The 54,782-nt window shown below is 70.8% G+C and carries 60 protein-coding genes and 1 pseudogene (2 of these 61 running past the window's edge); 33 read left to right on the top strand and 28 right to left on the bottom strand.

From position 1 onward, the window contains the following. From AB0K28_RS24775 to AB0K28_RS24750, 6 genes and pseudogenes are all read left to right on the top strand, one after another. Window positions 1-2,711 carry the 3' portion of a hypothetical protein gene (locus tag AB0K28_RS24775; protein ID WP_364374151.1) on the top strand. It extends 91 nt beyond the left edge of the window, so only the last 2,711 of its 2,802 coding nucleotides appear in the window; the start codon falls outside the window, past its left edge; the stop codon is at window positions 2,709-2,711. A gap of 2 nt (window positions 2,712-2,713) precedes the next feature. Next, a complete protein-coding gene (locus AB0K28_RS24770) occupies window positions 2,714-3,358 on the top strand; it encodes a hypothetical protein (RefSeq protein WP_364374148.1) in 645 nt (214 codons plus the stop codon). After that, the gene (locus tag AB0K28_RS24765) at window positions 3,355-3,699 is read left to right on the top strand and encodes a hypothetical protein (RefSeq protein ID WP_364374145.1); all 345 of its coding nucleotides are present in this window, start codon (window positions 3,355-3,357) and stop codon (window positions 3,697-3,699) included. The genes AB0K28_RS24770 and AB0K28_RS24765 overlap by 4 nt, the downstream gene beginning before the upstream one ends. Window positions 3,700-3,713: 14 nt before the next feature. Next, window positions 3,714-4,154: pseudogene (locus AB0K28_RS24760) on the top strand (N-acetylmuramoyl-L-alanine amidase); the annotation flags it as partial. Window positions 4,155-4,719: 565 nt separating this feature from the next. Next, entirely contained in the window at window positions 4,720-5,016 is a 297-nt protein-coding gene (locus AB0K28_RS24755) for a hypothetical protein (RefSeq protein ID WP_364374142.1), read from the top strand. Window positions 5,017-5,080: 64 nt separating this feature from the next. Beyond that, on the top strand, window positions 5,081-5,347 hold the full coding sequence (locus AB0K28_RS24750) for a hypothetical protein (protein ID WP_364374139.1): 267 nt from the start codon (window positions 5,081-5,083) through the stop codon (window positions 5,345-5,347). Window positions 5,348-5,463: 116 nt separating this feature from the next. Here AB0K28_RS24750 and AB0K28_RS24745 read toward each other — a convergent pair whose 3' ends face one another. From AB0K28_RS24745 to AB0K28_RS24710, 8 genes are all read right to left on the bottom strand, one after another. Further along, window positions 5,464-6,030 (bottom strand): NUDIX domain-containing protein, encoded by a 567-nt coding sequence (locus AB0K28_RS24745; protein WP_364374136.1) that lies wholly within the window; start codon window positions 6,028-6,030, stop codon window positions 5,464-5,466. Between the two features lie 11 nt (window positions 6,031-6,041). After that, complete coding sequence (locus tag AB0K28_RS24740) at window positions 6,042-6,704, bottom strand: 3'-5' exonuclease (protein WP_364374133.1); 663 nt, start codon at window positions 6,702-6,704, stop codon at window positions 6,042-6,044. Between the two features lie 18 nt (window positions 6,705-6,722). Continuing rightward, a complete protein-coding gene (locus tag AB0K28_RS24735; protein ID WP_364374130.1) occupies window positions 6,723-7,988 on the bottom strand; it encodes a hypothetical protein in 1,266 nt (421 codons plus the stop codon). Continuing rightward, window positions 7,985-8,497, bottom strand: coding sequence for a nucleoside-diphosphate kinase (locus AB0K28_RS24730; protein WP_364374127.1), 513 nt, complete (start codon window positions 8,495-8,497; stop codon window positions 7,985-7,987). The genes AB0K28_RS24735 and AB0K28_RS24730 overlap by 4 nt, the downstream gene beginning before the upstream one ends. Continuing rightward, complete coding sequence (locus AB0K28_RS24725; protein ID WP_364374124.1) at window positions 8,494-9,504, bottom strand: thymidylate synthase; 1,011 nt, start codon at window positions 9,502-9,504, stop codon at window positions 8,494-8,496. Before AB0K28_RS24725 ends, AB0K28_RS24730 begins: the two co-directional genes overlap by 4 nt. A gap of 359 nt (window positions 9,505-9,863) precedes the next feature. Next, entirely contained in the window at window positions 9,864-10,235 is a 372-nt protein-coding gene (locus AB0K28_RS24720) for a hypothetical protein (protein ID WP_364374121.1), read from the bottom strand. 403 nt (window positions 10,236-10,638) lie between these two features. Further along, entirely contained in the window at window positions 10,639-11,868 is a 1,230-nt protein-coding gene (locus AB0K28_RS24715) for a helix-turn-helix domain-containing protein (RefSeq protein WP_364374118.1), read from the bottom strand. Between the two features lie 151 nt (window positions 11,869-12,019). Next, window positions 12,020-12,766 carry a GntR family transcriptional regulator gene (locus tag AB0K28_RS24710; protein ID WP_364374115.1) on the bottom strand — a complete coding sequence of 249 codons (747 nt, stop codon included), beginning with the start codon at window positions 12,764-12,766 and terminating at the stop codon, window positions 12,020-12,022. Between the two features lie 264 nt (window positions 12,767-13,030). Between AB0K28_RS24710 and AB0K28_RS24705 the strand changes: the two genes are divergently transcribed. From AB0K28_RS24705 to AB0K28_RS24660, 10 genes are all read left to right on the top strand, one after another. Further along, window positions 13,031-13,366 (top strand): WhiB family transcriptional regulator, encoded by a 336-nt coding sequence (locus AB0K28_RS24705; RefSeq protein WP_364374112.1) that lies wholly within the window; start codon window positions 13,031-13,033, stop codon window positions 13,364-13,366. After that, window positions 13,363-14,919, top strand: a complete 1,557-nt coding sequence (locus AB0K28_RS24700) for a hypothetical protein (RefSeq protein ID WP_364374110.1) — start codon at window positions 13,363-13,365, stop codon at window positions 14,917-14,919. The genes AB0K28_RS24705 and AB0K28_RS24700 overlap by 4 nt, the downstream gene beginning before the upstream one ends. Next, window positions 14,919-15,356 (top strand): SsgA family sporulation/cell division regulator, encoded by a 438-nt coding sequence (locus AB0K28_RS24695; RefSeq protein ID WP_364374107.1) that lies wholly within the window; start codon window positions 14,919-14,921, stop codon window positions 15,354-15,356. The genes AB0K28_RS24700 and AB0K28_RS24695 overlap by 1 nt, the downstream gene beginning before the upstream one ends. A gap of 161 nt (window positions 15,357-15,517) precedes the next feature. Further along, window positions 15,518-15,742 (top strand): hypothetical protein, encoded by a 225-nt coding sequence (locus tag AB0K28_RS24690; RefSeq protein ID WP_364374104.1) that lies wholly within the window; start codon window positions 15,518-15,520, stop codon window positions 15,740-15,742. 2 nt (window positions 15,743-15,744) lie between these two features. Continuing rightward, a complete protein-coding gene (locus tag AB0K28_RS24685) occupies window positions 15,745-16,194 on the top strand; it encodes a hypothetical protein (RefSeq protein ID WP_364374101.1) in 450 nt (149 codons plus the stop codon). Between the two features lie 14 nt (window positions 16,195-16,208). Next, complete coding sequence (locus AB0K28_RS24680; protein WP_364374098.1) at window positions 16,209-16,622, top strand: hypothetical protein; 414 nt, start codon at window positions 16,209-16,211, stop codon at window positions 16,620-16,622. Next, entirely contained in the window at window positions 16,619-17,470 is an 852-nt protein-coding gene (locus tag AB0K28_RS24675; protein WP_364374096.1) for a hypothetical protein, read from the top strand. The genes AB0K28_RS24680 and AB0K28_RS24675 overlap by 4 nt, the downstream gene beginning before the upstream one ends. 22 nt (window positions 17,471-17,492) lie before the next feature. Continuing rightward, a complete protein-coding gene (locus tag AB0K28_RS24670) occupies window positions 17,493-19,412 on the top strand; it encodes a hypothetical protein (RefSeq protein ID WP_364374093.1) in 1,920 nt (639 codons plus the stop codon). Continuing rightward, window positions 19,412-19,717 carry a hypothetical protein gene (locus AB0K28_RS24665; RefSeq protein WP_364374090.1) on the top strand — a complete coding sequence of 102 codons (306 nt, stop codon included), beginning with the start codon at window positions 19,412-19,414 and terminating at the stop codon, window positions 19,715-19,717. The genes AB0K28_RS24670 and AB0K28_RS24665 overlap by 1 nt, the downstream gene beginning before the upstream one ends. A gap of 88 nt (window positions 19,718-19,805) precedes the next feature. Then, window positions 19,806-19,994 carry a helix-turn-helix domain-containing protein gene (locus tag AB0K28_RS24660; protein WP_364374087.1) on the top strand — a complete coding sequence of 63 codons (189 nt, stop codon included), beginning with the start codon at window positions 19,806-19,808 and terminating at the stop codon, window positions 19,992-19,994. A 194-nt stretch (window positions 19,995-20,188) separates the two neighbouring features. Here the strand turns inward: AB0K28_RS24660 and glnA are convergent, their stop codons facing one another. Further along, window positions 20,189-21,613 (bottom strand): type I glutamate--ammonia ligase, encoded by a 1,425-nt coding sequence (gene glnA / locus AB0K28_RS24655; RefSeq protein ID WP_345400843.1) that lies wholly within the window; start codon window positions 21,611-21,613, stop codon window positions 20,189-20,191. A gap of 126 nt (window positions 21,614-21,739) precedes the next feature. Further along, window positions 21,740-22,774 carry a hypothetical protein gene (locus AB0K28_RS24650; protein WP_345400846.1) on the bottom strand — a complete coding sequence of 345 codons (1,035 nt, stop codon included), beginning with the start codon at window positions 22,772-22,774 and terminating at the stop codon, window positions 21,740-21,742. Window positions 22,775-22,852: 78 nt separating this feature from the next. Here AB0K28_RS24650 and AB0K28_RS24645 point away from each other — a divergent pair, with 78 nt between their 5' ends. The 3 genes from AB0K28_RS24645 to AB0K28_RS24635 all read left to right on the top strand — a co-directional run bounded on the left by AB0K28_RS24645 (window position 22,853) and on the right by AB0K28_RS24635 (window position 24,935). Then, window positions 22,853-23,314, top strand: coding sequence for an RDD family protein (locus AB0K28_RS24645; protein ID WP_364374083.1), 462 nt, complete (start codon window positions 22,853-22,855; stop codon window positions 23,312-23,314). Window positions 23,315-23,379: 65 nt separating this feature from the next. Then, window positions 23,380-24,000, top strand: coding sequence for a helix-turn-helix domain-containing protein (locus tag AB0K28_RS24640; RefSeq protein ID WP_364374080.1), 621 nt, complete (start codon window positions 23,380-23,382; stop codon window positions 23,998-24,000). Beyond that, window positions 23,997-24,935: a hypothetical protein gene (locus tag AB0K28_RS24635; protein WP_364374078.1), complete on the top strand. Its 939-nt coding sequence runs from the start codon at window positions 23,997-23,999 to the stop codon at window positions 24,933-24,935. The genes AB0K28_RS24640 and AB0K28_RS24635 overlap by 4 nt, the downstream gene beginning before the upstream one ends. On the opposite strand, the gene AB0K28_RS24630 is transcribed toward AB0K28_RS24635, so the two are convergent. The 13 genes from AB0K28_RS24630 to AB0K28_RS24570 all read right to left on the bottom strand — a co-directional run bounded on the left by AB0K28_RS24630 (window position 24,916) and on the right by AB0K28_RS24570 (window position 37,939). Continuing rightward, complete coding sequence (locus AB0K28_RS24630; protein ID WP_364374075.1) at window positions 24,916-25,680, bottom strand: class I SAM-dependent methyltransferase; 765 nt, start codon at window positions 25,678-25,680, stop codon at window positions 24,916-24,918. The genes AB0K28_RS24635 and AB0K28_RS24630 overlap by 20 nt on opposite strands. Beyond that, window positions 25,680-26,360 carry a DUF4191 domain-containing protein gene (locus tag AB0K28_RS24625; RefSeq protein ID WP_355427017.1) on the bottom strand — a complete coding sequence of 227 codons (681 nt, stop codon included), beginning with the start codon at window positions 26,358-26,360 and terminating at the stop codon, window positions 25,680-25,682. Before AB0K28_RS24625 ends, AB0K28_RS24630 begins: the two co-directional genes overlap by 1 nt. Before the next feature lie 209 nt (window positions 26,361-26,569). Beyond that, on the bottom strand, window positions 26,570-27,364 hold the full coding sequence (locus AB0K28_RS24620) for an alpha/beta hydrolase (protein ID WP_364374072.1): 795 nt from the start codon (window positions 27,362-27,364) through the stop codon (window positions 26,570-26,572). Window positions 27,365-27,384: 20 nt separating this feature from the next. Continuing rightward, window positions 27,385-27,771 (bottom strand): VOC family protein, encoded by a 387-nt coding sequence (locus tag AB0K28_RS24615; protein WP_364374069.1) that lies wholly within the window; start codon window positions 27,769-27,771, stop codon window positions 27,385-27,387. A gap of 100 nt (window positions 27,772-27,871) precedes the next feature. Then, window positions 27,872-28,828 carry a helix-turn-helix domain-containing protein gene (locus tag AB0K28_RS24610; protein ID WP_364374066.1) on the bottom strand — a complete coding sequence of 319 codons (957 nt, stop codon included), beginning with the start codon at window positions 28,826-28,828 and terminating at the stop codon, window positions 27,872-27,874. A 111-nt stretch (window positions 28,829-28,939) separates the two neighbouring features. Further along, the gene (gene lipA / locus AB0K28_RS24605) at window positions 28,940-29,869 is read right to left on the bottom strand and encodes a lipoyl synthase (RefSeq protein WP_345400871.1); all 930 of its coding nucleotides are present in this window, start codon (window positions 29,867-29,869) and stop codon (window positions 28,940-28,942) included. A 42-nt stretch (window positions 29,870-29,911) separates the two neighbouring features. Next, entirely contained in the window at window positions 29,912-30,892 is a 981-nt protein-coding gene (locus tag AB0K28_RS24600) for a hypothetical protein (protein ID WP_345400874.1), read from the bottom strand. Window positions 30,893-30,950: 58 nt separating this feature from the next. Further along, window positions 30,951-31,643: a lipoyl(octanoyl) transferase LipB gene (gene lipB, locus AB0K28_RS24595; protein ID WP_345400877.1), complete on the bottom strand. Its 693-nt coding sequence runs from the start codon at window positions 31,641-31,643 to the stop codon at window positions 30,951-30,953. Window positions 31,644-31,680: 37 nt separating this feature from the next. Further along, window positions 31,681-32,418, bottom strand: a complete 738-nt coding sequence (locus AB0K28_RS24590; protein ID WP_345400880.1) for a peptidase E — start codon at window positions 32,416-32,418, stop codon at window positions 31,681-31,683. Window positions 32,419-32,457: 39 nt separating this feature from the next. After that, on the bottom strand, window positions 32,458-33,351 hold the full coding sequence (locus AB0K28_RS24585; RefSeq protein WP_364374061.1) for a TIGR01777 family oxidoreductase: 894 nt from the start codon (window positions 33,349-33,351) through the stop codon (window positions 32,458-32,460). A gap of 206 nt (window positions 33,352-33,557) precedes the next feature. Continuing rightward, window positions 33,558-35,015 carry a 2-oxoglutarate dehydrogenase, E2 component, dihydrolipoamide succinyltransferase gene (gene sucB, locus AB0K28_RS24580; protein WP_364374058.1) on the bottom strand — a complete coding sequence of 486 codons (1,458 nt, stop codon included), beginning with the start codon at window positions 35,013-35,015 and terminating at the stop codon, window positions 33,558-33,560. A 38-nt stretch (window positions 35,016-35,053) separates the two neighbouring features. Next, on the bottom strand, window positions 35,054-36,418 hold the full coding sequence (lpdA, locus tag AB0K28_RS24575) for a dihydrolipoyl dehydrogenase (protein WP_364374055.1): 1,365 nt from the start codon (window positions 36,416-36,418) through the stop codon (window positions 35,054-35,056). A gap of 51 nt (window positions 36,419-36,469) precedes the next feature. Beyond that, window positions 36,470-37,939 carry a leucyl aminopeptidase gene (locus AB0K28_RS24570; RefSeq protein WP_364374052.1) on the bottom strand — a complete coding sequence of 490 codons (1,470 nt, stop codon included), beginning with the start codon at window positions 37,937-37,939 and terminating at the stop codon, window positions 36,470-36,472. 105 nt (window positions 37,940-38,044) lie between these two features. On the opposite strand from AB0K28_RS24570, the gene AB0K28_RS24565 reads away from it, so the two are divergent. The 3 genes from AB0K28_RS24565 to AB0K28_RS24555 are packed head-to-tail and all read left to right on the top strand — an operon-like array spanning window position 38,045 to window position 40,313. Continuing rightward, window positions 38,045-38,392 (top strand): GntR family transcriptional regulator, encoded by a 348-nt coding sequence (locus tag AB0K28_RS24565; RefSeq protein ID WP_345400901.1) that lies wholly within the window; start codon window positions 38,045-38,047, stop codon window positions 38,390-38,392. Further along, entirely contained in the window at window positions 38,389-39,348 is a 960-nt protein-coding gene (locus AB0K28_RS24560; protein WP_364374049.1) for a hypothetical protein, read from the top strand. The genes AB0K28_RS24565 and AB0K28_RS24560 overlap by 4 nt, the downstream gene beginning before the upstream one ends. Continuing rightward, window positions 39,345-40,313 (top strand): CPBP family intramembrane glutamic endopeptidase, encoded by a 969-nt coding sequence (locus AB0K28_RS24555; RefSeq protein ID WP_364374046.1) that lies wholly within the window; start codon window positions 39,345-39,347, stop codon window positions 40,311-40,313. The genes AB0K28_RS24560 and AB0K28_RS24555 overlap by 4 nt, the downstream gene beginning before the upstream one ends. 24 nt (window positions 40,314-40,337) lie before the next feature. Here AB0K28_RS24555 and AB0K28_RS24550 read toward each other — a convergent pair whose 3' ends face one another. Next, window positions 40,338-41,315, bottom strand: a complete 978-nt coding sequence (locus AB0K28_RS24550) for an adenosylcobinamide-GDP ribazoletransferase (protein ID WP_364374043.1) — start codon at window positions 41,313-41,315, stop codon at window positions 40,338-40,340. A gap of 34 nt (window positions 41,316-41,349) precedes the next feature. On the opposite strand from AB0K28_RS24550, the gene AB0K28_RS24545 reads away from it, so the two are divergent. Beyond that, window positions 41,350-42,150 (top strand): ATP-binding cassette domain-containing protein, encoded by an 801-nt coding sequence (locus tag AB0K28_RS24545; protein WP_345400907.1) that lies wholly within the window; start codon window positions 41,350-41,352, stop codon window positions 42,148-42,150. Window positions 42,151-42,165: 15 nt separating this feature from the next. On the opposite strand, the gene AB0K28_RS24540 is transcribed toward AB0K28_RS24545, so the two are convergent. Further along, on the bottom strand, window positions 42,166-43,161 hold the full coding sequence (locus AB0K28_RS24540) for a bifunctional adenosylcobinamide kinase/adenosylcobinamide-phosphate guanylyltransferase (protein WP_364374039.1): 996 nt from the start codon (window positions 43,159-43,161) through the stop codon (window positions 42,166-42,168). A 197-nt stretch (window positions 43,162-43,358) separates the two neighbouring features. On the opposite strand from AB0K28_RS24540, the gene AB0K28_RS24535 reads away from it, so the two are divergent. Then, complete coding sequence (locus AB0K28_RS24535; RefSeq protein ID WP_364374036.1) at window positions 43,359-43,571, top strand: hypothetical protein; 213 nt, start codon at window positions 43,359-43,361, stop codon at window positions 43,569-43,571. 69 nt (window positions 43,572-43,640) lie between these two features. Here the strand turns inward: AB0K28_RS24535 and AB0K28_RS24530 are convergent, their stop codons facing one another. Further along, window positions 43,641-44,639 (bottom strand): aldo/keto reductase family protein, encoded by a 999-nt coding sequence (locus tag AB0K28_RS24530; RefSeq protein WP_364374033.1) that lies wholly within the window; start codon window positions 44,637-44,639, stop codon window positions 43,641-43,643. A 57-nt stretch (window positions 44,640-44,696) separates the two neighbouring features. On the opposite strand from AB0K28_RS24530, the gene AB0K28_RS24525 reads away from it, so the two are divergent. Further along, a complete protein-coding gene (locus AB0K28_RS24525) occupies window positions 44,697-45,707 on the top strand; it encodes an SMI1/KNR4 family protein (RefSeq protein ID WP_364374030.1) in 1,011 nt (336 codons plus the stop codon). Between the two features lie 31 nt (window positions 45,708-45,738). Here AB0K28_RS24525 and AB0K28_RS24520 read toward each other — a convergent pair whose 3' ends face one another. After that, complete coding sequence (locus AB0K28_RS24520; protein WP_364374027.1) at window positions 45,739-46,323, bottom strand: DUF3043 domain-containing protein; 585 nt, start codon at window positions 46,321-46,323, stop codon at window positions 45,739-45,741. Window positions 46,324-46,476: 153 nt separating this feature from the next. Here AB0K28_RS24520 and AB0K28_RS24515 point away from each other — a divergent pair, with 153 nt between their 5' ends. The 7 genes from AB0K28_RS24515 (at window position 46,477) to AB0K28_RS24485 (ending at window position 53,243) form a co-directional block, all read left to right on the top strand. Next, window positions 46,477-47,304: a PspA/IM30 family protein gene (locus AB0K28_RS24515; protein ID WP_364374024.1), complete on the top strand. Its 828-nt coding sequence runs from the start codon at window positions 46,477-46,479 to the stop codon at window positions 47,302-47,304. After that, on the top strand, window positions 47,301-47,579 hold the full coding sequence (locus AB0K28_RS24510; protein WP_355425016.1) for a hypothetical protein: 279 nt from the start codon (window positions 47,301-47,303) through the stop codon (window positions 47,577-47,579). Before AB0K28_RS24515 ends, AB0K28_RS24510 begins: the two co-directional genes overlap by 4 nt. A gap of 4 nt (window positions 47,580-47,583) precedes the next feature. Continuing rightward, window positions 47,584-48,483, top strand: coding sequence for a zinc metalloprotease HtpX (gene htpX, locus AB0K28_RS24505; RefSeq protein WP_364374019.1), 900 nt, complete (start codon window positions 47,584-47,586; stop codon window positions 48,481-48,483). Between the two features lie 5 nt (window positions 48,484-48,488). Continuing rightward, a complete protein-coding gene (locus tag AB0K28_RS24500) occupies window positions 48,489-49,049 on the top strand; it encodes a hypothetical protein (protein ID WP_364374016.1) in 561 nt (186 codons plus the stop codon). A gap of 70 nt (window positions 49,050-49,119) precedes the next feature. Further along, on the top strand, window positions 49,120-50,607 hold the full coding sequence (locus tag AB0K28_RS24495) for an alpha/beta fold hydrolase (RefSeq protein WP_364374013.1): 1,488 nt from the start codon (window positions 49,120-49,122) through the stop codon (window positions 50,605-50,607). A gap of 60 nt (window positions 50,608-50,667) precedes the next feature. Beyond that, window positions 50,668-52,566 (top strand): serine/threonine-protein kinase, encoded by a 1,899-nt coding sequence (locus tag AB0K28_RS24490; protein ID WP_364374010.1) that lies wholly within the window; start codon window positions 50,668-50,670, stop codon window positions 52,564-52,566. 65 nt (window positions 52,567-52,631) lie between these two features. After that, window positions 52,632-53,243, top strand: a complete 612-nt coding sequence (locus AB0K28_RS24485) for an SIMPL domain-containing protein (RefSeq protein WP_364374007.1) — start codon at window positions 52,632-52,634, stop codon at window positions 53,241-53,243. An 8-nt stretch (window positions 53,244-53,251) separates the two neighbouring features. Here AB0K28_RS24485 and nadA read toward each other — a convergent pair whose 3' ends face one another. Next, complete coding sequence (gene nadA, locus AB0K28_RS24480; protein ID WP_345400946.1) at window positions 53,252-54,403, bottom strand: quinolinate synthase NadA; 1,152 nt, start codon at window positions 54,401-54,403, stop codon at window positions 53,252-53,254. A 164-nt stretch (window positions 54,404-54,567) separates the two neighbouring features. Between nadA and erpA the strand changes: the two genes are divergently transcribed. Beyond that, window positions 54,568-54,782, top strand: partial view of an iron-sulfur cluster insertion protein ErpA gene (gene erpA, locus AB0K28_RS24475; protein ID WP_043638338.1) — the 5' portion only. The gene runs 139 nt beyond the window's last position; 215 of the gene's 354 nt are visible here — the first part of the coding sequence; the start codon lies at window positions 54,568-54,570; the stop codon falls past the right edge of the window.

Below are 54,782 nucleotides of genomic sequence, written 5' to 3'. Positions count from 1 at the left end.
AGCACCTCGGTTTCGAGGTCGGCCTGCCGCTGAACGACGTGCCGGGTCTTTCGGTGACTTATCCGGCGGGCGGGCTGAACGCTGACCTCGTGGCCGGGTATTGCGAGGTCGCCGTGGAGTACGCGGTCGCCGGCGGCGGCTGGGTGGAGCCGGCGAACGGCCGGTTTCTGCGGATCAAGCGGGGCGGGGACAGCACGGACCGGGCCGGGTCCCGGTCGTACGACCTGCCTGGCTGGGCGTGGATGCTGCGGAAGGTCGTGCTGTACCCCAACGACGCGATGGTGGACGGCAAGCGCCAGTTCAGCGCGGTGAGCGCGGGCGCGATCCTCGCGACGTTCATCCAGGAGGGGCAGTCGCGTGGCGCGCTGCCCGGCCTGGGCTTCGACTTCTCGACGAGCCACGACAGCGCGGGCGACCCGTGGTCGAAGACGCTGACGCTGGCGATCGAGCCGGGCAAGGACCTGCTCGCCGTCCTGATCAATTTGGGGGAGCAGGGCGTCATCGACTGGCGCATGTCGGGGCGGACCTTGCAGGTGTTCAACCCGGACACGGTGCTCGGCGCTGACCGGGCCTCCGGTGCGTCGCCGGTGGATCTGCGGCTCGGCCGCGACATCACCGAAGCCCCGGACACGGGCACGCTCGAGGACGCCGTGTCGGCCATCCTGATCGGCGGCGAGGCCGGCCTGTCGGTGGAGGTGACCAACGCCAGCGCGGTCGCGCCGTGGGGGCGGTGGGAGACGTTCCAGTCGCAGAGCGGTGTTACGGACCAGGGCACGGCGACGTTGCTGGGGCAGAACGCGTTGGAGCGGGTCGGCCGGGAGCGGGTGCAGGTGACTCGCGGGCTGATGTTCGATGCGGCGCGGTGGCTGCCGTTGCGGCACTACCAGCCGGGGGACTATCTGCTCGCGCCGGGCGATGGCGGGGCGATGCAGTCGCTTCGGCTGCGGCAGATCACCTTGTCGGTGGGGCAGGACGGACAGGTCGGCGGCAACGTCGTCTTGAACGATCGTTTTCTGGAGAGGGAGATCAGGCTGGCCAGGCAGGCCGCGGGGATTCTCGACGGCGGTGTGTCGTCGGGCGGATCCGGGGGCGAGCCCGCGCCGGAGAGCAACGACCGGGTACCGGCCGCGCCGCTGGGCGTCATCGTCGAGCCGGCGGCGTCCCTGGATGAGCACGGCTACGCGCGCGGGCAGGCCACCGTCACGTGGTCGCCGGTCGCGCAGGATATCAACGGCGTCGCCCTCGACGTGGACGGCTACGAGGTGTACGCCCGCCGCAATGTCGCGGGGGAGCTGTGGCTGCTGGTGGCGCAGACGGCCGGCGGCGATGTCACGGCGACGGTGTCGCCGCTGGTGGTCCGCTGGGAGTACGCGTGGAAGGTTCGCGCCATCTCTGCCGGGGTGAAGGGCGAGTTCTCCGACCAGGTGGTGGAGCTGGTTCCGGATGATGCGACGCCGCCGCCGGTGCCGTCAACGCCTGTGGTGGCTGCTCGGCTGGGCGTGATCCATGTCGAGTGGGATGGGCTGGGCAGCGCTGGCGAGGCGATGCCGATCGATCTGGAGCGGGTGCACGTCTGGATGAAGGACCCGCTCGACGCGGACGACGCCGGCGCCCGCGTCGGTTATCTGGATGCGGCGGGGACGGAGGTGATTCCTGGTCAGCCGTACAACGCTGATCGGGAGATCTGGCTTACCGCTGTGGACCGGTCGGGCAACGAGTCGGCGCAGTCTGGGCATGTCACCGTGGCGGTGACGCCGCTGGTGGACGCAGACCTGATCGGCGAGGTCATCGACGGGGCCGAGCACATCATCGACGGGTCGATCCCGGGCGATGCGAAGATCACCGCTGACTCGATCACGGGCCGCCTGATTCAGGCGCTGGCGATCGAGGCCGACAAGATCGCCGCGAACGCGATCACGGCGGACAAGATCAACGCGGGCGCGATCGAGGCGAGTCACATCAGCTCGAACGCGATCACCGCCGACAAGATCGCCGCCAACGCGATCACGGCCGCGAAGATCGCCGCTGACGCGATCAACGGCAAGACGATCACGGGCAGCCTGATCCGGACTGGCACGTCCGGGCAGCGGATCGTGATCGACCCGACGACGCTGGACATCCGCTTCTACCCGGATGGCAACTCCAACTACAGCCGCCTGTGGACCTCGGACGACGACTTCGCTGGCGAGGCGACGTTCCGGATCACGTCCGGCACGAATCCTGGCCAGACCGCACGGACGTTCTTCACCCTCGCCGCCGGCTGGACCAAGCTGGAAGTGTTGCGTCCGAGCGACGGCAACCCGAACGGCGGGTTCCTGGAGTCGGCCGAGGACTACAGCCGGATCGGCTACGACGACGGTGGCACCGGCGCTCAGTACATGTGGTTCGACGGCACCGGCATGACTACGCATGTCGGCAAGTGGTGGGACAACGTCAACGCGACGAACGTGTGGGGAATCCACTCCGGTTCGCTGGTCTCGCCCGCGAACCAGATCGGGGAGAGGATCTTCTACGGGCCCACGATGCGGGACAACATGGGCCCGGTCTGCACCATCCGAGACGGCGCTGGCCAGGAAAATTTCACCTGGGCCATCACGGCGTCGAACAACACCTATTTCGACGTCGGCTGGAGCCGGTCCGGCGGCGACAGCGGCCCCCTAACCGGCAAGGCAACTTACTGGTGGGCTTTTCGACACAACGGAGCGGCCTGATCATGGAAATTTGGACGGTCTGGGATGCCGAGCTGGGCTACAGCCCGATGCACTTCCGGGAGGGCGACGAGGCCAGGCGTGCAGCGCCGATGGGGGCTGAGCCGTTGTGGGGCCTGAAGATGGTGCGGCCCGACGCTGGGGAGATCTTGGGGGTGATGCCGCACTCGGCGCTGGAGTGGCGGGCCGCTGAGTACTGCATCGACCCGGAGGACGTCGGCACGCTGGTGGACGTGATCCTGCATGAGCCGTGGATCCCGCGCGTGGACGATCCGTTCGCGGCGCAGGACCCGACGCTCGCGGCGGTGATCGACGACATTCGGGACCTGCCGACGTGCTGGACTCGGGGTGTGCCGGACCAGGAGCGGCGGGAGGCGCATCTGACCCGGATCGCTCTGGTTAAGGAGCGCATCGCGCGCGTTGACGCGGCGCCGGTGGAGGATCGGCAGGGGGCGCTGCTGTTCGTGGGATCCAGCCGTATCGCGCCAGCGGATCCGCTTGCGCCTCTGCTGGAGGCGCGGCTTGACCCCATCCGGGTTGAGTCTCGCCGGATGGCGGTGGAGTGGCAGCGCCGCACCTTGACCGCTCCTGACTTCTACAGCAAGCCGGCCGCCACGTTCATCGGGCCGGGGCGGCCGGTGGCCGCATGAGCGAGGAGGAGACGCTACCGAATCTGGCGCTGGCTCTGGCGGAACTGCGCAGCGCAGTCGAGCTTGGGTTTGAGCGGACGAACGGCTCCACCGCGCTGATCCTGCAGCGCCTGGAATGGGTGGACGACCGGCACGCCGAGCTGGTCAAGCGGGTCGAGCAGGACCGCGCCGCGTTCGACGCCCGGTACGCGGCGCTGGAGGGCCGCGTGGACGTGATGGAGCGGGAGGCGGTGACTCGTGGCCAGCTGACGGACCGGACGCGGCAGATCATCGCCGTCGTGACCGTCCTGATCGCTGCGGCGGGCACGGTCATCGCGCTGATCCAACTCACGAGCAGTTGAAGGAAGGAGGCACCATGCCGTGGCTGACGCAGCTCGCCTCGGTCGCCCGCGCGACGGGATTCCCGGTGACGGAGGTCGGCGGGTGGAAGACCAGGGGGCATGGGCCGCAGCAGGCCGTGCAGGGCGTGGTCTGCCACCACACCGCTGGCTGGGCGGACCGGCACATCGTGGTGAACGGCAGGCCGGGGCTGGACGGGCCGCTGTCGCACTTCTGGCTGCAGCACACCGGCCGTATCTGGGTCGTCGCCGCTGGGCGGTGCTGGCACAACGCGCCGAGCACGAGCGCGCACCACATGAACTCCACGTCGATCGGCATCGAGGCCGAGAACGACGGCAAGACGGCGTGGCCGCAGGTGCAGCTCGACGCCTACGAAGCGCTGTGTGCGGAGTTGTGCCGGGAGTTCGGGCTGTCGGCCTCGCGGGTGAAGGCGCACCGGGAGGTCAACACCGGCAAGCCCGACCCGCACTCGATCAACATGAACGCCTTCCGGTCGCGCGTGGCCGCGCTGCTCAAGCACCCCGGAAGCCCGATCAAGCAGGAGGACGACGTGCCCGAGGTGATCTCCCTAGGAGCAGGCAAGGACCAGGACGTCCCGGCCGGCGGCGAGGCAGCGGTGAGCTGGCACACCGAGTACGCCGACGACCCGCCCGGCCACAGCGCGGACGGGGTCGCCATCATGGCGAAGGCGGCGCGCTGGTGCATCGTTGACGGCCTGGTGAAGGTTCGCGGGCTGAAGCCGGGCAGCGAGATCGACGTCGCGTGGTCGCGGTACTCGCGCGACGGCAAGGAACGCGAGGACGACGCGTGGCGGCTCAGCTTCCGCGCGGACGTCAACGGGCGTGTCGAGACGAGCGTGGGTGGCCAGTTCGCGCTCAACACCAAGAACCAGCTCCGGCTCAGGATCATCAACCCGACCGACGCCGCGGCGGTGGTCGAGAAGGTGACTATGGCCAAGATCTCGATGTTCAAGCGCTGATTGCGGTACCGCTTTCAGATCTGACCCTCCAAGGAGGCATCCTGTGTCCACCCCTACCGAGGCCGTGCCGACGATCGGCCGGATCGTTCACTACAAGCTGTCCGGCCATGACGTCTCCATGATCAACCTGGAGTCGATGCAGTCGTTCGGCGGCCAGGGCGTCGTCCGCGCGCCCGTCAAGCTCGGCGACGTCCTCCCGGCGATCATCACGCGCACGTACGAGGGCGGCGGGACCGCCGTCAACCTCCAGGTGTTCCTCGACGGCAACCACTCCTACTGGGCCACGTCCCGCTCGGAGGGCACGGACCACGGTCAGTGGTCGTGGCCGCCCCGCTCCTGACTTTTCCCCCGACCCCTGTTGACCTTTCCCGCCGTGGTGGCGGGCTGTCCCGAAGGAGGGGCATATGAACGCTCACGCTGACCCCCAGCTCACCTACTCCAAGCCGCCGGTCGAGACCAAGGTCAAGGCGATGACCCTGGTGTCCTACCTGGGTGGTGTCGCCGGTATGGCGGTGCTGCAGGCCGTCGCCGACGCCCCGAGCATGATCGCTTTCCTGCCCGATTGGGTGGAGGCGATCACGCTGCCGCTGCTGCCGACCGCGCTGGCGGCGGTGGCCGGCTGGAAGGCGCGGCACACCCCGCGGCCGGACCTGCTGGACGACCAGCGGTAGTTTCTTCCGCAATTGAGAGCGCCCCGCTCCTCCCTTTCTGGGAGGGGCGGGGCGTTTTCGGCGTTGTGGCAGTGGGGCACCGCGACGTAGGCGGAGAGCCTCGCGGGCTGCTGGGGTTAGGAAGGTGTTCGGCTGTTCAAGCTCAGCACGTCTGGTGGCAGGGCGGATCGGTCGATGATGCGGCTCAAGACGTCGCGGGGCAGGTCCACCAGGCCGAGGCGGTGAGCCCAGTACGCCCAGGGCAGCTCAAGACCCGGATCGGCGGCGAACTGCGGCGGGGTCACGTCACCGATGGCGTAGGCCGCGGTCCGCTCGGCCAAGACCTGGAGCTGCCGCCGATGGAAGCGGCGCAGACCGCGCGCCTCCTCCGGTTCAGGGGTCGGCTGGCCCCGCCATTCGGCGATGAACAGGTGCCAATGGTGGCCCAGTTTGCGGGGCTGGTGTCGGCGACGGCACCAGTTCGGCAGCCAATCCTCGAACGCGGGGATGAGGCTGACCACGGTGATGCTCAACTCCTCGAGGGTCTTGGCGCGGGCGGCGGCCTCGGGACCGCCGTGGTCGTCGAGGTGGTCACCGACGCCCGCCCATCCAGGCGGCGGCTTGCCCCGGTCGAGGAGCCAGTACGTGTCCCCGGCATCGGGGATGACCACGCCGACGCACTCGTGGTCGCATGGGGGAACCATCTGGTGTTCTCTCAGGTGTCGGTATGGAGGTCGAGGGTGAGCTGATCGGTCTCGGCCGGCTTCGCCTTGTCGCGGATTTCCAGCCCTGCTACGCGGGTAAGCGTGGCCAGCGTGGTGTCGGCTTTGTCCGGGAGGTGGCCGACCAGCTCGGCGAGAAGCAGCGCGGCGCCGACCGCGTCCCACAGCGCGCGGTGTGGCTGCCCGTCAGGGACGAGCGCCGTCACCTGGTCCCCCAACTCGTAGTGGGTGAGCAGCCCGGTCAGGTTCCACCGCTTGATGTTGGGCCGTAGGTGGCGGATCAGGCGGGCGGTGTCGAGCAGCCTGGCGGGTTCGATGTGGGGCAGGCGGAGGTGGATGAGCCGCCAGTCCACGCCGATGTTGTGGCCGAGGAGGATCTTCCCGTTCAGCTTCTCGGCGATGACGCCGGACACCTCGTCGAGAGCGGGAGCGCCGGCGAGAGCGTTGCCTGTGAGGCCGGGCGAGATCCACGGGCGGGGGCTGATCCACCGGCCGGGGTTGATGGCGGTGACCCACGCTTCGCTCATGTGGGGGCGGCCTTCGGCCAGCGGGACGGCCGCGATCTCCAGGATTGCCTCGTCCTGACGGTCCTGGCTGCCAGTGCCTTCGAGGTCGATGGCGACGACGTCGGCGGCCGTCCACGGCTGGTCGTGCATGTCGTTCTCCAGATGGGGCTAGTCGTCGTCGTGGCGGGCGGCGGATGCGAGCCGTTCACGGGCTCCGTCGAGCTCTGCCTGCTCGGCCTGCGTCAGCTCGTAGCCTTGCAGAGCGCGGCCGTGGGCGGCGGGCACGTGCGGGTGTTCGACCTCCCAGAACTGGAAGCCGAACAGGTGCTGGAGGGCGTAGCGGCGCTGCTCGCCGAGCTTGGCGGTCAGCACGTGTCCGTCTTCGACGAGGAACGGCGTTTCGGGGTCGAACCCGAACGAGTCGAGCGCGATGCGGATCTCCTCGTCGGAGGGCGCGATGAGGGCTGCGGAGCAGCGAGCGACCTGCTCGGGCGGGCAGATGTCGCACAGGTCGGGCACGCCGAGATGCCCGTTGTAGTCGGGGAGTTGCCAGCCGTAGGTGACACCGCACGACGTCTTCCGGAACAGCGGGATACCGATGTTCGAGTCGCGCCAGGCTTGGACGACTCGGGCGTCCAGCTCGGCGGGCAGCACCTTCCGCCTCTGCCAGTCGTCCTCGTACGGGACGGGCACGCCCAGCTCGCGCAGGTAGGAGGCGTTCTCCTCCTTGTGGTAGTAGCCGGTGAACACGAGCGCGTCCACCTTGGCGACGGCGGCCAGGTCGAGCACCTGCGACATGGTGTCTGGGTCGTCGTTCCAGCCCGGCACGATCGGCCGCCAGTACAGGATCACCTTCGTCCGCCGGCCGTAGGCGGCCGCCGTGGTGATGGAGTCGGCGGTCGTGGTGGACTTCCCGATCGGCTCCACCCGGTCGTCCTTGATGCCGGAGTAGGTGAACAGCAGCGTCGGCCGGATGTGCTGCAGCGCCTCCAGCCGTTCCATGTCGGATGCGGTGACGTGGAACCGAGTGATGATCAGGACGAGGTTGGTCAGGCGGCGCCGGTCGAGTTCTTCCAGCACGGCGAAGAGGTGCGGTTTCACGCCGGGCAGGAAGGGGTCGGTGGCCTTGTTGAACATCTGCAGCGGCGTGGTGTGCGGCACGAACTCGGGGTGGCCGACCAGCATTTCGACGGCCTTCTCGGTGGGGACGAGGAGCTGCGGGATCTTCTGCTCGAAGTTGCCCCAGAAGTGGCGGACGCAGTAGCCGCAGTCGAGCGGGCAGCCGATGATGTGGTTGAGCGACAGTCCGCTCTTGCGGTTGGTGATGATCTGCGCCATGTAGGGGTCGAGCTCGGCCTGCTGAGCGGCTGGCATCAGGCGCAGCCGAGTCGGGCTGGCGTGGATGGTGTTGCCGAGGAAGATGGGATTGCTCATCGTGCTCGGACCTCCTGAGTTAGGAATCGCCGGTACGGTTCGCCGAACCAGATCTTGAAATCGGCTTCGGCGTCCCTGGCGTGGTCGCTGGCGTGGACCAGGTTGTAGATGAACCGGCCCTCGGCGGCGGCCTTCTCAGCGCTGTCGATGCCGTAGTGGCCGCGAATGGTGGTGGGCGGGGCGACGGCCGGATCGTAGTGGCCGAGCAGGTCTCGCACCCGCTGGGCGGTGTCGTCGGTGTCGCCGTGCGCGAGCGCCACGGTGACGGTCGCCCCCACGTATTGACGGCGCAGGTCCGCCTCCACGTCGAACGGGAACTTGTGCTGGAGCGCCACCATGTCGGCGTAGTGGGCGAGGATCTGTTGAGCCGAGACGACGACCTCCCGTGTCGCCACGGCCGTCACTGCGCTACCGATCCATTCGAGGATCGGCACGACCAGACGGCGCTCTGTCGCGTCGGGCTTGCACAGAACGACTGTCCAGCGGTCCCAGCCGTCCGGCGGTGTCATGCTGCCTCCTCGGGCATCCGGTCCGGCCAGCGCTGTTGGATGAGCCACCGATAGCCGGGGTGCAGGACGTCCAGCACGTCACCGTTCACCGGCTCGCTGGTGTGCTTGATCTGCCGGTACGCCTCCAGTACGAGGAGGACCTGCTGCCAGTACCAGGCCAGCCCGGTGTGCGCGACGCTCTTGGGCGTGTGCTGGACCTGGTTGAGGCGCAGCGCCTCCTCCTCTTGGATCACGAGCCGGATCGACTCCATGCACCGGTCCGCGGGCATGATGGGGAACCGGTAGTTGGGCGGCTGGTAGTCGATGTCATCGACCTCGGACAGCAGACCGCGCACCTTCTCCTGGTCCCAGGAGTTGACGTGCATGGACCCGACGTGGTGCGTGTAGTGGCCGAGGCGGGCGCCGAGCAGATTCGCTGCAAGCTCCTGCAGCGTGGTGAAGGTGAACACGTCGCTCGGCATCCCGAGGTAGGAGTCATTCGCGCGCATGTAGCACGTCATGTGCAGCGTGCCGTCACGCAGCAGCATGTGAGCACCGAGAGTGCACGACATGTCCGGGTTGTCGTCGATCGCCAGCTCGTCGGCGTCGAAGATGGCCAGGACACCGCGCTTGCTGTCGGGGTCCTTCTCCAGCAGGTCCATCACACGCTGCCACTGGGTGCGGCCGTCGCGGCCGGGGACGAACAGGCGCCGGCCGTAGGCGGTGCCGGTGAGGGTTTTCCCGTCCGGTGTCCATGTCCGCATGACGGGGGCGTAGTAGGCGATCATGTCCACGTCGTCGCGGCCGGACATGTACCACAGCAGCTCGCCCCAGTTGTAGGCGAGATTGATGGGCCGCTTCAGCAGGTAGGGAACGCGCTGGCGGGGGTCGGCGATGCGGTACGACACGTCCAGCACTTCCACCGCGGGATTGTTCCGGGTGGAGATCTCGTGGTCGGGGTTGGTGAGTACGCGGCGGAGCACCGCCGGGTAGGCGTCGTGGAACGTGGGATGAGTGTCAGGCGTCACGGGTCCTCCGATAGGTGGGGGGTGTCGCTGACGGCCCCGAGTGGTGGTCCATCCGGACGTGCTGCGGCTGGGGATGGGGGTACTCGGGGGCGCCGCGCTGTGCCTGGCGGGCCTCCGCGGTCTGCCGTATGGGGTAAGGCGGCGGGCCGGGGTGGGTTGCGGGTGAGGCCCGCCGAAGTTCCAGTTCTGCGTTGTCGATCAAGTTGCGCAGTTCGTTGGCGGTCGGGGCGTGGACGATGCGGCATTTGCGAGGGTCGGCCAGGTGCCATGCGGTGAACTTCCTGGCCCAGAGTCCCCAGATGACGAGCCAGCCGGGGCTTGCGTGCTGAAGCTCGACTGCTTGTGCGACTTCGTCAGGATCAAGGAGTTGACGCACGGCGCACCTCGGTCTCGTTCAGCAGCACCATGCGGCCGTAGCGGAGGAGATCCCCGAGAGGCACGGATCGCAGCTCCCTGTAGTGCGCGGCGAGCCGGTCGGCGGCGACCTCGGTGGTGGTGGCGTACGTCCTGAGAGGCCGCTCGCGGGTGCCGGTGACGTCGGGCACGGTCCACCAGATGACGTCATCGACGTGCGCCAAGAGGCCGGCGTACACGCGCACGACCACGCCGCAGGGCAAGGTCTGCACGTTGGCGGGGATGTTGTGGCGTATGCCGAGCAGATCAACGAGCTGTTCGGCCGCGCTCAGGGCCTGCGTGATTTCGCCTGGTGGGGCTGCGTGGCGTGGTGTCACTTGAGTGGTCCTCCCGTCCGCGATCAGGAGCGGGATCCTCGGCCTTGTGGCGGGTGGCCGGGGCGTCCCTTCGTGCGCTCCTCGCGGCGTCCTTCTCCAGTAGCTTGCGTAGATTGGGGATGTCGGGAGCACTGTGGACGCGGTCACGGTCAGTGGCGTGCTGGGCGACCCAATCGCCGTGGAGGCCGTTGCTGTCGCGTTCACGCCAGAAGTGCCACTCGGGGTGATGCGCTGCGAGGATTTCCGCAGGGCTAGGGAGGTTCCCGAGGTCGTGCAGGGCCTTGTCCGCGTCCATGCTGCACCTCCGACTGACGTGAAGGTACGCCGCGGCTGCGGGCGGTAACAGAAACGCGGCGCAGCCGTTTGGCTGCGCCGCGCCCGTAAGGGATACGTTCCGTATCCCTTAGTCGTCGATGCCGAGGAAATCGGCGAGTTCGCGTTGTTCGTTACTGGGCATGCGGGTCCTGGACTCGATGATCTCTCTGGCCACGTCGCGGCCGGCCTGCTGGTATTGCAGCCACTCGGGGTGCATGCGGCGCAGCCCGGTCATGACTTCGGTCGCCTGGTCGGTGTCGCCGACGCGCACGAGGGCTCGCGCCCGGTCGAGCTTGGCGCGGTTGAGGGTGGAGGCGTTGGTGTGGCCGACGTCGCGCGGCAGGTCGTTCATCGCTTCCAGGGCCTTGTCGGGGCGGCCCTCGATCATCGCGTTCTCGGGTTCCAGCAAGGCGACCGTGAGCGGGCCGAACGCCTTCTGGCCGCCGAGGTCGTGTTCTCGGCCGAGCCTGGCGCCCGCGGTCTTGGCCAGCGCGAGGTATTCGGTTGCCTCCTCGGGCCTGTTGTTGCGGATCGCTCCGGCGCTCGCCCGCATGAGCATCCATCCCCACGCGGCCAGCTCGTCGGGGGTGGCCTGGGACATCTTCGGTTCGATCTGGTCGGCGGCTCGTGCGCAGAGCTGCTCTACCTCGTCGAAGCGGCCTTGCCGGAGCATGGCCCAAGCCTGGGAGGAGATGGCCGAGGCGGCGAGCGCCTGGTCACCTGCTGCGATGGCGTCGCGCGCGGCTTCTTGCAGGGTCATGAGCGCCAGGTCGTGTGCGCGGATCTGGATGAGGTAGCGGCCGGCGAGCCCGAGCACGGCGGAGCGGACCTTGTAGGCGCGGGTGCGTTCGGCGCCGTCGTTGAACCGGGCGACGTGGTAGTGCGCGGACCGGACGAGTGCGGGCAGCAGGTGCGCGAGGTCGTCGTAGCGGTCGGCGTGGTAGGCGCGGTTGACGGCGGCTGCGGCGTCGATGAGGCGGGGGAGTGCGACGTCGTCGTGGTCGGCAGTGCCGATGATGGGGGAGCCGTTGAACCCGATAGGGGGGATGAGCGCGGCACGCATCTCGGTGAGTACGGTGTCGTCGCCGGTGTCCACGCTGGGGCGTGGCGAACCAGCCGAGACGAACCACACGGTCTGGACGCCGAGGACCTTCGCGATGGCGCGGTAGGTCTCCATCCTCGCGCTTCCGCCCTGCTCGATCTTCTTGATGACCGGCAGCGATAGGCCCGCCGCCTCGGCGAGGTCTTCCTGTGTGAGTCCTCGTCTCCTGCGCAGCTCGCGTAGCCGCGCACCGGGCTCCGTGCTAGCGTCGTTCACGGCCCTGCACCTCCTTGAGTCTTCCACGCACGCTCAGGCTAAGTCGCAGGGCCTTACTTATGCGAGAGGTTCGGAGGAAGGGCCTGCTCACTCCTTTCGGGGGTGGGCAGGCCCTTTTCGTGTTCTCCCAGGAAGTCCCAGGGGTGGGAGTTCAGCGCGACGTGAGCGGTAGTCCTCGATCGACGAGGCGGACCCGGAGCGGGTTCACGATACGGCGCAGCATCTCGTAGGTACGGCCGTTCTTGTCGTGGAAGGTGCGGGTGATGTCGAAGATGGGCGTGCCTTCGCTGACCTTCAGCCGGTTGGTCTCTTTGTCCCTGCAGGGCCGGACGGTTGTGGTGATGTCGGCGTAGCTGGTGCTCGGGTCGAACCGGGACCGCGCGATCTGGATGGCTTCGGGGGTGAGGGTGGCGGGTGGTGCGTCGCCGAGGACGGATGCAGGGTGGAAGATGCGGTCGTGGAAGACGGGCACGTCGCCGTGGACCATGGCGGTGCGTTGCCACCCTACGAGGGGGTCGCCTTCGTTGATGCCGAAGAGTTCGGTGAAGGGACGGGTCGCGTCGATGGTGGTGATTCGGCGGCTTGTGTGGATGTTCCCAGTGAGGCCGGCCTGGTGGCAGGCGGCGGCCCAGTCGTCGTGTTCGTACTGGGGCGCGGTGGTGAGCGACAGGCGTACAGGGACGGGCGGCGGCAGCACGATCATGCCTCGGTTGGCGACGCGCCAGAGCAGCCCTTCGTCTTTGAGTTCCTTCGTGGCTCGGGTGATGACGGCGGTGCTGACGCCGTAGGTGTCTTTGAGCCGGTCGGTGCGGGGGAGGGGTTCGCCCGCTGGATAGGTGCCGTCGAGGATCTTCGCCCGCAGGTCGTTCAGGACCGCGGCGAACCTCTCGATGGGCACGGGCGGGTCCTCTCCTAGTGCGTGTTCGGCTGGCGTTGATCGTATTACGTGCGGTCGTTGGGTTCTTCGGGTTGGCGCTTGACACAGATCAAATACCTCTGTTTACTAGTAAACACAGCTTAGCAGAGTGCGAAAAAGGGCGACTCTCCGCTCCACCGGAAAGCCGCCCACCACAAAGCAGCGGGCCCCACCCGGAACTCCACTTCTAGGCAGGGCCCTACGAACACCAGGTCTCTCACCCCTCGCGAAAGGAACCGAGACCCGATGTCCAGCCACATCGTGGCATCCCGCCACACGTATGTCACATCCGACCGCCAGGCCGCCCAGCGGCTGCGCGAGCTCGACGAACTCCTCCTCACCCCCGCGGCGCTGTGCCGCCGGCCGGGCACCGACCCCGACGACTGGTTCCCCATCGCGGAGACCAACGACGCCTACGAGGCCGCCAAGAAGCGGTGCAACGGCTGCCCCTTCACCGGGCTGGGCGGCCCGTGCGTCGAGCGCGCACGGCTCCTGCCGTACGACCCGATCGGCATCGTGGGCGGCACCGACCCCGCGCTGCGCCGCCAGCTCGGCATCGGCACCTACGAGGTGGCCGCGTGAGACTGCTCACCCCCAGCGCCGAGCGCGAGCGCGAACGGCTCGAAGCGGAACGTCTCCGCATCGAGCAGGAGCGCCTTCGCGACGAGGCGCGGCGCCTGCGAGAGATCGAGGAGGCCGAGCACCGCGCCACCCTCTCCGAGCGGGCGGGCGAGCTGGCCGAGCAGGAGCAGACCCGGATCGTCGCCGAGTCCGAAGCCGAGGCCCAGCGCAACCGCGCGAAGCGGCGGAAGCGGCGCGAGGCCTGGGCCCAGCGGACGCGGACCGCCGGGCGTCTGGCTGTGATGAGCACGACGAACCTCGGTGTCAACCTCGTCGCGGTCAGCGGCCAGGCGATGTCGTTCATGGAGCGCGGCCTGCCGACGCTGTGGGCCCTGCTCGCCGCCGGAATCGTTGAGTCCGTCGCGGTGTACGTCTCCTGGCACGCGCACGTCGCGCTGAGGGAAGGCGACGCCGCCTTCATGACGCGGATGTGGTCGTACCTGATCGGTGCGGGCGCCGGGTACCTGTCGTTCACGCACGTGCAGGACTATCCGGAGCTGTTCGCGGCGTGCTCGCTGGCGTCGCCGTGGCTGTGGTCGATGCACTCGCGGCACCTGCACCGCCAGGACCTGCGCGAGGCCGGCCTGATCGACCCGCGGGCGCCCAAGTTCAGCGTGCTGCGCTGGCTGCTGCACACGCGGGAGACGTTCGCCGCGTTCAAGTGGGCGGTGAGCGAGGGTGTGCAGTCGCCGCACATCGCGGTGGACGTGGTGCGGACGCGCCGCGCCTTCGAGATGGCCCGGCGGACGGTGGACGAGGCGCAGGCCTCGGTGGTCGCCGCGCAGCGGACGCAGTTGGAGCTCGCGCTGACTCAGCTCGCTGCACTGTCGGAGGAGCTGTACGGCGTGGACCCGGACGCGCTCGCGGCCAAGCAGTCGATCGCGCGATTCGTGCACCGGGTGGGCGGCGGGATGTTCCCGATGTACCGGCCGGTGGCCGCTGGCGAGCTTCGTCCGGCGGACGAACAGACGGACGAAAAGCGGACGGACGGCGGACCGGCGGCGGACGAGCCGGTGCGGCGCGCACGGTGGCGGGACTTGCTCACGCGTAGACGGACGGCGGACGAGAAGCCCGAGGAGAAGCGGACGGACGGCACGGACGGCAAGCCCCGTCCGGGCGGACGGTCCGGCAAGAAGCGGACGGACGGGCGTCGTTCGTCCAGGCAGACGAACGGCGGACGGACGGCGCGGACGGGCGGGCGGACCGCAGGTGCGGACGACTTCGGCGACCTGCTGCCGCTCGGACGCACGATCTTCGCCAAGTACCAGGCGACCGGCGACCGGCTCACCCGCGACTTGCTCGCGGCTGCCATCAAGGAGCACGGACGAACGATCAGCAACGAGCGCGCCAGCGCACTGCTGAAGCTGCTGCGGACGGGCGGCTCGTCCGCCGCGAACAGAGCGGACGAGAACGGCTCGTCCGCGCAGACGAAGACGACGGTGGACGGCGGACCATCCGCCACAGAGGAAGTGGACGAGAACGGCTCGTCCGCCGACGACAAGGGAGCGAACTGATGACGACTAAGCGGACGAACGAGACGGACAAGACGGCCGAGCGGTCCTGCTACGTCCCCCTGTGGGACGAGGCGACCGAGGAGTTCCACAACGGGTGGCTGACCTACCGGCCGGCCGACCCGTACTTCGTCCACGTGGACATCGAGGACTGGCCGGCCCCGGTGGTTGTGCCCCGGCACGTCCTCGCGGACGGCCTCACCGAGCTGGCCGAGTGCCTGTCGAAGCCGGACCGGACTGCGCTACGGGTGCAGCCGTCCTCGGACGGCAAGTACGTGCTGCTCGGGGTCACGCAGGGGGACCTGCTGCTCGGCGTGTTCCGCGCTCCGGCCGACCTGCTCGCCAGGCACCTGGACGGGCTCGACGAGCTGGTGCCGATGGGCGGGGAGATGGCCGAGATCGACTGGGACGCCGTCATCGCCACCCTGCTGGCGGCGTGACCGAGCGTGAACAGCCACGAGGTCTCGTCCAGCGCCGAACAGGGCCGCAGGCCGCCGACGCGGGGCGACCCAACGCGCGCAGGTGTACGTGCGCGCACGTGCGCGAGATCGTAGCACGCCCGCGCCAGCCGTAACCGTCCGTGACGATCGGGAGGAGTCACGTGCAGCCCAAGCCGACCCGCCGCAAGGCCCGCAAGGCCCGTTTCCACGCCCGCATCGCGGGCGCGCAGACCGCCAAGGAGGCGTTCCACGAGGCCATCCGCTACCTCACGGCCGAACTCGCCGACATGCAGAACGCCGACGAGACCGAAGGCGATCGGCTCTACAAGCACTACGCCGCCGAGCTGCGCGCTAGCGGCGACGACGTCAATCGTCAGAGGAGGTGACCATGCGCAGCATCCGCTCGCCGTTCTCCACGCATGAGCAGCCGAAGGACGATCAGCTCGACACCACCACCGATGAGGCGCAGCTCGCCAGCGAGGAGGCCGAGCAGGTCGCCCCCGTCGTGCCCCTGCGCGAGGACCAGCAGCAGCTCCCCGCCGCGCCGGAGGTGTCTCGACTTGGCCAGCTCCTCGAGTTCGTTGAGGGGCCGCTGTCGGACTGGATCGCTCGCGACCGGCCCTCCTACATGGCCTCGCCGATCACGTTCGTCCGCGAGCGGTGGTCGCCGCAGTGGATTCCGAGCGACGTCCGGATCGTGCTGTGGGGCTGGCGGGTGCTGCTGCTGGTCCGCGCGCTGGCGTACACCGCGTTCTACGTCCCCGCCATGATCATCTACCTGCCGGAGCTCACCACGGCGGCCACGGTCGCCTACCTCGTTCTCCACTTCTTCGCCTGAAAGGACCCCTCACCGTGGACAACCTGCTCGTCGGCCTCGGCGGCGTGACCGCCCTGATGCTGGCGTTCGGCATCGTCTTCACCTGGAAGAAGACCGCGCCGAAGTTCACCGCCTGGTGGATGCTCGTCGCCGGCTTCGGCCTGATCGGCACGTTCTTCGAGGCCGTCGTCCGCGCCGTCACCGGCCGCCTGCACCCCGTCGTCCCGTCGATCGCGCTGGGCGTCTGCGTGGCCATCTGGCTCGCGGACGTGTGGGGCAAGAAGAACAAGGTCGGCCGGGCCACCGCGATCGTCGCGCCGTTGATCCCCACGTTGCTCGTCGTAGCCGCAGTCACGCTTTTCGGCTTCAACACCGCTGACCTCGGCCGCGACGTCAAGCAGGCGTGGCAGGAGACCATGACCACCAACGTCAAGGGAGACGACCAGTGATCATTAGCGTGATCCTGATCCTGGCATTGTCCGGCATCGTCACCGCGGCGCTCGTGAAGCGTCCCGGTGCCCGCGCCGCCACGCTCGGGGGAGTCCGCGCGGGCACGGCCCAAGCCGAGATCGAGTTCCGCAAGGGATTCACGGCCGCGCGCAAGCACTACGACCAGGCCCAGAAGTACCTCACCCGACCGGACCGGAGGGGGCGCCCGCCCAGCCCACGCAACCTGCGCTGGTGGGTGTCCGGAGCGTTCGCGCTGACCGGCGGCACCGCCGCGGCGGTCGCAGGCGGCACGTACGGACTGCTCAAGGTCCTCGGCGGCGCCGTCCGGATCGGCAAGCAGGCCGCGGCCGGTGCGCGTCGGGCCTACCGCGACTACCAGTCCGCCCGCGAGATCGAGGAAGCCGAGGTGATCGACGGGACCGAGGAGGACGAGCCGGAAACCGAGGAGGAACACCCCACCATCGAGCAGAATCCGGAACTCCCGGCGCCCACCGACAAGCCCACCATCGACCTGACCAGCTTCGACACCGTTGACGAAAGGACCACCGTGAACGCCGAATTCACCAGCTTCCCGCAGCTCAAGCAGGACCACGAGACCGCGCAGGGCGACATGACGCAGATCGCGGCCGCGATCGACGGCCAGGTGGCCGGCCTGCTGCAGAAGGACATGGGCCGTGGCGAGCTCATCGCGGCGCTGATGGCCGCTCAGGAGACCGCCAAGCAGCTCGCCGACCAGCACCAGACAATCGCCGACCTCGCGGCCGCGCAGAGCAACGTGGCCGAGGCTCACGCGGCGGTCGGCGGCGTGGACAACGTCGCCAGCAAGGAGGCGTACGCGCAGGGCTGAGCCCGGCCGTACGCCCAGCATCATGACGCGAAAGGAGCATCCGTTGTCCAAGGTCAGCAAGCAGAAGCCGTCCGTCGAGGTCGCTCGTACCGCGCGGCGGGTCGCGTTCCGCCAGCGGTACCGCGTGACGATGGGAGCTCCTTTCGCGTGGCCGCCAATAGCGCTTTCGCTATCAGCTCTGCTAGACACCCAGCAGCCGGCCGTGGGCATGCTCGGCGCGGCCGCCGCCTGCGCCTACCCGGTGGTCCGCGCCGTGCGCGCCCGCCGGAACGTCGGCGCGGCGGCGTTCGGCACAGGGTGGATGCTGACCGCCGCGGCTTCCGGCCCGTTCGGTTCGGTCGCCGTGGCGGGCGTCGCCGGGTGGCTCTGGTACTCGGCCGCGCACTGGCGGCGTCACCGGCGCCTGCCGCTGCCCGGCCGCGCGGACAAGCTCGACATCGAACCGCCCGAGGTCGTCGTCGAGCAGGTGGAGCTGAACGCCGAGGTGCAGCAGATCATGAGGCGGTTCAACGAGCGGCTGGCCGCCAAGGGCAAGGCCCTCGAGGGAACCACCATGACGATCCCGAAGCGGATCGAGGCCGGTTACCGCGCGGAGATCCGGGCGGTGCCGGGCGAGAAGGAAACCAAGGACATCATGCAGGTCGCCGGGAAGGTCGCCTCAGCGTTCCACACCACGGCGCAGCTCGCCGTGCTGGAGCCGGTGCCGTACGGCGACAACAGCCGGGCGATGTTCACCCTGCTGAAGGGCGACACGCTCGCCACCGTGCGGAGGTTCGAGGACCTGCAGCCGCGCATCGGCAAGGACGGCCGGGCGCACGTCGGTTACTTCTACGACCTGCAGCCCGCGCACTGGGCGTTCTTCACGAAGTCCGGCGGCATGCGGCACGGCATCATCGTCGGCGACTCCGAGGCGGGCAAGTCGCGGTCGGTGGAAACGCTGATCAGCCTGGCCCACCTGTCCGATCAGATTGCCACGGTGCTGCTCGACCCGCAGGGCGGCAGCATGCCGGACTGGAACGGCAACACCCACCGCTGCGCCCTCGGCGAGGACGACTGCATGAGCGAGCTGGAGCTGTGGCACTGGGTCATGCGTCGCCGCGTCCGACACCTCGCGCGGATCCCGTGGGTGGACGAGGACGGCGACGAGCGGACGGGCAAGACGCACCTGGTGCCCGGTGACCCCGACGCCGGCGGCATGACCGGGATCTTCTTCGTCTTGGAGGAGGCGCCGGAGCTGCTGCAGCACGACGTGCACGGCAAAAAGGCCGTGGGCATGCTCGCCTCCGGCGCGAAGACCTGGCGCAAGGGCGGCGGCGGCATCGTCCTGGTCGCCCAGGACCCGAACATGACCGAGCTGGGCGGGTCGGTGACGCTGCGGGCGCAGCTCCGCAAGAACGCCTGCGCGCTGCGGACGCAGACGCCCGGCGCGGCCTACCAGATGGGGCTCCCGCACGACCCGTCGCTTCTGCCGATGACGTTCCAGGACGGGACGCTGACGCAGGGCCTCGCCTATCTCAACGGGATCGACCGGCGGGCCGCGCTGATGCGGTGGCTGTACACCGAGAAGCCCAAGTACGTCGCCCGTCAGCCTGCGGCCGGCCGGATCGACGACCTGACGATGGGCTGGATTGAGGAGTTCGTCAACGCGAAGAAGAGCGGGCGGCAGGCCCGCGCCGGCGGCGGCCGCGCGGAGGAGCCGCGTGCGACCGCGGGGGACGTCAAGGCAGCCATCATCGACGTCCTGGCCGAGGCGGACGGTCTGGCGCTGGAGATCGGGGAGTTGCTGCACCGCGTGCTCAAGCGGCGGGTGACGGCGCCTCCGAGCGAAATCCACGCTCAGCTCAAGCGGCTGGTGGCGGACGGCCGGGTCTGGCCGGTCAGTAAGGACGGGGCAGAGGCGTTCGCCTTGCCTGAGGAGATCGTGGAGAGGTTGGAGGGCTGATGAGGGGGTTCGTACGGATCGCCGTGGTGTCGGCGTGGCTGGCGGTCGTCTGGGCGGCCGCGCCCCTGACGCAGGTCCGCAGCGTGAACCTGGTGGTGACGGTGCCGCTGGTCGTCGTCGCGGTCGGGGCGGCGCTGGTGGCGCTGGAGCGGCTCGGTGGGGCAGTGGTCAGCATCGTCTTGACCGTCATGGCGGTCTGGGCTTTCGCGGCTGCTACGTGGGGCCTGATCGGCGGCACGGTGATGCTGGTATCGGGCCTAGCGATCCTGGCCAGCGGTTACCCGAATCCCCGGGGAGGTGTATGACGCACGAATGTGCGATAATCGCGTCAAGTGCGTCACAATGACAAGCGATGCCAAGGGTTGCGAAAGGTCGGACCGTGAAGGGGAGCCAGTGGCGGACAAGCATCTGAGCCCGGAGGACCTCGCAGAGCGCCTGGGGGTGCCCATCATGACCGTCTATGCCTGGAACTCGCGTGGCGGCGGCCCCCGATTCATGAAGTTCGGCAAGCACGTCCGATACAAGATCGCCGACGTGGAAGCGTGGGAGAACGAGCACTACGCGGAGCCTGTAGCGAGCTGACGATAGCGGGAATGCTATCTACGGTCTGACCGGCGTAGAGCGGCCCGGCACCGATTTCGGTGCCGGGCCGCTCTGTTACTTCTCTGTTCCATCTGACGTTGCTCAGCAACGACAAACAACGACAACTAACGACAAGGTTTCTCCAGCTCAGCGCCGGTTTCCGGGAAGATCGCCCAGGCCGGAGAACCCCGCCGTCACACGTCGTAGTAGAGCTCGAACTCGTGCGGATGCGGGCGGAGGCGGATCGGGTCGACCTCGTTCTCCCGCTTGTACGACACCCACGTCTCGATCAGGTCAGGCGTGAAGACGCCGCCCTCGAGCAGGTAGTCGTGGTCGGCCTCCAGGGCGGCGAGCACCTCGGGCAGCGAGCCGGGCACCTGCGGCACCTGGCGCGCCTCCTCCGGCGGCAGCTCGTAGAGGTCCTTGTCGACCGGCTCCGGCGGCTCGATCTTGTTGCGGATGCCGTCGATGCCGGCCATCAGCATGGCCGAGAACGCGAAGTACGGGTTGCACGACGGGTCGGGCACCCGGAACTCGATGCGCTTGGCCTTCGGGTTGGAGCCCGTGATCGGGATGCGGACGCAGGCCGACCGGTTGCGCTGGGAGTAGACCAGGTTGACCGGAGCCTCGTAGCCCGGAACCAGACGGTGGTAGGAGTTGACCGTCGGGTTGGTGAACGCCAGCAGCGACGCGGCGTGCTTGAGCAGGCCGCCGATGTAGTAGCGGGCGGTGTCGGACAGGCCCGCGTAGCCGACCTCGTCGTAGAAGAGCGGCGAGCCGTCCTTCCACAGCGACTGGTGGCAGTGCATGCCGGAGCCGTTGTCACCGAAGATGGGCTTCGGCATGAACGTCACCGTGTGCCCGTATTCGAGGGCCGTGCTCTTGATGACGTACTTGTAGAGCATGAGGTTGTCGGCCGTCTTGAGCAGCGTGCCGAACTTGAAGTCGATCTCCGCCTGCCCGGCCGTGCCGACCTCGTGGTGCTGCATCTCGACCTCGATGCCGGCCTCGATGAGGTTGCGGACCATCTCGGAGCGCAGGTCGGTGAAGTGGTCCATCGGCGGCACCGGGAAGTAGCCGCCCTTGTAGCGCGGCTTGTAGCCGAGGTTGCCGCCCTCGGTGGCCTTGCCGGTGTTCCAGGCGCCCTCGATGGAGTCGATGTAGTAGTAGCCGGCGTTCTGCTTCGTCTCGAAGCGCACGTCGTCGAAGATGTAGAACTCGGCCTCGGGGCCGAAGTAGACCGTGTCGGCGATGCCCGTGCCCTTGAGGTATTCCTCCGCCTTGCGTGCGACGTTGCGCGGGTCGCGGCTGTAGGCCTCGCCCGTCAGCGGGTCGTGCACGAAGAAGTTGAGGTTGAGCGTCTTGTGCTGACGGAACGGGTCGAGCACGGCGCTGGAGGGGTCGGGCAGAAGGAGCATGTCGGACTCGTGGATCTGCTGGAAGCCGCGGATCGACGAGCCGTCGAACATGAGTCCGTCGGTGAAGACACTCGCACTGAAGTTCTCGACCGGGAAGGTGAAGTGGTGCGTCGTCCCCGGCAGGTCGGTGAACCTGACATCGACGAACTGCACCCCTTCGTCACTGATGAACTTCAGGACGTCGTCGGCGGAGTTGAACACTCTCGAACCTCCCTGGGGACTGGCCATCATGGCGACGCTAGGGCGTGGCCGTTTCCGTACGGTGTCCCGATTGTTTCGCACGTGTTACGCGCGGTCTGCCTGGTCACAGGGCCTGCGGGGGGCCGCTCACGTCCCCTCGACGGCCTGGCATTCGCCGTCGTCCGGCGTGTCGTCCAGCTCGTACGGATCCGCGGCCTTGCCGTTCGGCACCGTCAGATCCGCCGGCGAGTCGGCGTACATGGGGTGGATGTAGTCGTCGTCCACGTCGCACCGGGCCGGCGCGATGTCCGCGCCCCACCTGTCGGCCCAGATGACCAGCTCGCCGTCCTGGCGGAAGACCGTCACCGCGCCCTCGTGCTCGGCGACCAGCCGGATGGCCGAATCGGCCTGGCCCGGCCGCTGGATCGCGTACGCGATGAGGTATCTCGTGCTGAGCCTGGCGCCGGTCCGCCCGTCCTCCTTGTACTCCGAGATCGTCGTCCGGCCCTTCACCTTGATCATCGTGGACGCGAACTCGGCGGTCTTCGGCGCGAAGATCGGCAGCCAGGTGGCCGCGCCTTCCTTGCGGAAGTTCGCCCGCTGCTCGGGGTGCAGCTGCCGCGTGAACGCCGTGGGCCGGCCGCCCATCATCATCTTCCTGTCGAGGTACGCCCCGGTCAGCAGCTTGCGCGTCCGCGCCAGGCCCCTGGCGACGTCCTGCTTCGACAGCCCGCCGACCGCCTCGGCGGGCGGCATGACGAACCCGGCGGCGCCGGTCGGCCACTTCTCGGCCGGCGAGCCCTTGAACGGCTCGGCGGAGTCACTCACGGCCGCGTCGGACGCGCCGTTCTCCTTCACCGGGCCCCGGACGGCCGTGGTCTCCTCGGGCACCACGCCCGTGAAGGGGACCAGGTCGGGGCGGAACTCCACGACCACCCAGCCCACCAGGATCACCACCGACAGCACGGCGCCCGCCCACCACGCCGCGCTCGTCCTGCGGCGTGGCGGCTCCGGCTGGTCCCACTCGGGCTCGCGGCGTAAGGGCTCGGGCTCGGTGTTCATGGCGCGCCGTGACGCCCTGGCGCCCCTCTTCGCCGCCGCGCTCATCTCGCGCTGCTGCTCGGGGCCTATCTGTCCGACGACGTCGGTGAAGCGCTGGTCAAGGTCATCTCCGTGTGGCATGGCGACCATTTTGGCGGATCTCACGACGCGCTCGGGTCACAATTCGGACCGGCCCCGCGTGCGGCTACCGTGGAGTGCATGAGCAGCAAGGAGCCTCGGTGGACGCAGACCTGGCTGGGCGGCGTCCGCGCCGCGGGGGTCGATCTCGGCTACCCGGGAGAGCGTCTGGGGCTGCCCCAGGAGGGCAGCGGGTCGGTGGCCGGATGGGGGCGCAGGATCGGCGCGCTCGTCATCGACTGGATGATCTGCACGTGGGTGGTCGTGCAACTGCTGCTCAGGATGAACCCGGCCGAGTCGCCGTGGGCGCCCGCGCTGGTGTTCGCCGTTCAATATCTGCTGCTCGTCGGCTTCATGGGGCAGACGTTCGGCCACCGGCTCATGGGCGTCAGGGTCGCCGCGATGGACGGGCGTGACCCGCGCTGGATGCCCGTCCTCGTGCGTACGGTGCTGCTCTCCCTGGCCGTGCCCGCCGTCATCTGGGACCGCGACCACCGCGGCGTGCACGACCGCGTGTCCAACACGGTCGTCGTCCGCATGTGACGCCTTCTCGGTGAAAAGTCGTACCGGGTATGGATTTTTACCCGGTACGGTTTTATGCTGTCCGCATGATGATGGCGGGGCTCAGGGAGCGGAAGAAGGAGCAGACCAGGCAGCGCATCGCCGAGACGGCGCTGCGGTTGTTCGGCGAGCGCGGCTACGACGCGGTGACCGTCAACGAGGTCGCCGAGGCGGCCGGGGTCGCCAAGGTGACGCTGTTCTCGTACTTTCCCAGCAAGGAATGCCTGGTCCTGGACGCGATCAAGGACGACTACGCCGCGGCCGTGAAGGGCCGGCGCGAGGGGCAGACGCCGCTGGGGGCACTGCGCGAGTACTGCAGGGGCATCGTCAGGCGCGGCGCCGGGACGTCCGTCGAGGCGTTGATCACCAGGGTGCAGGTGGTCGCGTCGAGTCCCGCGCTGCTGTCGGAGGTCTACAAGACGAACATGGGCGAGCGCGAGGAGCTGGCCGCCGCGCTCGAAGCCGCCATGCCGGACGCGGGCCTGGCGCCCCGGCTCATGGCGGCGCAGATCACCGCCGTCATCACCACGCTGCAGGAGACGTTCTTCCAGCGGCTCTTCACGGGCGTGCCGCTGGAGGAGGCCGAGCGGCTGCTCCAGGAGGAGGTCGAAGTAGCCTTCGACCTCCTCGAACACGGGCTTTCACCTGACGATGGGGATAAATCATGAAGAAGGGCATCAACTACGACACCGGGTTCCTGCCCGGCGACGACCTCTCACGCAAGACCTTCGACCCCGCCACCGTCGCGCGCGAGATGCGCGTCATCGCCGACGAGCTGCACTGCCAGGCGGTCCGCGTCTCCGGCGGCGACCCGCGCAGACTGGCCGTCGCGGCCGAGCAGGCCGCCGCCGCGGGCCTCGAGATCTGGTACGCGCCCTTCCCCGTCGACCTCACCGAGGACGAGATGCTCGACCTGTTCACCGACGCGGCCGCCCAGGCCGAGTCGCTGCGCAGGAACGGCGCCGCGATCACGTACGTCACCGGCTGCGAGATCACCGCCTTCGGCCCCGGCTACATCGAGGGCGCGACCTACCGCGACAGGCTCGCCGCGATGGGCGCCGCCGACGTCGCGTGGTGGATGGACCTCATGCGGGTCATGCCGCGCTTCAACGCCTACCTGGCGCGGGTGGTGGAGGCGGTGCGGCCGCGGTTCGGCGGGCGGGTGTCGTACGCGGCCGCGCCCTGGGAGCAGGTGGACTGGACGCCGTACGACGTGGTCGGCGTCGACGCCTACCGCGCCTCCTACAACGCCCACGACTTCGCCGACGAGCTGCGCGCCCACTTCAAGCACGGCAAGCCGGTCGCCGTCACCGAGTTCGGCACCTGCCCCTACCAGGGAGCCGGCGAGCGCGGCGGCATGGCCTGGGCGGTGCCGGACGGTGCGGTGCGCGACGAGGGCGAGCAGGTGCGCTACTTCCATGAGCTGCTCGACGTCTTCGAGGCCGAGGGCGTCGAGACCGCCCTGTGGTTCACCTACGCCGCCTACACCCGCACCGGCGCGGCCGACCTCGGCTCGTACGGCGTCGTCACCATGCTCGACGGCACCCGCCATCGGCCCAGGGAGCTCTTCCACGCCATGGCGGCTAGATATTCGCGCAGCTGAAGATGGCCGTGCCGGGAAGGTGCCGGCCGCGCAGCGGGCTCCAGCCGCCCCACACCCGCTCGTGCCCCTCGGGCCACTCGGGCTCGACCAGCCCGGTGATCGTCAGACCTGACGCGGCCAGCAGGTTGACCCAGTCGGCCATCGTGCGGTGGTGCTCGACGTAGGTGAGCGTGCCGCGCTCGTCGCGCTCCTCATAGGGGGAGCGGTCGAAGTAGGACCGGTCGGAGGTCAGCCCCCGCGGCCCTGGATCGTCGGGGAAGGCCCACCTGATCGGGTGGCTCACCGAGAACACGAACCGCCCGCCCGGCCGCAGCACCCTGCGCACCTCGCGGAAGACCGCCGGCGGATCGGCCACGAACGGCAGCGCGCCGTACGCCGAGCAGACCACGTCGAACGCCTCACCGGCGAACGGCAGCAGCTCGGCGTCGGCCTGCACCACCGGGACGCGGACGCCGCTGTCGAGGTCGATGCGCTGGGAGTGGCGGAGCTGGCGGTGCGAGATGTCGAACGCCGCCACCCGCGCCCCGCGCGTCACCAGCCACCGCGCGCACTGGGCGGCGCCGCAGCCGATCTCCAGCACCCGCCGCCCGCGCACGTCGCCGAGCAGGCCCGCGTCGGCCTCGTCGAGCCCCTCAGGGCCCCACACGAAGCCGCTGTCACGCAGGAACCCGCCGTGCTCGACCTGGTAGTCGTCGGCGTTGCCGTCCCACCAGCCGCGGTTGGCCCGCGACGAAGGCGACAGCACTAGCGCATCTTGGGGCCGCGCGGAATGCGGGCGCCCTTCGGCATCGGGCCCTTCGGCATCGGCATGTTGCGCGGCAGCGAGCGCAGGCGGTCCTTCACCTCGTTGACCGACGGCTTCTTCAGGTTGCGCGGCAGCTTCATCAGGTGGCGCTGCAGCTTGCCGAGCGGCACCTGGCCCTCGCCGTCGCCGCACTGCACGTCGTAGATCTCGACGCCCAGCACCACCCGCGAGATGCGCTGCTTCTCCGCCTTGAGCATCTTCGCCACCCGGTTGCCCGGCCCCTCGGACACCAGCACCACGCCGGGATAGCCGACCACGAGGTGCACGATGTCCTGGTCACGGTTGACCGCGATGGCCGGGGTGACCTGCCAGTTGCCGCGCATGCCCTGCAGCACGGCCGCGGCCGCGCCGGTCTGGCCGTGCAGGATCGAATATTGGGCCTTCTGGGCGAGCTGCCCGAAGACCACCAGGCCGACGGTGAACGCGGCCAGGATGCCGAGGAACACCGAATACCACAAGTAGTCCGTGACCAGGCCGATCACGACGACCACCGCCAGCGTGCCCACCGCCGAAAGGAAGACGATCGGCATACCCTTGGGGTTGGCCTGCTGAATGATCTTCGCGATCATGCGGAGCTGCTTGATGCGCCCCGGCTTCTCTGGGTCCTCGGACTTTGCCATGCTCAGAAGGATACAAACCAACTGGTGCGGGAGGGAAAACGCAACCCCCGCCGTTCTTCCCTTGTGACCTAGATTTTCACGGTTACGGCCAGGGGAGGTCGGCCGCGTTACGCCCGGCGCGTACGACCTGCTCGCCCTCGACCGTCCGCCACCCGCCCTCCCGCACCTGGAACGCCCGGGAACCAGGGCAGCGGCACCGCGTCGCGCGGTCAGGCCGCCACGAAGAACTCCAGGAGTTCGGGGACCAGCGTCTCCGGGGTCACGTTGTGCGCCTGGCCCGGCAGTACGCGCCGCACCGCCCCCGGCACCGTCGCAGCCACCGCCGCGCCCGCGTTCGCCATCCAGGCCGGGCTCTCGCCCCCGTTGAGCACGAGCGTCGGCTGGGTGAGCCCGGCGAGCCGGGCGGCCGGCAGGGCGTTGCCCGGCCCGAGCACCGCCGCCTCGTACACCAGCGTGTGCGCCACCGCCTCCATGGCGGCCCAGGACGGATGCCCGCGCATCGCGTCCAGCATGGAGACCGGCACCTCGGCCGCCTCCACCATGAACCGCTCCACGACCTCGCCCCGCCGCCCGGCCGCGACGAGCGCGCCGAGCTGCCCCGCGAAGTCGCCGGGCAGCGGGGGAGCGGAGTCGTCCACGTGGTACGGCGGCTCCCACACCGCCAGATGCGTGACGGCGGACGTGACCGCGGCGGCCTCCAGCGCCAGCGCCGCCCCCGAAGAGCCGCCGAACACCATGGCCGTCCCGCCCGCCGCCCCGATCACCGCGGCCAGGTCCTCGATCTCCCGCTCGACCGCGTACGGCGCGGTGTCGCCGCTGTCACCCCGTCCCCGCCGGTCGTAGGCGTACACCGTGAACCACCGGGACAGCCCGGCCGCGATGGCCGCCATCGTGGGGTCGCTCCGGTCCGCGAAGGCGCCCTGGACCAGCACGACCGCCGGGCCTGAGCCGCAGCGCCCGAAGACGATGGGCGTGCCGTCCGCGGAAGCGACGACCGTGCTCATCGAGGGGCTCATCGAGGGGCTCACCGCGCGGGCTGAACCAGGCACAGCGCCTCCCAGTGGTGCCCGTCGAGGTCGGCGAAGCCGCGCTGGTAACGCACGCCGTCCTCCTGCCGCACGCCCGCCGGGGTGGCGCCGGCCGCCAGCGCCTTGTCCACCAGCTCGTCCACCTGCGCCGGGTTCTCCATGCCGAGCACCAGGATCGCCTCGGTCGCCGTGCCGGCGTCGGAGATCTCCTTGGTGACGTAACCGGCGAACACCGGCTCCTCCAGCAGCATGACCTGCGTCTGCTCACTGATGACCACCGACGCCATGCCGTCCATCATCCCGAAGAGGGTGAAGCCGAGGCCGGTGAAGAACTCCTTGGATTTTGCGAGGTCCTTGACGGGGAGGTTCACGAAGAGCTGCATCGCTCGGGGTCCCTTCTCTCCATCGCGCTTTTCGGATGCCATGAGCATGCCGCGCGCGGGACCCCGCGGTCTTGCACGTGAGTGCCAGGGCGATTGACGTTCAGTGCACGGCGTGGGCGCGGCGGAACTCGGTGGGCGGCACGCCGTACGCGCGCCGGAACAACCTGCTGAAGTGCGCGGAGTCGGGCAGCCCCCACCGCGCGCCGACGGCGCTGACCGACAGGCCGCCGCCCGCCAGCAGGTCGGCGCGGCAGCGTTCGAGCCGTCGCCGCCTGATCCACGCGGCGACCGTGGTGTGCTCCGACTCGAACAGCCGGTGCAGGTAGCGCACGGAGATGTGGCAGGCGGCGGCGATGGTGGCCGGGTCGAGTCCGGGGTCGCCGAGCCGTTCCTCGATGAAGGCGTGCACCTGTCGCAGCAGCGTCCGCCGCCGCGCCTCCTCGGGTAACTCGTCGGTACGGCCGGCGCGCTCGGCGACGGCGGTGCCGATGAGGTCCATCGCCACCGTGGCCAGGCGCGCGGCGCTGTCGGGACGGTAGGTCGCGTGGTCGTCGGCCACCCGCCGCAGCAGCGGCGCGGCCAGCGCGCCCGTGCCCGACGCGCTGTCGATGGGCACGGCGGTGAACGGCGCCACCTGCCCCGCGGGCAGCGCCAGCAGGTCGTGCGGGAAGCTGAACACCGCGAGCCTGACCGAGGCGTCGTAGGCCAGCTCGTACGGCCGCCCGAAGTCGTAGATGGCGAACTCGCCCGCGCCCAGCCGTGCCTGCCTGCCGTCCTGCTCCAGCCGGGCGCCGCCCGAGACCACCAGCACCACCCGGTAGAGCCCGGGGTCGTCGCGGCGGATCAGCCCGGGCGTGCGGTGCATGCTGTGGGGCGTGGAGGTGCGGACCCGGCCCACGCTCATGGGCCCGAGCCTGCCCAGCTCGATCTCGCCCCGCAGCGGCGCGCCCGGCGCGATGTGCGTGTCGAGCGGGCCGAGCGTGTCGCACACGATGGACCGCCACGCCTCGTGGCGATCCTTGGCCGGCAGATCGCTCGTGCGGATCAGGATGGCCATGCGGGTCGTCCCCTCCATCGGCTGCGCTGACATGCTAACCACGCCGCGCCCGCCCCGCATGCGGGCATGAAGGAAGCCCCGGGACACCGTCCCGGGGCTCACGTCATGGGGTCAGGCGGTCTGCCTCGCCTCGATGGCCTGCTGGTAGAGCCGGCCCGCGCGGTACGACGAGCGCACCAGCGGCCCCGACATCACGCCGGCGAACCCGATGGCCTCGGCCTCGGCCTGCAGCTCCACGAACTCCTCCGGCTTGACCCAGCGCTCCACCGGGTGGTGGCGCGGCGTCGGCCGCAGGTATTGGGTGATCGTCAGCAGGTCGGTGCCGGCCTCGTGGAGGTCGCGCATGGCCTCGACGATCTCTTCGCGCGTCTCGCCCATGCCCAGGATCAGGTTGGACTTGGTGACGAGCCCGGCCTCGCGGGCCGTGGTGAGCACGCCGAGCGAACGCTCGTAGCGGAAGGCCGGCCTGATGCGCTTGAAGATGCGCGGCACGGTCTCGACGTTGTGGGCGAACACCTCGGGCTTGCTGGAGAAGACCTCCTCCAGCTGCTCGCGGTTGCCGTTGAAGTCGGGCACCAGCAGCTCGACGCCGCAGCCGGGCAGCAGCGCGTGGATCTGCCTGGCGGTCTCGGCGTAGAGCCAGGCGCCGCCGTCGGGCAGGTCGTCGCGGGCCACGCCGGTAACGGTGGCGTACTTGAGGCCCATCTGCTGGACCGACTCGGCCACCCTGCGCGGCTCGTCGCGGTCGTATTCCTTGGGCTTGCCGGTGTCGATCTGGCAGAAGTCGCAGCGGCGGGTGCACTGGTCGCCGCCGATCAGGAAGGTCGCCTCGCGGTCTTCCCAGCACTCGTAGATATTGGGACAGCCCGCCTCTTCACAGACCGTGTGCAGGCCCTCCCGGCGCACGAGCGATTTCAGCTCGGTGTATTCGGGGCCCGTCCTCAGCTTGGTCTTGATCCACGGGGGCTTGCGCTCGATAGGGGTTTCGGCGTTGCGCACCTCCAGGCGGAGGAGCTTTCGGCCTTCAGGAGCAACGGTCACGTTCTCAGCTTACGTCTCCCGGCGAAGCGCCCGGTTCCAGGGTCAGGAGATGAGCCCGAACCCGCGCACGGCCCGCGCGTAGTGGTGGGCCAGCTCCTCGTCGATCCGCTCCGACTCCTCGACCCCGAGCAGCTCCGACGGGGGCGCCGACGGCAGCACGCCGTCGGCGGTGAGCTGGAACTTGGTGAGCGCCGCCGCCCTGATCGCCGCGACGCTCTCGCCGCGCAGCGCCGCCGCCTGCATCGGCGCCAGGTAGCGCCCGCCGGCCGCCTGCTCGTCCAGCTCGGCCAGGTCCTCCTCGGGGACGGCCCGCCGGGCCAGCGCGCGCTGCCTGGCACGCACGCGCGGCTCGCCCGAGCGGGCCAGCCGCGACAGCATGTAGCGCAGCAGCAGCACAGGGCCGCCCAGCACCCGGCCGACGACCCGGCCGAGGAAGGTCGCCACGTCGTACGTCGTGTCGGGCGCCTGGGAGCCGCCCAGCGCGTACGCGATGCGTTCCTGGGCCTGCTCCCTCACCTGCAGCGGCGCCGCCCCCAGCAGCGCGTCGCGCCACGCGTCGAGGGTGTACAGCGCCTCGCTGACCACCCGCTCGTCGCCGGTCGGCAGCCGCGCGTACGCCGTCGCCAGCAGCGCCACCCGCTGCCTGGGCGGCAGCGCCAGCCACAGCGGCAGCCCGACGAGCAGGACGGGGGTGCGCGCCACGCCGACGCGGTCGTAGCTGGTCTCGGGGCTCAGGTCGACGACTGCGATCGTGGCGGGCGGCCTGACCCCGATCTCGGCCGCCACCCGGCGGGCGAGCGCGTGCAGCTCGGGAGCGCCGTCGATGCCGACCGGCTCGGCGTCGGCGGGCAACCGGCCCAGCCGGGGGCGCAGCGCCCACCCGACCGCCAGGCAGAGCAGCCCCACGAACCACCACAGGACCGAGTCGGGCTCGCGCACGATCACCCAGCTGCCCAGCGCGACGAAGGCCAGCGTCAGGAGGTGGACGGCGCACGCGAGCAGGAGGGCTGTGAGGCGCTTCACACCGGGATCGTAAGCCGAACCCAGGACATGCTTCCGCTGCTTTTCCGTGCCGATTCGATTACCGGCGCAGCAGATCCTCCTCGTGGAGGTCGAACGGCTGCCTGCCGAGCGCCTCCGCCAGCCGCTTCTCCGCGATCGGCATGACCTCTTCGACCACGATGCGCCGCCCGGTCTCGGCCGACAGCGAGGAGACGCCCACGTCGGGGAGACCGCACGGCGTGATGCGGTTGAACCAGCTCGGGTCGTTGGCGCAGTTGAGCGCGAACCCGTGCATGGTGACGCCGCGCGACAGCCGCAGCCCCACCGCGCCGAGCTGGCGGTCGGGCAGGCCGAGCGCCGGGTCACCGGCCGCCCACACGCCCGCGCGTCCAGGCACCCGCCGGGCCGTCACGCCGAAGTCGGCGCACACCTGGATCATCGTGTCCTCGAGCCGGCAGGCGTAGGCCACCACGTCGGTGACGGCCACGATGGGGTAGGCGACGAGCTGCCCCGGCCCGTGCCACGTCAGCCGCCCGCCCCGGTCGACGTCGACGACTGGGGTGCCGTCGGACGGCCGCTCGTGCGGCGCGGTGCGCTTGCCCGCGGTGTAGACGGGGGCGTGCTCGAGGATCAGGACGGTGTCGGGCAGCTCGCCTGCGGCGCGCTTGCCGTGCACCCAGCGCTGCAGGGACCAGGCCTGCTCGTAGGGGACGTCGACACCGAGGCGGACGATGGCGAGTGCGTGGGGATCGTCCCCGGGGATGGGGCGCATGAGCCTATTGTGCCGTTCCCTCACCCTTGAAGGGTAATCAGGGGGTCAGCAACCGTGGCTCGATCCTGAACTCCTTGACCCCGTCCGTGCCCTCGCGCTCCACCTTGTACGCGTAGCCGCCCGCCGACACGCTCACCGCCTGGATGAACTCGGTGCCCACGTAGTGCAGCGCCACGCCCTCGTCGGCGGCGTAACCGCCGGGCAGCTCGCCGGAGGCCACCGACGCTTGCAGCAGCGGCCGCCGCTGCGGCTCGGAGTCGTAGTGGACCCCGCACGAGTAGGGCAGCAGCGCCATGCCCTCGGCCCACACCGCCAGGTCGGGCCCGAAGGAGTCGGTGTTGCCGCCGACGTGCCAGCACAACGCGCCCGCGCTCTGGCCCGACAGCACCACCCCGGACCGCCACGCCTCCTCGAACGCCTCGTCAAGCCCGTGCAGCCGCCACAGCGTCATCAGGTTGGCCACGCTGCCGCCGCTGACGTAGATCATGTCCTGGTCGAGCATCCAGGCACGCGGGTCGGGCACGTTGGGCATCGGGAAGACCGTCAGGTGGCTGACCTCGACGTCCCAGCCGGCGAACGCGCCGTACATCTTCAGGATCCAGTCGGCGGAGTCGCCCGACGCGGTGGCCACCAAGCCCAGCTTCGGCCGGTCCTGGCCGGTGAGGTCGAGCCCGTAGCGCAGCAGCCCGCTCGCCTCCATCTGGCCGTGGCGCCTGCTCGGGCGGAACGACCCGCCCCCGATCGCCAGGATGTGCGACTGTCCGGACCGGTTCATGTCAGAGCCCCCCACGCGCGGAAAACGACGAACAGGCCACTAGAGTACGGCCCGCAGCGCCTCGTCGAGACTGGTATGGGCGAAGCCGTATCCGCCGCTCAGCAGCTTGGCCGGACGCAGGCGGTGGCTCGACAGCAGCCCCTCGCGGGCGAACTCGCCCAGCCCGGCCGACAGCGCGAACGCCGGCACCGGGATCGGCATCGTGCTCCTGCGCATCGCCTTGCCGAGCTCGCGGGTGAACGCGGTGTTGGTGACGGGGGCCGGTGAGACGAGGTTGACCGGCCCGTGCAGCTCACGCGCACCGAGCAGGTGCAGCACCGCCCCCACCCAGTCGTCCAGGCTGATCCACGACCAGTACTGCCTGCCCGTGCCGAGCGGCGCACCCAGGCCGATCCTGAAGATCGGCAGCATCCGGCCGAGCGCGCCGCCCCGCCCGCTGAGCACCAGCCCGGTCCGCAGGAACACGGTCCTGACGCCCGCCTCCCCGGCCCCCGCCGCCGCGCCCTCCCAGCGCTCGCACAGCTCGGCCAGGAATCCGCGCCCCTTGCCCTGCTCCTCGTCCACCCACCGGTCGCCGGTGTCGCCGTAGAAGTCGACGCCCGATGCCGACAGCAGCACCTCAGGCGGCCTCGACAGCCCCCGCAGCGCGTCGACCAGCACCCGCGTCCCCTCGACCCGGCTGGAGAGCAGCTCCCGCTTGTACGCGGGCGTCCACCGCCGCTCGGCGATGGGCGCCCCGGCGAGATGCACGACCGCCTCGGCCCCCTCCAGCGGTGCCAGGTCCACGACCTGTTCTGCGGGCTGCCAGAACGCCTCACCAGGCCCGCGAGGAGGTCGGCGTACCAGCCGCACGACCGCACGGCCGCGCGCCTCCAGCGCCTCGGCCAGCGCCGTCCCGAGCAACCCCGACGCCCCCGTCACGATGATCGCCATACCCGCACCCTACGCCGCCGACGGCCACCGGCCCGGCAACGCACGGCGAGCGGGCGGAGGAGGGCACGCCGGTGGGCGGGGAGGGGAAGGCGCGTCAGGGGAGCCGCCGTGGAAACGCGACGGCCGGGCGGCCCCCCGTGAGGGGAGCCGCCCGGCCGGTCGGCGAGCAGCGGGCCGCGAGGCTCCAAGGCCGCACGGCCGCGTGACTACGCGAGGCCGAGCTGGGCCTCGAAGCGGCCTTCCTCCAGGCGACGCTTGATCGTCGTCAGGAAGCGGGCGGCGTCGGCGCCGTCGACGAGGCGGTGGTCGTAGGTCAGCGCCAGGTAGACCATCGAGCGCACCGCGATGACCTCGCCCTCGGCGGTGTCGATCACCACGGGCCGCTTGACGACCGCGCCGGTGCCGAGCATGCCGACCTGCGGCTGGTTGAGTATCGGCGTGTCGAACAGCGCACCACGGCTGCCGGTGTTGGTCAGCGTGAACGTGCCGCCGGTGATCTCGTCGGGCGTCACCTTGTTGGCGCGGGTGCGCTCGGCGAGGTCGGCCGTCTTGCGGGCCAGGCCGGCGAGGTTGAGGTCACCGGCGTTCTTGATGACCGCCGCGATCAGCCCGCGCTCGGTGTCGACCGCGATGCCCAGGTGCTCGACGTCGAAGTACGTGACCTCCATGGTCTCGTTGTTGATCGTCGCGTTGAGCTTGGGGTGCTGCTTGAGCGCCTCGATGGCGGCCAGCTCGAAGAACGGCATGAACGTGAGCTTGACGCCCTCACGCCGCTGGAACTCGGCCTTGGCCTGGTCGCGCAGCCGCGCGATCTTGGTGACGTCGACCTCGACCACGGTGGTGAGCTGGGCGGCCGTCTGCAGCGACTCCACCAGGCGCTTGGACATCGTCTGGCGCAGGCGCGACATCTTCTCGGTGCGGCCGCGCAGCGTGGTGTCGACCTCGACCGGCTCGGGACCGGCGGCGGCCGGAGCCTGAGCGGCGGCGGCCGGGGCGGCGGCGGGCGCGGCCTGGGCGGGCGCCTGGGCCGGTGCGGCGGGAGCGGCGGCGGCCTGGGCCTTCTCGCGCTGCGCCTTGGCGGCCTCGAGGACGTCCTGCTTGCGGATGCGGCCACCGACGCCGGTGCCGGTGATGGAGTCGAGGTCGACCCCGTGCTCGTTGGCGAGCTTGCGCACCAGCGGCGTCACGTAGGGGCTCTCACCCGACGGCACGGCGGGAGCGGGCTGCGCCTGCGGAGCGGGGGCGGCCTGCGGGGCGGGGGCAGGAGCGGGCGCAGGCGCGGGGGCGGGCTGCGCCGGAGCCGGCTGCGGGATCGAGGAGGCCGGGGCGGCGGGGGCGGGCTCGGGCTCCGGCTCGGGCTCGGGCTCGGGCTCGGGAGCCGGCGGGGCGGCCGCCTCGGGCGCCGGGGCGGCGCCGCCGGGCTGGCCGTTCTCGTCGATGACCGCGAGCTCGGCCCCGACCTCGACCGTCTCGTCCTCAGCCACGACGATCTTGGTGAGGACACCCGCGGACGGCGACGGGATCTCGGTGTCGACCTTGTCGGTCGACACCTCGAGGAGCGGCTCGTCGGCCTCGACGCGCTCGCCCTCCTTCTTCAGCCAACGGGTTACCGTGCCCTCGGTCACGCTCTCGCCGAGCTGGGGCATCTGTACGGAGACCGGCATCGTTATTCTTCTCTCGCGTTCTGATCTCGAGGGCTGGACTAGTTGTGTACGTGCAGCGGCTTGCCGGCCAGAGCCAGCATCGCCTCACCCATGGCCTCGGACTGGGTCGGGTGTGCGTGAATGAGCTGGGCGACCTCTGCGGGCAGGGCCTCCCAGTTGTAGATGAGCTGGCCTTCTGTGACGAGCTCGCCGATGCGCCGGCCCACCATGTGGACGCCGACGACGGGCCCGTCCTTCTGCGCGACGACCTTCACGGCGCCCGCCGTGCCGAGGATCTGGCTCTTGGGATTGCCCGCGAGGTCGTAGACCTGCTCGACGATCTCGATGCCGCGCTCGGCCGCCTGCGCCGAGGTGAGGCCCACCGAGGCCACCTCGGGGTCGGAGTAGGTGATGCGCGGCACGCCCGCGTAGTCGATGGGCGGCGGGTTGAGCCCGGCGATGTGCTCGGCGACCATGATGCCCTCGGCGAACCCGGCGTGGGCGAGCTGCAGCGTGGGGATGAGGTCGCCGATGGCGTAGACGCCGGGCACGGAGGTCTGGCAGTGCTCGTCGACCACGACGGTGCCGCGCTCGATGGCGATGCCCTGCTCCTCGAAGCCCATGCCGGCCGAGACCGCGCCGCGGCCGACGGCGACGAGCAGCAGCTCGGCCTCGAGGGTCTTGCCGTTGGCCAGGGTGACGACGACGCCGGTCTCGGTGGTCTTGGCTCCCTCGAAGAAGACGCCCAGCTCGTATTTGATGCCGCGGCGGCGGAAGGCCCGCTCGAGCAGCTTGGAGCTGGACTCCTCCTCGGTCGGCAGCAGATGGGGCAGCGCCTCGACGATGGTGACCTCGGCGCCGAAGGAGCGGTAGACGCTCGCCAGCTCGACGCCGATGACGCCGCCGCCGAGGACGACCACCGAGGCGGGGACGCGGTCCATCTTGAGCGTGTGCTCGCTGGTGATGACGCGCTCGCCGTCGATCTCCAGGCCGGGCAGCGTCTTCGGCGCCGAACCGGTGGCCAGGACGATGTTGCGGCCCTCGTAGACCTCGGAGCCGACCTGGATCCGGTTGGCGCCGACGAGCTTGCCCTCGCCCTCGACGATCGTCACGCCCGCGGCCTTCAGCAGGCCCTGCACGCCCTTCCAGGCCCGAGTGACGATCTTGTCCTTGAAGGCGTGGACGCCCTGGACGTCGATGCCCTCGAAGCTCGCCTTGACGCCGTAGGACTCGCTCTCGCGGGTCTCGTCGGCGATCTCGGCGGAGTGCAGCAGGGCCTTCGTGGGGATGCATCCCCTGTGGAGGCAGGTGCCGCCGATCTTGTCCTTTTCGATCAGGGCGACCGACTTGCCCAGCTCAGCCGCCCGCAGGGCGCAGGCGTAACCGCCGCTGCCGCCTCCTAGGACGACGATGTCATAGGCCACAGGAAGGCTCCTTGTCGGGGTGTTCGTGATGCCGTCATCTTTTCATTTGTTTCAGATGCTCGCGTGCCGCTCTGCGAGTCCGATCAGGGTGCGCGTGATGGCGCCCGTGCCGCCCTTGGGCGTGTAGCCGTACGGCTCGCCCTTGTTGTACGCGGGACCGGCCATGTCGATGTGGGCCCAGCGCACCCCGTCGGGCACGAACTCCTTCAGGAAGATGCCCGCGGCGAGCATGCTGCCCCACCGCTCGGGCTGCAGGTTGGCGATGTCGGCGACCGGGGAGTCGAGGCCCCTGCGCAGCTCCTCGGGCAGCGGCATGCCCCACGCGCCCTCGCCGGCGGCGCCGGCGGCCTCGACCACCAGCTCCCTGACGGCGTCGTCGTTGGACATGACGCCGGCGGTGCGCCAGCCGAGCGAGACGATCTGGGCGCCGGTGAGGGTGGCGACGTCGACGATGAGGTCGGGCTGGTCCTCGGCGGCGCGGGCGATGCCGTCCATGAGCACGAGGCGGCCCTCGGCGTCGGTGTCGAGCACCTCGACGGTCTTGCCGCTGTAGCTGTGGATGACGTCGGAGGGACGCTGGGCGGTGCCGCTCGGCAGGTTCTCGGCCAGGCAGAGGTAGCCGACGGCGTTGACCGGCAGGCCGAGCCTGGCGATGCCGATGAGCGCGCCGAGCACGGCGCCCGCGCCGCCCATGTCGGACTTCATCCAGTCCATCGAGGCGGACGGCTTGAGCGACAGGCCGCCGGAGTCGAAGGTGATGCCCTTGCCCACGAACGCGAGGGTCTTGCTCGCCTCGGGGTGGCTGTAGGAGAGGCGGACCAGGCGCGGCGGGCGGGCCGAGCCCTGGCCGACGCCGATGAGGCCGCCGTAGCCGCCGGCCTTGAGCTGCTCGTCGTCGAGCACCTCGACGCTCACCCCGGCCTTGTCGCCGACCTGCTCGGCGATCTCGGCGAACTTCGCCGGCCACAGGTCGGACGGCGGGGTGTTGACCAGGTCGCGGACGAGGGAGACGGCGTCGGCGAGCACGCCGGCGCGCTCGGCCACGCCGTCGCCCTGCTCCGACAGCACGGTCAGCTCGGCGACCGGGGCCTTCTGGTCGCCGTCGGTGCGGTAGCGCGAGAAGGCGTACGCGCCGAGCAGGCCGCCGAGCGCGACGGCCTCCGCCTTGTCGGGGGTGCCCGCGGGCAGCGCGAGCGCGGCCCTGGAGACGCCGGCGACGGAGCGTACGGCGGCGCCGGCGGCGCGGCGCAGGCCCTCGAGGCCGGGGGAGTCGCCGAGGCCGACGGCGACGAGCACGGGGGCGGTGACCGAGCCGAACGTCGGCAGCTTGGCCAGCTCACCCGCCTTGCCGGTGAAGCCCACGGCGTCGAGTGAGGCGGCCAGCTTGCCGCCGAACGCGGATTCCAGGGACTCCACGCCCACCGCGGGGACGGGGCCGTCCTGGCCTGACCGGAAGCCGACGATCAGGGCGTCGGTGTCGATGGAGACTGGATCTGCTGAGTTCAGCCGCACTGTGGTCACGTAAACCGATGCTATCCACGGTTTCTGCGTACTCACAAACAGGGGTTCATCCCACCAATCGCAGCTCAGGACCCTGCACATAATGGTGCTAGTGTCATTGGCACCATGTTGCTGACGCTCGACCTCAACGACGCCCGGCCGCTCCACGAGCAGGTGGCCGGCGCGATCCGCCGTGCCATTGGCGAGGGCTCCTACCGGCCGGGCGACCGCCTGCCGCCGGCCCGCGACCTGGCCGGCGCTCTGGGCATCAACCCCAACACCGTGCTGCGCGCCCTGCGCGACCTGCGCGACGAGGGGCTGCTGGAGTTCAGGAGAGGCCGCGGCGTCAGCGTCGCGCGGCGCGCCGACGGGCGCGCCCTGCTCGCCCAGCGGGCCCGCGAACTGCTCGAGGAGGCCAAGAAGCACGGCTACAGCCGTGACGACCTCATCACCATCCTGGAGGAACTGACGTGATAGCCCGTGCCGTCGCCGCCGCGTGGGGGCTGGCCGTGACCGCCGCGCTCGTCCTGCCCGCCTGCGCCGTACGCGACCGGCTGCCCGATCCGATGGCCACCCACTGGTCGGGCACCTCGCCCGACGGGTCCACCTCGTTCGCCGGGCACGTGGCCGTCAGCGCCGGAATCTGGGTGGTGCTCGCGGTGGCCATGGTCGCGCTGAGCGGGCGGGCGCAGGTGCGTCGCGCGTCCAGGATGACCTGGTGGGGCCTGCTGTTCGGGACGGGCGTGCTGCTGATGGGGGCCCAGGGCTCGACGCTGTCAGCCAACCTCGACGTCCCCGACTGGACGGCCGCCACGCTGCCGGGCTGGCACATCGCCGCCATACTCGGAGGCATGCTCGCGGCCACGGCGCTGGCCGCCGTCCTCGCCAAGGGAGAGCCCGACGAGCCGGCGCCGGGCAGCCAGGCGCCGCCCGTGCTGCGGCTGCGGTCCGGCCAGCGGGCCGTCTGGGTCAGCCGGGTGGTCAACCGGGGGCTCACCGTGGCCGTCGTCGCCGTGTTCGCCGTCACCGTGGTCATGACCCTGCTCGGGCTGCGCGGCCATGGCGGCTCCCTCATGGCCGCGGTCCTGCCGGGCTCCGTCATCCTCCTCGTCGTCGGGCTCGCCACCATGGCCGTGTCCGTGCGCGTCGGCGACGGCCTGATCAGGATCGGCTTCGGGCCGTTCGGCTGGCCCGCGCGGCGGATCAGGCTGTCGTCCGTCGAGTCGGCCTGGGCCGAGCGGCGCTCGCCCGCCGATGCCGGCGGCTGGGGCTTCCGCGGCGTGCCGGGAGCCGCCACCATCATGTTGCGCGGCGGCGAGTGCCTCGTGCTCCGCTACCGTTCCGGTGGGCAGCTCGCGATCAGCATCGACGACGCCGAGCGCGGCGCCGCCCTCATCAACGCCCTCGTCGCGGAGCGTGCCCAGCCATGAAGAGACCGCTGCTCGTCTACCTCGTCCTCGCCTTCGGCCTGTCCTGGGCCGCGGCCCTGCCCCTCTGGCTGAGCGACGGCCTCGGCACGCCGTCCAAGGTGCAGGCGCTCGCCGCGCTGATGATGCTCACGCCCACGATCGGCGTGCTCGGCGTGTGGATCGCCGCTCGCACCCCGCTTCGCCGGTGGGCGAAGGAGACGGGCCTGACCCTCGGCGAGAGCAGGGGCCGCACCCTGCGGCTCGTGCTGGCCGCCTGGCTCGGCGTGCCGCTGCTGACGCTGCTCGCCATGGGCTTGAGCGCCGCCGCCGGCCTGGTCTCGCTGGACCTCGGCGGGTTCAGCCTGCTCGCCGAGGTGCTGCGGGCGCGCGGCGTGCAGCCTCCTGACGAGATGACCTCCGTGGCCGTCATGCAGCTCGTGCTGGCGGCGCTGCTGGGGCCCGTGCCGATCCTGATCCCGGCGCTGGGGGAGGAGTGGGGCTGGCGCGGCTGGCTGCTGCCCCGGCTCACCGTCGCCAACGGCGCCGTCATGGGGCTGGTCTACTCCGGGCTCATCTGGGGGCTGTGGCACGCCCCGATCACCCTGCTCGGCTACAACTACCCGCGGCTCGGCTCGTGGGCGGCGCTCGCGTTCATCGGCTTCTGCACGGTGGGCGGCGTCGTCATCGGCTGGCTGCGGCTGCGGTCGGGCAGCGTGTGGCCCGCGGTGGTGGCCCACGCGTCGCTCAACGCCGTCGCCGGGCCCGTCCTGCTGCTCGGCGACGCCGCCCACCCGCCGAACGAGATCTTCGCCGGCATCACCGGCGTGGTGGGCTGGGTGCTGCTCGCCCTGGTGGGCGCGGCTCTGCTCCGCTTCCTCCCGTTGACCGGACGGGCTCCCGCCGCCCCGCCGGCGCACGACGTCTCCGAGGACGCCGAGCCGGAGTCGGCTCCGTCCGGGCCTGGGCGGTCCGGCGAGGCGGGCTGAGGCGGGCTGAGGCGGGCTGAGGCGTCAGGCGAGCAGCGCGTACGCCACCAGCGTCACCGTGACGGCCGTCTCCACGAGCGCGCCGAGCACGTCCCCCGTGACGCCGCCGAGGCGGCGCCGCGCGCGGCCGAGCAGCAGCAGGGCGGCGGCCAGCCCGGCGAGCAGCGCGACAGGGGCCGCCAGTGTCCGCCCGAGCGCCGCGACGCCGCCCGGCAGGAGACCGCTCGCCTCCTCGTAGCGCATGCCGGGCACGGCCGGCTCGGGGCAGTCGGGGAAGGCCGCGAAGTCCAAGGGGCATCCCTGGACCACCACCGCCGTCACGTTGACGAGACCGTCCACGACGAGACCGTCCACGGCCGGGCGGTCGTCCACGGGCGCCGGGCCCGGGGCGGCGAGCAGGCCGATCGCGGCGGCGGCGAGCACGGCGGCCAGCGTGACGAGCACGACGGCCGGGCGGCGTACGGTGCCCGCGACCATCGCGCCCAGGCCGTCGGGCCGGGCGGCGGGCACACCGGCCCGGCAGGCCCACGTCAGCGCGAGCCGCCCGGCCAGGCAGGCGGTCACCAGCGCGGCGTAACGCGCGTAGGGGGCCGAGTGAGAGGCATCGCCCGGCGGGCTGACGGAGACCAGGGCCGTGACCTGGACGAGCAGTGTGAACACCAGCGCCACGACACCGAAAGGTCCGATGTCCGACTTTTTCATGATGTCGAGCGCCTGGTCGGCCGGTTTTGCGCTGCCCAGGCCGTCCGCGAGATCGGCCAGCCCGTCGAGGTGCAGCGCGCGGGTGAGCAGCGCCAGCAACGCGAGCGCCAGCGCCGCCGCCAGCAACGGCCGCTCGCCGAACAGCACCAGCGGCAGCCCGCCCGCCAGGCCGAGCACCAGCCCGACGCCCGGGGCCAGGGCCATCGCCCGGCCCGCCACCTGGCGGTCCACCCGCTCCACGCGTACGGGGAAGACGCTCAGCGTGCCCACGGCGAACCGCAGCCCGTCCATTGACCGCATAACGGAGGATCCTAGGGCCCACTAGTGTGGCGGGATGCACGTGGTTGAACTGGAAGGCGTGGGCGTCCGGGTCGTCGGCAAAACGCTGCTGGACGGCGTCGACTGGCAGGTGGACTACGGCGATCACTGGGCGGTCCTGGGGCCCAACGGGGCGGGCAAGACGACGTTGCTCTCCCTCGTGGGCGCCGTACGTCACCCGAGCGAGGGCGCGGTCAGCGTGCTCGGCCACCGGCTCGGCCGGGTCGACGTACGCGAGTTGCGCCGCCACATCGGGCTGGTCACCTCCAGCCAGCGGCTCATCGACGAGGAGCTGATGGAGGAGGAGGGGGCGAGCGCGCACACGGTGGTGCTCACCGGCCACACCGGCACGAGCGCGCCCCTGTGGGACCGGTACGGCGACGCCGAGCACGACCGCGCCCACCGACTCCTCGCCGACCTCGGCTGCAAGGAGCTGGCCGAGCGGCCCTTCCGCGTGTGCTCCCAGGGCGAGCGGGCCCGCGTCAGAGTGGCCAGGGCGCTCATGTCCGACCCCGCGGTGCTGCTGCTCGACGAGCCGTTCGCCGGGCTCGACCTGCCCGCCCGCGAAGACCTCATCAGCGCCGTCGAACACCTCGCCGCCATCAGGCCCGTGCTCACCACCGTGACCGTCACGCACCATTTGGAGGAGGTGCCCGCGACGACCACGCACGCCATGCTGATGCGCGACGCCAGGGTGCTCGCCGCCGGGCCGGTCGCCGACGTGCTCACCTCCGACCTGCTCAGCGACTGCTTCGGCCGCCCGCTCCAGGTCGACAGGATCGACGGCCGCTGGTACGCCCGCGCCACCCGCCCCTGACGCCCTGCGAAGCCCTCAGAGGGCGAGCACGCGGCCGGCGACCACCAGGGCGGCGTACTCCGATTCGGCCGCCAGGCGCTCGTTCAGGCGGCCCAGGGCGTCCCTGAACGCGCGGCCGCTGGCCGTCGCGGGCACCACGCCCATGCCGACCTCGTCCGAGACCGCCACCAAGGGCTGAGGCGTCTGCCGCCACGCGGCCACCAGCTCGTCGCAGCGGGCGATCACCGGGGCGCGGTCGCCCTCCCAGGCGCCGTGCTCGTCGAACACGGCGGCCAGCCACGTCCCCAGCCCGTCGATCAGCAGCGGCGTGGTGGCCGCGCGGATCGCCGCCGCGAGCGCGGTCGTCTCCAAGGTGGCCCAGTACGCGGGCCTGCGCTCCCGATGCGCCCGCACCCGCGCCGCCCACTCGCCGTCGCCCGTGCCGTCAGGGCCGGTGGCGACGTACGTGACGTGCGGCTCGGCCGCCAGTCTGGCCTCCGCCTCCGCCGACTTCCCCGATCTGGACCCGCCCAGCAGCAGCGCCCGGAGCGGCGTCAGCGGCGCGACCCCCTGGCCCGGCGTCACCTCCGTCCCGTCGGGGACGGTGATCGCGCCCCACAGCCGCAGCCGTCCGGCCAGCTCCTCCTCCGACCGGATCCGGTGGTCGAGCCCGACGGCCACCACCGTGGTCGCCGCGTCCGCCAGCCCGGCGCGGCGCAGCTCCCCGAGGCGCTCAGGACGGTCGAGGAGGTCGATCAGCACGACGTCGTACCGGGAGGTCTCCTGGACGGGCACGGAGGCCCCCTGAGGGAGGTGGAGGAGACGGGTGCCGTCGGGGCAGACCAGGCCCAGGCCGCCGGCGCACGGCCGGTAGCCGTCGGGCGGGTCGCGGAAGGGGTACGTCACGACGCCGTCCACCACGAAGCCGAACGGGCGGCGACGGTCAGGGGGCGGTGCGGCGCAGGAGGCGCAGCGGCAGCCGGGCTCGGGCCGGCCCGAGGCGCCCGCCGTACCGGTGAGAAGGACTTTCACCGCGCCGAGCGTACAAAAGGACCGGGGGTGAGGCGGGCACCGAACGGGGGAGACAGAGGGAAGGCGGCCGCCGTCCAGGCGGCCCCTGCCGCAACACGGGAACGCGCGCGGCATCGATTGACCGGAAAGCTCGGGAGTAGGGTTCCCAGTGCCTGCGGAGGGTGCGCCGGCGAACCCGCGGAAAAGGAGCGTATGGCATGACATGGCGGTGGCGTTATGAAAATGCGCGTGGTGCTGAGGTGACAGATCGCCCTTTGCCGCGAGAGGTTTTTCCCAGCCAGGCGGACGCCGAGTCCTGGATCGGTGAAAACTGGCGTGAGCTGCTCGAATCGGGTGTCGAGCAGGTCGCGTTGCTTGAGGAGGACCGAGTGGAGTACACGGGATTGTCCTTGCGCCCCGAGTCACCTTAAGCAGGGGCGGGAGAAACGAAAAACCCCTTGAGCGGAAAGTCCGGCTCAAGGGGTTTCGTCGTGGAGAACCTACGGGCGGCTGCTCGGGCTCGCCGTCTTCGACGCGTCACGCTCGACCACGTCGCCGAGCACGTCGTCGATCTTCTTCAGCACGTCGGCGTCGAGCTTGACGCCCGCCGCCTTGACGTTGTCGCGCACCTGCTCGGGGCGGGTGGCGCCGACGATGGCGCTGGAGACGTTCGGGTTCTGCAGCACCCAGGCGACGGCCAGCTGCGCCATGCTCAGGCCCAGGTCGGCGGCGATCGGCTTGAGCTCCTGGACGCGGGTCAGCACGTCGTCGCGCATGAACCGGGCGATCATCGCGCCGCCGGTCTTGTCGGTCGCCCGCGAGCCCTCGGGCGCCTGCTGGCCGGGCAGGTACTTACCGGTCAGCACGCCCTGGGTGATCGGCGACCAGACGATCTGGCCCACGCCCTCCTTCTCGCTGAGCGGCACGACCTCCGATTCGATGACCCGCCACAGCATGGAGTACTGCGGCTGGTTGGACACGAGCCGGTCGAAACCCATCTCGTCGGCGATCTTCAGGGCGCGGCCGATCTGCTCGGCCGTCCACTCGCTGACGCCGATGTAGAGGACCTTGCCCTGGCGGACGAGGTCGTCGAACGTCTTGAGCGTCTCCTCCAGCGGGGTCTCGTAGTCGAAGCGGTGCGCCTGGTAGAGGTCCACGTAGTCGGTCTGCAGGCGGCGCAGCGAGCCGTGGATCGACTCGAAGATGTGCTTGCGCGACAACCCGCGGTCGTTCTTGCCGGGCCCGGTCGGCCAGTAGACCTTGGTGAAGATCTCCAGCGACTCCCTGCGAACGCCCTTGAGCGCGCGTCCCAGCACCTCCTCGGCCTTGGTCCCGGCGTAGACGTCGGCGGTGTCGAAGGTGGTGATGCCCTCGTCGAGGGCCGCCTGCACGCACTGCTTGGCGGCGTCCTCCTCGACCTGGGAGCCGTGAGTGATCCAGTTGCCGTAGCTGATCTCGCTGACCATGAGACCGCTGCGACCAAGGTGTCGGAATTCCATGCGTCCGACTCTAATGGTGGAACATCGGATGATCTGATTCGGGATAGGGTGCGCGACGTGCTGAAGCTCGTACGGCTGGCGCTCACGGCCGCGATCCTGGCCGCCGTCGCGGTCCGGCTGCGCCGGCGCGCCCGCATGCCCGCCAGGCCGCCGGCCCCGCGCAGGGCCACTCAGGGGCCCGCCGCGTGGTGGCCGGGCCGCCCGGTGCGCAGCAGGCCGGTGTGGCCGGTCTGGGCGGCCGTCGCGGGGGTCGTGGCGGTGGTCCTGGTGGCCGCGCTGCTGCCGTACGAGGACACCTCGGGCGCCCGGCTGCAGGCTCAGCGCGAACGGCACAGCGCGCTGGTCGCCGCGGCCCAGCGGACGGCCGCGCCGCCGTCCCCTACCCCTGAGCCGGCCCCCGAGCCGGCCCCCGAGCCGGCCCCCGAGCCGGCACCGACGCCCGACCCCTACTGCTCGCCGGTCACGGGACCGGTGACCGTCCGGCCGATCGACCTCAAGGTCAGGCGGGCGGTGAACCGGCAGTGGCGGCGCATCGAGCGGTGGCTGAAAGTGAACGCGCCGCGGACGTACCGCGGGCTCGGGCGGCCCGGCAAAGCCCGCACGATCGCGATCGCCGAGGCGCAGATGGGCGTGCACTTCCCCGACGACCTGCGCGCCTCGCTGCTGCGCCACGACGGTGCGGCCGGGTTCGGGTTCGGCGCGTGGTTCGACGGCGCGTCGAATCTCAGCGTCCGCGAGATCAGGGACACCTGGCGCCATGAGTGCGGGCTCGACTCCACGGATCGCGGTGACGACCCCTGGGACGAGCTGTGGAGCGGCCGGTTGATCCCGGTCCTCGTCTTCGCCGACATGGAGGAGTACTCGCCGTACGCGCTGGTCGACTCCGCCGACGGCAGCGTCGGCTGGGACGACACGATCGGCGGCATGGCGCCACGGCGGCCGTCGTACCACGCACTCATGCGGGCCGTCGCCGACGCCCTGGAGGAAGGGAAGGATTTCGACGGCTGGCGGCCCGCGGTCGAGCGAGGCGTGCTGCGCTGGGAGATCGTGGAGCAGGGCGATCCGTGAACGGCCGCTGCTACGGCCGTTCCTGAGGCCGCTACTTCTTCGGCGGCACGGGCCGGCCGCCGGGCAGCACCCGCGGCGGCGGGAAGCGCAGCTTGCGGATCTGCAGGGCCCGCATCGCCGCGTAGAAGCCCACGCCCTTGACGCTCTCGTCGGGCAGCTTCTCGGCGACCTCCTTCTTCACCTTGAAGGCCACGAAGACCGAGGTGAACAGCACGCCGAGCATCATGATCGGCCAGCCGATCGTGACGACGTAGCCCAGCACCTGGGCGCGGATCGCCATCGGCCAGGGAATCCACGTGGCCAGCAGGATCACCAGCGAGAACGGCAGGAAGTACTGGCTCGGCAGCCGCCGGGCGTCGACCCAGTCGCGCGCGAATTTGCGGGCGGGACCCTTGTCGCGAACGGGAAGATACCGCTCGTCACCGGCGAGCATGCCCTGACGGGCCTTTTCTCGCTCGGTGGCCTGTTTGGCACGCATCTGCCGGTATGCCTCTTTGCGGTCTTTCGGCGCGGAGACGTACTGGCGGCGCCTGCCTTCGGCATCCCGGCGCTTGGGTGTGGGACGACCTTTACCCTGGGGCTTAGGATCGTCATCGGGGACGGGGGTGTCGTCCACGGAGGTTTGGGAACGGCGTCGCAACACGACGTCAACCCTACCTGGACTGCAACTTAGTGACGCCCTCGTGCGTTATGCGTAGGGTAATCCCAAGGCGGCTGCGCTGCATCGGGATTGACACCAGCACGACCTAGAAGGGGACGGCCGACGCGCATGAGCGTGATGAAGAGACTTTCGATGATCTTCAAGTCCAAGGCCAACAAGGCCTTGGACAAGATGGAGGATCCGCGCGAGACCCTTGACTACTCCTATCAGCGGCAGCTCGAGCTGCTGCAGAAGGTGCGCAGGGGGGTGGCCGACGTCGCCACCTCGCGCAAGAGGGTGGAGCTGCAGATAACCGGCTTGGAGAACCAGGCCAGGAGGCTGGAGGAGCAGGGCCGCAAGGCGCTGTCCGTCGGCCGCGAGGACCTTGCCCGTGAGGCGCTGCAGCGGCGCTCCAACCTGCAGACGCAGATGGCCGACCTGAAGGTTCAGCACGACAACCTGCAGGCCGAGGAGGAGAAGCTGACCACGGCCTCCCAGCGGCTGCAGGCCAAGGTCGACTCCTTCCGCACGAAGAAGGAGACCATCAAGGCCACCTACACCGCCGCCGAGGCCCAGACGCGCATCAACGAGGCGTTCTCCGGCATCTCCGAGGAGATGGGCGACGTCGGCCTCGCGATCCAGCGCGCCGAGGACAAGACGGCGCAGATGCAGGCCCGCGCCGGCGCCATCGACGAGCTGCTCGCCAGCGGCGCGCTCGACGACTTCAGCGGCACCCGCGGCGACGACATCCAGGCCGAGCTCGACCGCATGGGCGGCGGCATGGACGTCGAGCTGGAGCTGGCCAGGATGAAGGCCGAGCTCGGCCAGGGCTCCGCGCCGCAGCCGTCCATCGAGCAGGGACAGCCGCAGCAGCAGGCCCAGCCGCAGGCACAGCCTCAGCAGCAGCAGCAGGCCGGCCCCACCCAGCAGTACCGTCAGCCTGGGGAGGGCGCATGATCGTCAGAATCATGGGCGAGGGTCAGATCGAGATCTCCGCCGACGACATCGCCGTACTCAACGAGCTCGACACCGAGCTCGAGGCGGCCATCGACGCGGGCGACGAGAAGGCCTTCCGCGTCAAGCTGCACGCGCTGCTCGACAAGGTGCGCCACGTGGGCAAAGCGCTTCCCGACGACAGCCTTGAGCCGTCAGAGCTGATCCTTCCCCCCGCGGACGCCTCGATCGAGGAGGTCCGGGAGATGCTGGGCGACCAGGGCCTCATCCCGGGCTGACGCCGTGAGCACGCGGTTCGCGTCCGACTCCGGCCTCACCCGCCGGATGGTCGTGACGATGTTCCTGCTCGGGCTGCTCTACGTCGTGTTCGTCGGCGTCCTGATCGCCCTGGGCGCCCAGGCGCTGACCGTGCTGGTGCTGGCCGGCGCCTTCCTGCTGGTGCAGTACTTCCTGTCCGACCGCATCGCCCTGTTCGCGATGCACGGCCGGGAGGTCTCACCGCAGGAGGCGCCCGAGCTGCACGCCCTGATCGACCGGCTCTGCGCACTGGCCGACATGCCGAAACCACGGGTGGCGATCGCCGAGTCCGACGTCCCCAACGCGTTCGCCACCGGCCGTGACCAGAAGCACGCCGTCGTCTGCGTGACGACCGGCATCCTGCGCCGCCTGGAGCCGCAGGAGCTGGAGGGCGTGATCGCGCACGAGCTGTCCCACGTCGCCCACCGCGACGTGGCCGTCATGACGATCGCCTCGTTCCTCGGCATCGTGGCGGGGCTGATGACCAGGTTCGCGCTCTACACGGGGCTCGGCGGCCGCCGCAACGGCGGCCAGGGCGGACTGCCCATCGGCGTGATCATCCTGCTGGTGTCCATCGTCGTGTACGCGATCAGCTTCCTGCTCACCCGCGCCCTGTCGCGCTACCGCGAACTGGCCGCCGACCGGGCCGGCGCCCTGCTCACGCAGCGCCCGTCCGCGCTGGCCAGCGCGCTGACCAAGGTGTCCGGCGACATGGCCAGGATCCCGACCCGCGACCTGCGGGAGGCGGAGCCGTTCAACGCCTTCTACTTCGCGCCCGCGCTGGCCAAGGGCGCGACGCTGGCCGCGCTGTTCTCCACGCATCCGCCGCTCGAGCGCCGCCTTGAGCAGCTGGCCGCCATCTCCCGGCAACTGGGAAGGGGCTGAGGCCCATGGGCTGGCTCGACGCGCTGCTCGGCCGGTCGAAGCCGGTCAAGCCCAACCTCGACGCGCTGTTCGCGCTGCCGTCGGCGGCGGTGACGCTGCAGGCGGCGACCGGGCTCGAGCCGACCGGGCTCGGTTCGGTGGCCTTCCGCGCCGCCGAGGGCGGCGCGTTCGCCACCGTCGAACGCGACGTCAAGGCGCTGCTGGGGGAGCGCGTCGAGGAGTCCGACGACGGCTACGGCTACACCTGGCTGCTCGTCCGCCGGCCGTCCGAGGCGCTCAGCGACCTGGTCACCGAGCTGCACGCGGTCAACTCCTCGCTGGAGGGCGCCGGGTTCGGGCCGTCGCTGCTCTGCTCGCTGGTGTCGTTCGCGCGGCCTGACGGCGGCGGCCGGCTGGCCGTCGTCTACCTGTACAAACGCGGCACCTTCTACCCGTTCGCGCCGCTCGCCGGGCAGAAGCGCGACAACGCGCTCGAACTGCAGGCCAGAGGCGCTCTGGAGGGTGAGCTGCCGCTGGAGAAGGATCTCAGCCGGTGGTTCCCGGTGTGGGGGGCGCCGGGGCTCTGACGGGGCGCTGACGGGGGCGCAGTTAGGGGCGCTTACCTGCGACTTTCGCGTACAGTGATCTAATTGTCACGTGGAGCGAAGGTTGTACGTGTTCGCCGCGTGCGCGTTCATCATGGCGGCGGTGCTGGGCAGCGCCTGGATCACCGGCCAGTTCACCACGCCCGCGGTGGACAGGACCCACGGGTACGTCAGCGAGCTGGCCGCCCGTGACCAGCCGTGGAGCCGGCTGTTCCGGGTCGGCGACGCGCTGTCGGGGCTCGCGTGCGTCCTGGGGGTGCTGCTGGTGCCCAGGGTGGCCCGCGAGTGGCCGGGCTGGCTGGCGCTGGCCGCGTTCGGCGTGTCCACCTTCCTGGGCGGGCTGTTCCCGCTCGACTGCGCCACGCTCAGCGACCCCGCCTGCGGCGGCTCGGGCACTTCACTCAGCCACCTGCTGCACGCCCTGACCGGGGCCTCCGGCACGCTCGCCGTCCTCGCCGCCATGGCGCTGCTCGGCGCGCGGTGGCGGTCGTGGCTGTCATGGGCGCTCACCTGGCTGAGCCTGGTCGCCACGCTGCTGCTGGTCATCGCGCTGATCGCGGGGCACGGCGCCGGGCTCGCGCATCGCGCCCAGCTCACGGTGATCGCGTTCTGGCTGGTGTACGTGGCGCTCCACCTCCTCGTCGCCGAGCCCTCGCCGGCGCCCGTCACCGGCGACGACCCGTACGGGGAGGACGCCTGCCTGCGGGTCGCTCCCGGCCGCATGGGCGGGGTGGGCGGCGCCCGCGTGCTTCCCCCGCTCCCTCCGGACGCCGCCGCCCGCGTGCAGGTGTCCCATCACACGCAGACCCATGTCGTCGAGGAGGGGGCAGGGCCCGCCGTGCTGATCACGGCGGGCCCGGGCGGGGCGTGGTTCCACTGGGACGCCGTGGCGGGGCTGCTGGCCGGGTCCCGCCGGGTCGTGCGCTTCGATCGGCCGGGGCTCGGCCGCAGCGCCCGGCCGGTGGCGCCGCCCACCCTGTACGCCGAGGTCGCCCGCCTGGTCGCGCTCGCCCCCGCGCACCCCGAACGCGTCACCCTCGTCGCGCACGGCGTGGCCTGCTGGCACGCGGAGGCGTTCGCCCGCCTGCACCCGCTGTGCCTGGCCGGGCTCGTCCTGGTGGACCCGGCCTGCGTCGCGGGGCGCAGGCCGCTCGCCGCCGCCAGGACCGCGGGGCGGTGGCTGCCCGTGCTGGGCGGCACCTGGGGCGCGGCCGTGGTGGCCCGCCTGGCGGGGTCCGCCGCGCACCGGCTGCTCACCGGCCGGCCCGACCCGTCGGGCGTCTACACCATGGGCAAGGTGCCCGCCGCGATGGCGGGGGAGTGGCTCGCCCGCCGCGACATGGCGGCCGACCTGCTGCTGCTGCGCGCCGGCAAGCCGTTCCCCGCCGTCCCCGTCACCGTGATCAGCGGGGACGACGCCGACGCCTGCCAGACGCGGCTGGCCGCCGCCCTGGGAGCCGCCCACGTACGCCTGCCGGTGGCCGGCCGCCGCCTGCCTCTCCGCGCCCCGCAGGTGATCGCCGACGCCGTGAACGCGTGACGGCGAGGGCCCCAAGCCAGCAGAATGGCGGGAAAGTCGCCGTTTGTGGGGGTTGAGCCGATGCCTGACCTCGCGCCCCTGCGTCCAGGGGACCCGGCGGAGGCGGGCGCGTACCGCCTGACCGGGCGGCTCGGCGAGGGCGGGCAGGGCATCGTGTACCTCGCGACCGGCCCCGACGGGACGCAGGCCGCGGTCAAGCTGCTGCGCGCCGACCTGGCGGGCGACGCCGAGGCGTCCGAGCGGTTCGTCCGCGAGGTGGCGATGGCGCGGCGGGTGGCGCCGTTCTGCACCGCGCAGGTCATCGAGACCGGGCTGGCGGGCGGGCGGCCGTACATCGTGAGCGAGTACATCGACGGCCGCACCCTGTCCGACGTCGTACGCGAGCAGGGCCCCCGCACCGGCGCCGCGCTGCACCGGCTGGCGGTCGGCACCGTCACCGCGCTGGTCGCCATCCACCAGGCCGGCATCGTGCACCGCGACTTCAAGCCGTCGAACGTGGTGCTCGCCCCCGACGGGCCCCGCGTCATCGACTTCGGCATCGCCAAGGCGCTCGACCTGGCCTCGACGCTCACCGGGACGGTGGTGGGCACGCCGTCGTACATGGCGCCCGAGCAGCTCGACGAGGAGGGGCCGGGCCCGAAGTCGGACATGTTCGCCTGGGCAGGCACGCTGCTGTTCGCCGCGTCGGGACGGCCGCCGTTCGGCCAGGACGGCGTGGCGGCCGTGGTGCACCGCATCCTGCACGCCGAGCCCGACGTCACCTGCATCGACGACCCGGCCCTGCGCGCGCTGGTCGCCGACTGCCTGGCCAAGGACCCGGACACCAGGCCGTCGGCCGCCGAGGCCCTCATGCGCCTGCTCGGCCACGCCCGGCCGCAGACCCCTGACCTCCTCCAGGAGGGCAGCACCGCCTCCAGGAACCCCGCCCGCGGGCGGCGGATCGGGTGGGCGGCGGCGGCCGGGGTGCTGGCGCTGGCCGCCACGGGCACGCTGGTCGCCGTACGGCTGAGCGGCCCGCCGCCGCGTACCGTCACCTCCACGCCGTCGGCCGCCGCCCTCACGGCCCCGGCGACGCCCGCCACGCGGTCGTACACGCTGCCCGGCACGTCCGTGCGGATCAGCGAGCGCGACGGCGACCCGCTCAAGCTCGCCTCCTACACCCTGGACGGCGGCGAGCGCCTCTACGTCAGGAAGCACGACACCGGCGAGTTCGCCCGCGAGACCCGCTACTTCGAGTACGCCCTGGACCCCAGGACGAACCTCGCCCTGGCCACCGACGTGGACTACAGCACCGACCTGTTCGCCACCGTCTCCATCGTCGACCACGCCACCGGCGCGAGACGCGTGGTCAAGCTCAGCCCGAAGCCGGTCTACCCGGCCACGCCCCGCTGGTCGCCGGACGGCGAGCGGGCGCTGGTCACCCTCTACAAGGGCGAGGGCGGCGCCGCGCAGGCGTATGGCTTCGGCGTCATCGACGTCGCCACGGGCAGGGGCGAGGTCTTCCAGGTCGGCGAGCAGGGCGCGGGGGAGTGGCGCTTCTTCTGGGACGCCGGCGGCCGCGCGGTGGGCACCTGGACGGGCGGCGCGATGACGTTCTACGGCCTCGACGGCAAGGTCCAGCGCACGCTCAAGGACGTCGGAACCCCGGTGTGGGTGGAGGGCGACGACGTCTCGCCGTCGGGCGGCCGGTTCCTGGCGCACTGCACGGCCACCGGCACCGCGCTGTGCGCGCACTCGACGAGTGGCGGCGCCACCGGCGCGGTGACGGTCCCGGTCGCCGCGGAACGGCTCATCGGCTGGTGGGACGACGACCACCTCGCGGTGTGGCGGGCCAAGGACGGCGGGTACGAGGCGGTCGTCGTGGACATGCGGGGCCGGGCGGGCCGGGTGCTGGCGACGGCCAGGGACAAGGCCGAGTTCGACACGATGGGTTTCCGCTTCGCCAGGCCCACCGCATGAGGCGGGGCGCGACCTACGATCGGGGCCTAGGATCGGGGCCTGGACCCAACCGCGAGGGGGCGCCCGTGGACATCACCGTGGTCGGCGAGGGCTCGGTCCTGGCCGCGCCCGACACCCTGCGGCTCTACGCGGGCGTCGAGGTCCGCAGGTCCTCCGCCGCAGACGCGTTCGAAGCCGCCCGAGCCGCCGCCGCCCGGCTCACCGAGGCGCTGGGACGCGCGGGGGTGGCCGCCCGCGACGTGACGACGGTCGAGCTGTCCCTGGGCCCCGAGTACGAGGCCTATCCCAAGGTCGCGGCCTACCGGGCGGCGCAGGGCGTCGAGGCCGTCGTCCGCGACGTCGGCCCATATGCGGGCAGGGCCGACCACGTCATCGACACCGTGGCGGGGGTGGGCGAGGAGGCGAGGCTGAACGGCGTGGCGTTCGAGCTGTCCGACCCGGCCGCGGCGCTGGCCGAGGCCAGGGAGCGCGCGTTCAGGGACGCCGCCGCCAAGGCCGCCCAATATGCCGCGCTGGCCGGCCGGCCGCTCGGCCGGGTGGTGTCGGTGAGCGAGCTGCGAGAGGCGCCGCCGCAGCCGATGCGCGCGGCGGCGATGGTGGCCGAGGCCGGGGCCTCGGTCAGCCCCGGCATGCGGCCGGTCACGGTCTTCGTGGAAGTGGGCTACGACTTCGCGTAGACCGGGCGTTACGGCAGCGCCAGCATGCGGTCGAGCGCGACCTTGGCCCAGTGGGTGGTGTCGTCGTCCACGGTGATCTGGTTGACGACCTCGCCGAGCACCAGCGACTCCAGCGCCCACACCAGGTGCGGCAGGTCGATGCGGTTCATCGTGGAGCAGTAGCAGACGGTCCTGTCGAGGAACGAGATGTTCTTGTCGGGGAACATCTGGGCGAGCCGCTTGACCAGGTTCAGCTCGGTGCCGACGGCCCAGCTCGACCCGGAGGGCGCGGCCTGCAGCGTCTTGATGATGTGCTCGGTGGAGCCGATGTGGTCGGCCTTGAGCACGACCTCGTGGCGGCACTCGGGGTGCACGAGCACGTTGACGCCGGGGATGCGGGCGCGTACGTCGTCCACGGACTCGGCGGTGAAGCGGCCGTGCACCGAGCAGTGGCCGCGCCACAGGATCATCTTCGCCCGCTCCAGCTCCTCCTGGGTCAGGCCGCCGTTGGGGCGGTGCGGGTTCCACACCACGCAGTCCTCGAGCGTCATGCCCATCTCCAGCACCGCCGTGTTGCGGCCCAGGTGCTGGTCGGGCAGGAACAGCACCTTCTCGCCCTGCTCGAACGCCCAGTCCAGGGCGCGCCTGGCGTTGGAGGAGGTGCACACCGCGCCGCCGTTGCGCCCGCAGAACGCCTTGATGTCGGCGCTTGAGTTCATGTACGTGACCGGCACCACCGACTCCGCCAGCCCGGCGTCCTCAAGCGCCTCCCAGCACTCCTCGACCTGGTCGTAGGTCGCCATGTCGGCCATGGAGCAGCCCGCCGCGAGGTCCGGCAGGATCACCTTCTGGGCGTCGCCGGTCAGGATGTCGGCCGACTCGGCCATGAAGTGCACGCCGCAGAAGACGATGAACTCCGCCTCGGGACGCGCCGCCGCCTGCTGGGCCAGCTTGAACGAGTCACCCGTCACGTCGGCGAACTGGATGACCTCGTCGCGCTGGTAGTGGTGGCCGAGCACGAACAGGCGGTCGCCGAGTGCCTCCTTGGCCTTGCGGGCACGCTCCACCAGCCCGGGGTCGGAGGCGGGCGGCAGCTCGCCGGGACAGTCGACCCCCTTCTCGCTGTGCGGATCGGCGCCCCTGCCGAGGACGAAGAGCGGCAGTCCAGTCTGGGTGGCCATCGCCTTACCCCCTTATCGTCGGTTTGACGATACTCATGATGACACACCCCCGAAACGGTTTATTCCGGGGCGTCCGACACCCGGGAATGTGTGGACACCCCCAGGTGTTGGTAGCGTCATCAGTAGGACGTCGAAAACAGACAGCCGGGTTAGGGAGTCAGCAGATGACGGTTGAGAGCAGCGAGACCACGGCACAGGGCCTGATCCTGACTGACGCGGCCGCCGCCAAGGTCAAGAGCCTGCTCGAGCAGCAGGGCGAAGAGGGTCTGCAGCTGCGGGTCGCCGTGCAGCCGGGAGGCTGTTCCGGCCTGCGCTACCAGCTCTTCTTCGACGACCGTTCGATGGACGGCGACGTCGTGTCCGACTTCGGCGGTGTCAG

The organism is Nonomuraea sp. NPDC049504 (genome assembly GCF_040676845.1).
GTDB classification, from domain to species: domain Bacteria; phylum Actinomycetota; class Actinomycetes; order Streptosporangiales; family Streptosporangiaceae; genus Nonomuraea; species Nonomuraea salmonea.
This window is presented reverse-complemented; position numbering and strand designations above follow the sequence as displayed.

Bases quoted from the DNA above. Each gene is read 5' to 3' on its own strand.
- AB0K28_RS24635 (WP_364374078.1), top strand. From the start codon at position 23,997: ATGAAGAAGGGCATCAACTACGACACCGGGTTCCTGCCCGGCGACGAC.
- AB0K28_RS24650 (WP_345400846.1), bottom strand. From the start codon at position 22,774: ATGCCACACGGAGATGACCTTGACCAGCGCTTCACCGACGTCGTCGGA.
- AB0K28_RS24730 (WP_364374127.1), bottom strand. From the start codon at position 8,497: ATGACACCGCCGGACGGCTGGGACCGCTGGACAGTCGTTCTGTGCAAG.
- AB0K28_RS24555 (WP_364374046.1), top strand. From the start codon at position 39,345: ATGAAGAGACCGCTGCTCGTCTACCTCGTCCTCGCCTTCGGCCTGTCC.
- AB0K28_RS24590 (WP_345400880.1), bottom strand. From the start codon at position 32,418: ATGAACCGGTCCGGACAGTCGCACATCCTGGCGATCGGGGGCGGGTCG.
- AB0K28_RS24490 (WP_364374010.1), top strand. From the start codon at position 50,668: ATGCCTGACCTCGCGCCCCTGCGTCCAGGGGACCCGGCGGAGGCGGGC.
- AB0K28_RS24685 (WP_364374101.1), top strand. From the start codon at position 15,745: ATGCGCAGCATCCGCTCGCCGTTCTCCACGCATGAGCAGCCGAAGGAC.
- AB0K28_RS24500 (WP_364374016.1), top strand. From the start codon at position 48,489: ATGGGCTGGCTCGACGCGCTGCTCGGCCGGTCGAAGCCGGTCAAGCCC.
- AB0K28_RS24645 (WP_364374083.1), top strand. From the start codon at position 22,853: ATGAGCAGCAAGGAGCCTCGGTGGACGCAGACCTGGCTGGGCGGCGTC.
- AB0K28_RS24530 (WP_364374033.1), bottom strand. From the start codon at position 44,639: ATGGAATTCCGACACCTTGGTCGCAGCGGTCTCATGGTCAGCGAGATC.
- AB0K28_RS24625 (WP_355427017.1), bottom strand. From the start codon at position 26,360: ATGGCAAAGTCCGAGGACCCAGAGAAGCCGGGGCGCATCAAGCAGCTC.
- AB0K28_RS24515 (WP_364374024.1), top strand. From the start codon at position 46,477: ATGAGCGTGATGAAGAGACTTTCGATGATCTTCAAGTCCAAGGCCAAC.
- AB0K28_RS24535 (WP_364374036.1), top strand. From the start codon at position 43,359: ATGACATGGCGGTGGCGTTATGAAAATGCGCGTGGTGCTGAGGTGACA.
- AB0K28_RS24705 (WP_364374112.1), top strand. From the start codon at position 13,031: ATGTCCAGCCACATCGTGGCATCCCGCCACACGTATGTCACATCCGAC.
- AB0K28_RS24740 (WP_364374133.1), bottom strand. From the start codon at position 6,704: ATGCACGACCAGCCGTGGACGGCCGCCGACGTCGTCGCCATCGACCTC.
- AB0K28_RS24750 (WP_364374139.1), top strand. From the start codon at position 5,081: ATGAACGCTCACGCTGACCCCCAGCTCACCTACTCCAAGCCGCCGGTC.
- AB0K28_RS24565 (WP_345400901.1), top strand. From the start codon at position 38,045: ATGTTGCTGACGCTCGACCTCAACGACGCCCGGCCGCTCCACGAGCAG.
- AB0K28_RS24545 (WP_345400907.1), top strand. From the start codon at position 41,350: ATGCACGTGGTTGAACTGGAAGGCGTGGGCGTCCGGGTCGTCGGCAAA.
- AB0K28_RS24550 (WP_364374043.1), bottom strand. From the start codon at position 41,315: ATGCGGTCAATGGACGGGCTGCGGTTCGCCGTGGGCACGCTGAGCGTC.
- AB0K28_RS24695 (WP_364374107.1), top strand. From the start codon at position 14,919: ATGACGACTAAGCGGACGAACGAGACGGACAAGACGGCCGAGCGGTCC.
- nadA (WP_345400946.1), bottom strand. From the start codon at position 54,403: ATGGCCACCCAGACTGGACTGCCGCTCTTCGTCCTCGGCAGGGGCGCC.
- lipB (WP_345400877.1), bottom strand. From the start codon at position 31,643: ATGCGCCCCATCCCCGGGGACGATCCCCACGCACTCGCCATCGTCCGC.
- AB0K28_RS24765 (WP_364374145.1), top strand. From the start codon at position 3,355: ATGAGCGAGGAGGAGACGCTACCGAATCTGGCGCTGGCTCTGGCGGAA.
- AB0K28_RS24610 (WP_364374066.1), bottom strand. From the start codon at position 28,828: ATGGCCATCCTGATCCGCACGAGCGATCTGCCGGCCAAGGATCGCCAC.
- sucB (WP_364374058.1), bottom strand. From the start codon at position 35,015: ATGCCGGTCTCCGTACAGATGCCCCAGCTCGGCGAGAGCGTGACCGAG.
- AB0K28_RS24620 (WP_364374072.1), bottom strand. From the start codon at position 27,364: ATGAGCACGGTCGTCGCTTCCGCGGACGGCACGCCCATCGTCTTCGGG.
- AB0K28_RS24640 (WP_364374080.1), top strand. From the start codon at position 23,380: ATGATGATGGCGGGGCTCAGGGAGCGGAAGAAGGAGCAGACCAGGCAG.
- AB0K28_RS24585 (WP_364374061.1), bottom strand. From the start codon at position 33,351: ATGGCGATCATCGTGACGGGGGCGTCGGGGTTGCTCGGGACGGCGCTG.
- AB0K28_RS24510 (WP_355425016.1), top strand. From the start codon at position 47,301: ATGATCGTCAGAATCATGGGCGAGGGTCAGATCGAGATCTCCGCCGAC.
- AB0K28_RS24770 (WP_364374148.1), top strand. From the start codon at position 2,714: ATGGAAATTTGGACGGTCTGGGATGCCGAGCTGGGCTACAGCCCGATG.
- AB0K28_RS24670 (WP_364374093.1), top strand. From the start codon at position 17,493: ATGACGCGAAAGGAGCATCCGTTGTCCAAGGTCAGCAAGCAGAAGCCG.
- AB0K28_RS24735 (WP_364374130.1), bottom strand. From the start codon at position 7,988: ATGAGCAATCCCATCTTCCTCGGCAACACCATCCACGCCAGCCCGACT.
- AB0K28_RS24665 (WP_364374090.1), top strand. From the start codon at position 19,412: ATGAGGGGGTTCGTACGGATCGCCGTGGTGTCGGCGTGGCTGGCGGTC.
- AB0K28_RS24615 (WP_364374069.1), bottom strand. From the start codon at position 27,771: ATGCAGCTCTTCGTGAACCTCCCCGTCAAGGACCTCGCAAAATCCAAG.
- AB0K28_RS24745 (WP_364374136.1), bottom strand. From the start codon at position 6,030: ATGGTTCCCCCATGCGACCACGAGTGCGTCGGCGTGGTCATCCCCGAT.